Raw genomic sequence first — 56,622 nt, forward strand, 5'->3', positions numbered from 1 at the left:
GAGATCGGGATGATCTTTCAGGAACCGATGACGAGCCTCAACCCCGTCCTCCCAGTAGGCCGGCAGTTGTCGGAATCGCTCGTCCTGCACCGCAAGATGTCCGTCTCCGAAGCTCGGGCAGAGACAAAACGGCTCTTCGACCGAGTCAGCATACCGGCCGCCGCAGATCGTCTGGATGATTTTCCCCACCAGTTTTCAGGCGGAATGCGCCAGCGCGTCATGATCGCCATGGCGCTCGCCTGCCGGCCTAAGCTGCTGATCGCCGATGAACCGACCACGGCACTGGATGTGACGATCCAAGCCGAGATATTACAATTGTTGCGCCAGTTACAGGCGGAGGAACAGATGTCCATTCTGTTCATCACCCATGACATGGGCGTTGTTGCAGAGATTGCACATCGAACGCTCGTTATGTTTCGGGGCAATGTTGTCGAACACGGGGATACGGTGGATATTTTCCACGAACCGAAGGACAATTACACGCGTACCCTGTTGGCCGCGGTGCCACGGCTCGGATCAATGACTGGCATATCGGAGCCCGCGCATTTCCGCCTTCCTTTTCAGGACGAGGCTCTCGCCATGCAAAAGCCGGAGGCTTCTAGCACTGGCAAACTGGCAAAAGAGAAGGCTTCAACCGTTCTGGAGGTTAGAGATCTCGTAACCCGCTTCGACATCAACAATGGTTTGATGGGCAGGCTCGGCGGACGGGTTCACGCGGTGGAAAACATCTCCTTCAATCTGAAGGCCGGCGAAACCCTGTCCATAGTTGGGGAATCCGGATGCGGCAAATCCACGACCGGGCGGTCGATCATGCGGCTCGAGCACCCGCTGAGCGGCGAAATTGTCGTCGATGGGCGGGATCTCATGCAATGCTCGGCTGCCGAACTGCGCAAGGCCCGGACGAAGATGCAGATGATCTTCCAGGATCCCTACGCAAGCCTCAACCCCCGAATACGAATTGGAGATGCCATCGCTGAGCCGATGCTCCTGCACGGACTGACAAACAAACGCGAGTCCAAGGACCGCGTTGCCCAATTGCTCCGCGAGGTGGGGCTTTTGCCAGATATGATGAGACGCTTCCCACATGAATTCTCCGGCGGCCAGCGCCAACGCATTTCGATCGCACGCGCTCTGGCTGTCCGACCGAAACTCATCATCGCGGATGAGGCAGTGTCGGCGCTTGACGTATCGGTCAAAGCGCAGGTGGTGAACCTCATGCTCGACCTCCAGAAGGGGATGAACCTTTCCTATCTCTTCATCTCCCACGATATGGCGGTGGTCGAACGGGTCAGTCATCGCGTCGCCGTGATGTATCTCGGAGAGATTGTCGAAATCGGGCCTCGAGCCTCGATCTTCGGCAATCCCACGCATCCCTACACGAAGCGGCTATTGTCGGCAGTTCCTCTCCCAGAGCCGCGCGAGCGCGGCAAGCGCCCCGCACCTCCGATACGCGAACTGCCCTCGCCTATAAGACCGCCGGACTACATTCCGCCCAAGCGCGAATATCGGGAAGTCTCGGCCGGCCATATCTGTCAAGAATGGGATCCGGCTGCGTGGGCACGGTGAGTGGGCTTCCTGAGGCAGGTCGTTGAAGGTTCAAGTTTTTTGGGAGGATCCGTTTGAAAGTCTTCATTTCCACTCTGGCGACGGAAACCAACACGTTTTCGCCTTTTCCATCCGTGCGAGAATCGTTCACTACTCGCGAGTATTTCCGCGGCGACGGAGGACTGCGCCCGCCGGTGCTGGGCAACATTCCGTTGATCGAGTGGCGCCGCCTGGCGACCTCGGACGGGGACGAGGTTGTCGAGAGCATATGCGCTTTCGCGGCTCCCGCCGGGAGGACCCAAAAAGCCGCCTATGAAGGATTACGGGACGAAATTCTGGAGGACCTCCAGGAAGCGTTGCCGGTGGACAAGGTCTTGCTGTTCCTGCATGGCGCCATGGTGGCTGAAGGCTATGACGATTGCGAGGGCGATGTCATCGCAAGGGTTCGCGAGATCGTCGGATCGTCCGTGCCGATCGGCGTCGAAATAGACCTTCACTGCCACCTGACGGAATTGATGCGCGCCAATGCGGATATCATCGTCGCGTTCAAGGAATACCCCCATACGGATATCGCCGAAAGGGCAAGAGAGGTTTACGATCTCGTTGGCCGGACACTCGCCGGAGAGATTAGACCCGTAATGGCGCTGGAAGACTGCCGGATGATAGGCGTTTGGCGTCCGCCGACCGAACCGATGCGATCCTTCGTCACGCGCATGTCTGAGGCGGAAGGCCAAAACGGAATACTCTCGGTCTCCTTCGGGCATGGCTTTCCCTGGGCTGACGTAGCGGAAGTTGGGGCTAAGATGCTCGTCGTGGCCGACAACGATATGAAAGCCGCGACAGATACCGCCAGGCGGTTTCGTGAGCAATTGTGGGATATGCGGGATTCCGCGGCCCAGCGCTACGATACGGTCGACGAGGCGATCAGCGCAGCCCTCTCCTCCTCCGCGGCGCCAGTCGTGTTCGCCGATGTGGCGGATAATGCCGGAGCCGGCGCGGCCGCAGACAACACCAATATTCTGCACGGCCTGGTTCAAAGGAAGGTGGAAAATGCGGCTATCGGATGCTTTTGGGATCCCGTTGCCGTTCAGATGTGCCTGGAGACGGGTCTCGGCGGAAAACTTGACCTTCGCCTCGGTGGCAAGATGGGTCCGCAGTCCGGAATCCCGATTGACCTGCGCGTCACCGTCATGGGCATCAAGCGGGATCATTCTCAGCCCGCGCTGAGCGGCGGGCGCATGAGCCTCGGAACCGGGGTCTGGGTAAGGGGCGCGGGAATTGACATCGTCCTTACGTCGATCAGACTTCAGACTCATTCGCCCGAGGCCTTCACGGCACTTGGATGCCAATTGACCGACAAGAAGATAATCGTGGTCAAGTCGATGCAGCATTTCCTGACCGGCTTCGGGCCTCTGGCTGCCGAGGTGCGTTACGTCGATGCCGGCGGATCGGCCTCGACACAGTTCGCAACACTGCCTTACTCGAAAAAACGCCACCCCTACTGGCCGGCCTCTCTCGACCCGTTTCAGGCACATGCCGGCTATTCCGAAGAGGAGGTCTGAGAAAATGCTTCATTTAAGCGAGTCAAACGTTGGAGCAGGCCGATGATATCTTTCCTTGCACGGCGGATCCTCGCCGCTCTTCCGGTCATGTTTCTCGTTGCGCTGATCGCATTTTTCCTGCTTTACTTTGCCCCTGGCGATCCGGCAGCGGTTATCGCGGGGGACATGGCGCGGCCCGCCGACATAGCGGCAATCCGGGAGTCGCTCGGCCTAAACGAACCTTTCCACATGCGGCTCGGGATCTTTCTCTGGAATACTTTCCGAGGAGATCTGGGAATTTCAATTTTCTCCCATAAGCCGGTGACCGCGTTGATCGCGCAACGCCTTGAGCCTACCTTGTCGCTGGCAGCGCTGACCATCGTCATTTCGATAGCAGTCGCAGTCCCGCTCGGCACGCTTGCCGCATGGCGCGCTAGAGGCCTAATCGACCGGATAGCGATGGCAATCGGCATTTTGGGTTTTTCCGTCCCGGTTTTCGTCATCGCGTATCTGATGATCTGGTTCCTCTCGGTCAAACTCGCCTGGTTTCCGGTTCAAGGCTATACGCCTTTGGCGAAGAGCTGGTCGGGATGGTTTTATAATCTTATCCTTCCGGCGCTTTCGCTGAGCACGGTCTATATCGCCCTGATAACGCGCATTACGCGGGCGAGCGTTATCGAAGTGCTTTCGCAGGATTATATCCGCACTGCCCGTTCCAAGGGACTGAGTGAACATGTCGTGTTATTGCGCCATGCCCTGAGGAATGCCGCAGTCCCCATTGCCACGATCGTGGGAATTGGCGTTGCGCTCCTAATGGGCGGCGTGGTTGTCACCGAGACAGTGTTTGCCATCCCTGGCCTCGGTCGACTGCTCGTCGATGCGATCCTGCAACGCGACTATCCGGTTATCCAGGGCGTGCTGCTTATGCTTTCGGCGATCTACGTAACAGTAAATCTCCTAGTGGATATCAGCTACGCCATTTTCGATCCCAGAATAAGAAACTGATCCCATGGCCCTAATCCTCGAAAAAACACCCTCCCGCTTCGCGCTCTGGCAGCGTTTCGTGCACCAGAATCTATCCATAGTGGTCGGTGGAGTGCTGCTTCTGTGCGTGATCCTGATCGCTCTCGTCGGACCGCTCATTCACACGGTTGACCCAAATGCTATTTCTCCGTTGAGGAGGCTGAAGCCCCCATCCTCCCTCCATTGGTTCGGCACCGACGCGCTTGGTCGCGATCTTTTCGCCCGCGTGATTACAGGCGGGCGTGTTTCCCTGCTGGTCGGCGTGTCCGTAGCCGTGCTGTCGCTTGCCTGCGGCATCCTTCTCGGCCTCGTATCGGGTTTCTTCAGATCCGTGGATGCCATTATGAGCCGTATCCTGGAGGCATTCATGGCGATACCGGCCGTTCTCTTGGCGATCGCCCTGATGGCACTGACAACAGCCAGTGTCGGAAACGTGATCATCGCGTTGACGATTTCGGAGATACCGCGCGTCACTCGCCTGATGCGCTCCGTCGTCTTCACCTTGCGCGGGCAGCCTTTTGTTGAGGCGGCAATAGCGTCCGGTGCTCCGATCCACCACATCCTCTTCAGGCATATCCTGCCCAACACTCTGGCCCCGCTGATCGTACAGGGAACCTTCATCTGTGGTTCCGCCATTATCGTCGAGTCGATCCTGAGCTTCATCGGCGCAGGAACGCCGTCGTCCACCCCGACCTGGGGCAATATCATCGCTGACGGGCGGACCTTCTTCCAGATCTATCCCCACATGATCTTCTTCCCCGCCGTGTTTCTGTCGATCACCGTGCTAAGCATCAATCTCATCGGCGACGGGCTGCGAGACTATCTCGATCCCCGCATGTCGCGGAACATATAGGACTGCCTGGAAGGCGCCGGAAAAACTTCTGGTGCTTTGTCACGAAAGGATCTTGACGATAGAATGCGGGAACTCAATGAGCGCCGACTGCGCTATTTCTACAATGTTGCTCTGCACGGCTCCATACGCCGGGCAGCCGATGAGTTGAACACCGCCCCTTCCGTCGTGACGCGGCAATTGAAACTGCTTGAGGAGGAGATGGGCGTAAAACTGTTTGAGCGCGATGTCTCCGGCAGCAAGCCGACTGATGCAGCACAATTCCTCCTCGACTACTGGCATTCTTCCCGCTCGCTTATGGAGATCCTCGAAGAACGTATCGAGGAGACTCGGGCTCTTAAGCGCGGGAAGGTCTATGTCTCGGTATCAGAGGGCTTCTTGGTCGATTTCATCGACAACGTTGTCAAGCCATTCAACAAAGATTTTCCCAAAATAGAGCTTTCGGTAAACGTGCTTTCGGTCGGCGACATAGTTGATCAAGTCGCGTCCGACATCGCGCATCTCGGCATTGTTTATAACCCTCCGAAGGTCAACTATATCCGCTCGTTTCTGCATGTTGACGTGCCGATCAAGCTTTTCGTCAGCCATGATCACGAACTCGCCAAGACGGGCGAACCGATCACGCTGGCTCATGCACTGTCCTACCCAATCGCCAAGATGCCGAACAATTTCGGGCTCGGCCGCACGACAGAACTTCTGGCCGATACCAAACGCATCCCCCTAAATGTCGTCTTTTCCTCGAATTCCTCTCGCGCCATCGCCCACTTCATCTGCAACGGCACTGCTGTGGCGTTTCTCGGCCCACGCTATGTCGCCGCCGAGTTCGGCAATGGTGAATTGAAAGCGCTCGAGATCGCACATCCGCTTTTGACCGAAAACCAGGCGAATGTCATTGCACGATCCGGCCGGACGCCGACAAAGGCGATGACCATGATGATCGAATATATTCGACGCCATTCCAAAATCTTCGGCCAGCGTTGACACTGCCAAAGGTGCCCATGGAGCAACATTCCGGTGTAGCGTTTGCGCATATCGACGCCACGTGCCGCTTGCTAACTTGAGAATGAGGCCGGCCCAATCCGGAACCCTATATAAATTTCGAGGAGGTAAAGACGTGACGTCAGTTCATGGCATTGAAATCGAACCGTTGACACCGGAGGCATTCACCCCTTTCGGGCGTGTCTTCCAGCCTCACGAGCTACCGGACTTCGACCTGCCGACGAAAAGCGTTCATAGATTTCCATGGCAGTGCGATGCGCCTCTCATCCTGCAACTCATCAGCTTCAAGCCGCAGCCCTTCAAGGTCCATAAGATTGAGAGACACTTCCATGTAACCGAATCCCGCATGCATATTGGTGGATCTCCCACCGTTATCGTTGTAAGCGAGCCGGCGGAAGACGTGCCTACACCGACGAAGTTGCGAGCATTTCGTCTGGATCGCCAAGGCGTAATGTTCAAACAGGGCACTTGGCATGCGGTCGATGCCTACCCGCTCGGCGACGAGCCGGGATTGTTTCTATTCCTGTCGGACAAAGAGACACAGAGCGAGTTGTTCGACAATCCAGTTGCCGAACCAAAGCGAAGCATTATCCGAACCTATGACGCAAATCCGCCGGAAATTTTGGTGGGCTGACATGAACAACCGTCGACCATTTTCCCGTGCAGACCGGCTCAACGGGATCGAGGTGTCGGGCATCGTGCGGATTTCCGAAGCAGCCGCGCAATTGCGGGCAGAAGGAAACTACATCATTGATCTGGGGGTCGGCGAGCCAGACTTCCCTACTCCCGAACATGTCGTGGACGCAGCGTTTCAAGCGGCACGAGACGGCAAGACGCGTTACACCGCCAATTCAGGCACCGCCGAATTGCGCACGGCCATCGGAAAGCGTCATGACGCAACCGAAAAGGAAGTGCTGGTCGGGACCGGAGCGAAACAGATCATCTTCAATGCCTTGATGGCAACGTTGGATGCTGGTGACGAGGTCATTTTCGCGGCGCCCTTCTGGACCACTTACATGGATGTGGTGCGGATCTCCGGCGGCCGCGCGATTGTGGTGCAGACAGCAGATACCGGATTGAAGATCACTCCTGAACAGCTCGAGAGCGCGATCACGAAACGAACCCGTTGGCTGCTCCTCAATAATCCCGGCAATCCCTCAGGGGCCGTCTATCGGCGAGATGAACTGAGTGCGCTGGCGGATGTCCTAGGGCGCCATCCGCACGTCGGAGTTATGAGTGACGAAATCTATCGCGAAATCAGCTACTCTCCCTTTGTCAGCTTGCGCGACGCAGCTCCCGACCTCAGGGACAGGATGCTCGTCGTGGATGGAGCATCTAAAGCCTATGCCATGACCGGCTGGCGTATCGGCTGGGGCGTCGGTCCGCAGTCCCTGATCGGAAACATGGCGGTCGTTCAGGGCCAGTCGACATCCTGCGCATCTTCAATCTCGCAGGCGGCCGTGCTCGCAGCCCTAACCGGTCCGGACGATTATCTTGCCGAGCGGTGTCGTTCATTTCGCGATCGCTCGCTGTTTTTCGTTGAGAAACTGCGCGCCACCCGAATGTTCGACTGCGCAACTCCTGAAGGCGCCTTCTATCTTTTCCCACGCTGCACACCGGCTGTTGGTATGAAGCAGCCTAATGGCAAGGTCATCGCAACCGACGACGATGTCAGCCGCTACCTGATGCAGGAGGCGCATGTTGCCGTCGTGCCGGGAGGCATTTTCGGCAGCCCTGGCCATCTGAGAATGTCCTATGCGATAAAACAGGACGAACTGGCGGAAGCCTGCAATCGCATTGCCGAGGCCTGCCAGAAGCTCACACCCACTTAAGCGACGGCCTAACGGTAATGATGATCCTATCTGAGGGCGCCGGTATTTGAGATTCCGGCGCCCTGTTTTGTTGCATCGGTCAGATGATTGCAATGACGGCCTCGACCTCGATCTGGGCACCCAACGGCAAGGCAACCACCTGATAGGTCGCCCGGGCAGGATAAGGGGCGGTAAACATCTGGCCATATGCGGCGTTTATGTCCGCGAACCTCGAAAGGTCGGTCACTAGCACCGTCGTCTTGAGGCAATGCGTCATCGATGTTCCCGCAGCTTCTGCGATCGCCTGGACATTGGCAAGGCATTGCCTCATCTGTCCGGCAGGATCATCGGAAGAGAACTTGCCGGTCGATGGATCGATCGGCAATTGCCCTGAGATGTAGAGCAACCCGCCATGAACTCTGGCTTGCGAATATGGGCCGATGGCGGCAGGCGCCTGATCCGTCGCAATGACGTTTGAACTGGACAATTAAAACTCCCATTTAGATTGCGCCTACGCAGCTTAGGTACGTTTAGGAGAACGAGGATGGCCGAGCGTTGCTTTTCTGGTGCGCCCGGCCGTCCTGAAGAACCGGCGTCGGCCTCAAGCCTTCTGCAGGTTCCAGGCAATCGGGATCGGCGCCTTTAGCATGCCGGTGATCGTTTTGCGTCTGGCTGAAGGCGTTTTGAACTGGCCGAGCGGCACGAATGGCACGGTCGTGAAGGTCCGCATCTCGATTTTTCGAGCGATGGAAGCCCTCATATCGTCTGTTCCTGCTTGAATCCAATCGAAGCGCAATGCTTCGAGATCCGGATCGGTTGGCCAGCCCGGCCAAGTCGTCATGCCAGTAGCCTGAAGTCCGAGATGGGTGGACGGATCGAGAATATCCGTGACATTCCAGCCGGCATGGAAGATCGACCAGCCGCCCTTGTCGACCGTATCCATTTTTGTTCGCCGAGTATAAAACGTGCCCAGATCCATGGTCTGGAGCTCGACATTCATGCCGAGGCTCTTGAGAAGCGCTTCGCTAACGAGGTTGGCATTATACAGCCACACAAGGTCGGTGGGTGCGAGCAACACGATTTTCTCACCCTTATAGCCGGCCTCCTTGATCAGTTGAGCCGCCTTCTCGATATTGCCCGTCATCACCTCGCCACCTGCCCCGATCGATGAAGGCGTGCCGCAGAAGAACATCGACTTGCATTCGTTGTAGAGAGTGGGATCGCCCGCTTCCGCCGCAAGATAATCCAGTTGACTTACTGCCATCATGATCGCCTGGCGCATCTTCACGTTATCGAAGGGCGGATGAAGATGGTTGAAGCGGATGCAGGTTACGTATCCGAAGTCATCGAAGGGCGTCAGGTCGATCTGCGATTCGTTCTGAAGCAAAGGCAGAAGATTGGTGTCCGGATTGTGATACCAGTCTATCTCTCCGCGAACGGCCGCGGCGGTCGCGGTCGCAGCATCCGGGATGATGTGCCACTCATATCGGTCTACATAGACCTTCTTGCCGCCGGTCGTCCCGCTTGGCTCCTCATTGCGCGGGACGTAACCGTCGAATTTCGCATAGACGGCGCGGTTACCAGGCACCCACTCATCTGCTACAAACCGGAAGGGACCGGAACCGATCGCTTCGGTGATCGAAGTGTTCGCATCCGTCTTGGCGATCCGCTCGGGCATGATGAAAGGCGCGGGTCCTCCGACCTTGCCGAGTGCTTCCGGCACGAGGCCGAAGGGTGACTTGAAGCGAAAACGCATCGTCCTGTCGTCCACCACCGATACCTCGTCGGCGAGCGTGAACATCCGCTGCCCCAAGGGGTCTCTCTGGCCCCAGCGCCGCAGGCTCGCAACGCAATCCGTGGCACGGACCGGCTGGCCGTCGTGAAACTTCAGGCCGTCCCTCAGCTTGATCGTCCAGTCTTTCTTGTCCGCCGAAGCTTCGAAGCCGTCCGCCATTTGTGGCTTGGCTCGCAGATTGGCATCTAGGCCGAATAGGGTATCGTAGATTTGATAGCCGTGATTGCGGATTGGTTGTCCCGAAGTCACGATTGGATCGATGCCAGACAGATTGGAAATAGGAACAACCTTGATAACCCGCTCTTCTGCGCGGGAAATCGAGGGCGCGCCCAGCACTGCGGCACTTGCCGTACCGGCGGCGGCTTTCAGAAACGTTCTTCTCTTCATGTCGTCCTCCCCATTGCATCCTCTCCTTCTTGCAGCGAGCCGCTGCTTTCAGTGTCCGATCCCGTTTCCGAAGGAACGACAATTGACACCGATGGCAGACTGCATCTTCTTTAGCGGACGAAAAAGATGCAATGCATCATTCGCATCGTTGCCTTCAGAGCAACAAGGGGAGCGACAATGAGAGATATTCACCCGCAGCGACTCAGATATTTTTACGAGGTTACCGTCAGTGGCTCGATCAGGGGCGCTGCCGAACGTTTGAATACGGCACCCTCGGTGATCACGCGCCAGATCCGGCTGTTGGAAGACGAGCTCGGAGCCAAGCTCTTTGAGCGCAGCGTTGCCGGCAGTGTCCCGACGGAGGCCGCGCTCGAAGTGCTCAAGTACTGGAAGGCGTCGCGGCTGCAACTCGAAGACCTCGAGCAGAAAATCCATGAAATTGGCAATCTTAGCCGCGGCCATGTCCGAATTGCCGTCGGCGAAGGGTTCGCGCCCGGCTTGCAGCAAGAGGTCATCCTTCCGTTTACGGCATTGCACCCAAATATACATTTCACAGTCGAGGCTCTGGGCGTCGCGGATATTCTTGAAACCGTTGCAGACGGCATCTGCCATCTGGGCATAGCGTTCAACGCTCCAGCATCCCATCGGGTGACTACGCTCGCGGAAGTAGACGTGCCGCTGCGGCTGCTGGTCAGGCCGCAGCATCCGCTTGCAGCGGCGGAAGGGCCGCTGACAGTTCGCAAGGCATTTTCCTATCCTCTCGCGCTCCTTACAGCATCCTACGGCATCCGAAAGATCCTCGATCACATCGCCTATTCGGAAGAGGAGCAAATGATTGCGGCTATGACCACCAATAATCTGCGAATGCTGATTGACCACGCCTTGCAAACCAATGTCGGAACGTTTCTCGATCCCTTTCATGTCGCGGAATATCTGGACGATGGTCGGTTGGTCGCACTCAAGGTCGATCATCCTTTGTTGGAATCGGGCAAAGCCTCAATGCTGGTGCGTTCCGGCCAGGCTCTTCCTAGACCGGCAAGGGAGGTGATTGACTGGATCCTGGACAGATCGCGAGTTTTCGCCAAACGCTGAGGCATGTTCTAATCTGAGCAACGAACGACACTCCTTTTTACCGCTATGACAAAAGAAGCCTTCGGCGAACTTACGGACTGTTGGCGCCATGATCCATGGCGCCTGTATTCGGAGGCACCATATGTCCGGTCAGGTCCCGGTTTTTGACGGTCATAATGACATTCTGCTGAAGCTCTATCGCCAGCGGCAGGACGACCCCGTCAGTGCCTTCATCCAAGGGCGTGACGATTTCCACATCGACCTCCACAAGGCTCGCGCGGGCGGACTGTTCGGAGGACTTTTTGCGCTCTATTCGCCCTCAGGCGACAACATCTCTTTCGCCGGTATGAAGGATGGACGCTATGAGCTGCCGATGCCGACGCCCATCGATGCCAGCGAAGGGCGCCCGCCCATCATGGCGGAACTGGCCATTCTGCTTCGGATCGAGCGCGAATCGAACGGTGCCGTCGTCCGTTGTACCTCTACCCGTGACATTAGGGCGGCCCGCGATCGGGGCGCGCTGGCAGTCGTCGTTCACCTGGAGGGAGCCGAAGCGATCGACGCCGACCTCGAATTCTTGGAGGTCCTTTATGCCTGCGGACTGCGCTCGCTCGGCCCTGTCTGGAGTCGCAACAACATATTCGGGCATGGAGTGCCATTCCACTTTCCGGCCTCACCCGACCTGGGTCCCGGCTTGACGGATAACGGCGAACGGTTGGTCAGAGCCTGCAACCGAATGAAAATTGTCGTCGATCTCTCGCATATCACGGAGAAAGGTTTTTGGGATGTGGCGCGCCTGTCGACTGCGCCCCTGGTCGCCACCCATTCAAATGCTCACGCGCTTTGCCCCACGCCGCGCAATTTGACAGACAAGCAGTTGGATGCAATCCGCGACACCGGCGGAATTGTGGGCCTCAATTTCGCGACGTGTTTCCTGCGCGCCGATGGCGAGATGCGCAGCGACACGCCGGTTGATTTGATGGTCGAGCAACTGGATTATCTGCTCGAGCGGGTCGGCGAGGATCATGTCGGCCTTGGATCAGACTTCGACGGGGCGGAGATACCCGAGGCGGTTGGCTCCAGCGCCGGCCTGCCCGTGCTGTTCGAGGCACTACGCACCAGTGGCTACTCGGACAACCTCTTGCGCAAAATTGGCTCCGAGAATTGGCTGTCGGTTCTGGCGCGCACGATCGATTAACTTGCCCGGAGAATCAACACAATGAAGGTGATTGTTTTGGGCGCCGGAATCATCGGCGTCACATCGGCCTATGAACTGGCAAAAAATGGACACGAGGTAACGGTGATCGATCGGCAGAAAGGGCCGGCGCTAGAAACAAGTTTCGCAAATGCTGGGGAGGTTTCGTTTGGCTATTGCTCGCCATGGGCTGCACCCGGAATCCCCCTGAAAGCCATGAAATGGCTTTTCATGAAGCATGCTCCACTGATCCTTCGGCCGAAACTAGACATGGCGATGCTCTCGTGGACGGCGAGGATGTTGATGAACTGTACCGCAGATCGCTACGCGATCAATAAGAGCCGCATGCTTCAGCTTTCGGACTACAGCCGTAAAGCACTTGCCGATATTCGAAAGGAAACCAAAATAGTCTACGACGAGCGGATGAAGGGGACGCTGCAGCTTTTTCGCACGCAGCAGCAGTTAGATGCGTCGGGAAAGGACGCCGAAGCCCTGGCCGCCGACGGTATACCTTTTGAAGTGGCCGACCAGGACGGCTGTATCCGGACTGAGCCGGCCCTCGCGCGCGTCAGACACAAGTTCGTGGGTGGCCTTCTGACGCCGAAGGACGAAACGGGCGATTGTTTCAAATTCACGAATGCGCTTGCCCTCAGGTGCCGGGAACTCGGCGTCAATTTCAGCTATGCCACGACCGTGTCGGGACTGGATGTCAGATCCGGCCAAGCAAGGGGCGTATTCTTGGCGGGACAAAAGCGGGTCGATGCAGATGCGGTGGTTGTTGCGCTCGGCAGTTACTCACCGCTCTTGCTTCGGTCTTATGGAATCACCTTGCCTGTCTATCCGGTGAAAGGCTATTCGCTTACCATCCCGATCGTCGATGCGCTTCAATCTCCGGTGTCGACCGTCATGGACGAGACCTTCAAGATTGCGATCACCCGTTTGGGCGACCGCATCAGGGTGGGCGGAATGGCCGAGATTTCCGGGTATAACGGCACCCTCGTACCCGCGCGTCGCGTAACCTTGGAGCATTCCGTTACGGACCTGTTCCCCGGTGGCGACCTCAGCAAAGCGACATTCTGGTCGGGGCTGAGACCGATGACCCCGGACGGCACACCAATAATCGGCGCGACAAGGATTGGCGGCCTATTCCTCAACACCGGTCATGGCACGCTGGGCTGGACGATGAGCACCGGCTCCGCGCGAATACTCGCCGCAACCGTCGACGGCCGCGAGCCCGAAATTTCTGCGGCCCAATTCGGTTTAGACCGTTATACGTCTGGCTGACGCAAGCGTTTTTAAGCCCAAAACGTTCGCGGTTGTAGCCCTAGCTAATAAGGACCCAAACGCCCCTGTCATTTCGCCAAGAAACCTCAGACGTGCCTCATGAACAGTGTATCTTGGATCGTAAGACGGTCGGTCGATCGGCCGATTTAACGCGGCCGCCTTGCCAACCACTTTGTCGCGTACGGAGATACGCTGGAGTCCTAGGTTGCTGCTCGTGTAGCTACCGGCGGACATTGTCGTGGCGAACGAGGTGCTAAGTGATGAAAGACGCGGCCGTTTCAGCGTGCGTGCTCCTTCGCCTCGAACGCATCAGACCTTCGACATCCGGGCCTCGCTTAGTTAAGTCGCCCTTTTCCGCGATCGAGGACGAGTTCCTTCCTCAACATCGATCTGTCCGGACGCTGATGAACCTCCATTTTATGCGCCGCGAGGAGTTTGATTTTGGCGCTCACAAGTCGTGCCGGTCGTTGACTAACATGCGATCAAACTTCCAGGGCACCTCGGCCGAGGTTAAGTCTCCGATCAAAAGTGCCAACAGTCAGCCTCATCTCTTGGAAGAGAACGACACAATCCGCTACGATGATTATGACCATGATGGAAATCAGGAGCTTTGATTTGGTTCAGCATGTGGGAGAACTGGACGTTAGTCTTTTGCTCGCGCTTGACGCGTTATTGCGAGACGCTAACGTCACCCATGCGGCGGCTAGGCTGAATATCACTCAGTCTGCTCTGTCGGGCCGGCTGAACAAGCTTCGGCAGATCCTGAACGATCCGCTGTTTCTTCCGGCATCGACGGGACGGGGCGTGACAGCGACGCCACATGCTTTAGCATTGAAGCCAGAATTGGATCAACTTCTCGACCGCTTAATGCAGTTTGGTCAGAAAGCTTACGTATTTGACCCATCCTCAAGTGACCGGACGTTCAGGATTGCCGCTTCCGATAATCCTGCGGCAATAATCGCTCCCGACCTGCTTCCCCACATTCACAAGCGAGCGCCCGGCGTGAGGATTGCATTCATCTTTCCCGACAGCGCGACAATTGGCGAGCAATTGGAGAGCGGTGGCGTCGATCTCTACATCGGCGCGGCAAATGACGCGCCGATGGATCTGATCGGCCGCAAACTGTTCGACGACGAGTTGGTAACCGCCCAACGGATCGGTCATCCTCGTGGAAACGGCTCTCTCTCCCTCGACGAATTCTGTTCGCTCGACCATCTGTTGATCTCCTCCCGTGGCGGTATGTTTTCGGGCGTCATCGACGGTGTTCTGGCTGAGCACGGTCGAACGCGACGGGTTGCGGTGTCCGTTCAAAGCTATGCGCTGGCTCCTCTGATCGTGGCTTCGACCGACTGCCTGTGCACGCTACCCAAACGTTTGCTAGAGCGCTTCGCCCACAGCCTTGACCTCTTCGAAACACCGATCCCACTAGGAACCTTCGCGTTGAAATACTTTTGGCATCCTAAGATGTCAGCGGACCCCGCTCATCAATGGCTGCGTTCCATGGTCGTTGAAGCCGCCCTTGGGAATACCTGCGACCACATTTAGACATCGGCGGTAGCGATAGGTCGCATTGCTCATTGCGATTGGTCTTCGAGATCATGGAGTGGCACCTTGCGCACGCCCCGCAGAGTGGGCCGCAGGTGTTCACAGAAGCTACACCTCGCTTTGCACCCTTTGCGGCAGCGAACCCGTCGCGGGCCGCCGGATCCAATCTAGGATCTCTCGCCCACCAATAGGATTAAGAACATGACAACTATGCGATCTCTTCTCTTTGCGTCCGCTGTTGCCCTCTCGGTAGCCGTATCTGCACCTGCCTTCGCAGCGAGCGATGTACCTGCCGTGGCAAGCTACCAGCAGGTTACGGACAGCTACTCTTTCCCTCTCGGCGATCTCCGGATTACAGCCCTTTCAGATGGAACCGTCCCTCAGGACCTCTACAAACTTCTGATCGGAACATCTCACTCCCATACAGACCAAATGCTCGACAAGGAATTCCTGGAAAGCCCAGTTGAGGCGTCGATCAATGCCTTTCTGGTACAAAGCTCGAACCACACCATCCTCGTCGATACCGGCTCCGGCGACCTCTTTGGGCCGGGGAATGGCGGCAAGCTCTTAGACAGTCTCGCGAGCATTGGCGTGAAAGCGGACGAAGTGACCGACATTCTCATCACGCATATTCACACGGATCATACCGGAGGTCTGGTCCGCAACGGTCAGCCTGCTTTCCCAAACGCCACAGTTTTTGTGGGCGCTCCAGACTTGAAGTTTTTCCTTGATCCATCAAACGCTCGTAAGACGGGATATGCCGAGCAGTATTTCGATGAGGCCGCAAAGACAATTGGTGTCTATGAAAAGCTCGGGAAGGTGAAGACCTTCGGCGAAGGCGAAACGATCCTGCCCGGTATCACGACCTCTCTACACCCCGGTCACACTCCGGGCAGCGCTTTCTTCACCGTTACCAGCAAGGATCAGTCAATGACTTTTATCGGTGATGTGATCCACGTTGCCGCGGTGCAGTTTCCCGACCCTGACGTAACCATCGTGTACGACGTCAAGCCGGAAGACGCCGCGTCAGTCCGTAAAGAGACCTTCAGCGATCTGGCCAAGCGTCGCGAGCTCGTCGCGGCCCCTCATCTACCCTTCCCTGGCGTTGGCTACATACGCGCTGAAGGAGCGGGCTCGTTCTCCTGGCACCCGCTCGAATATCGAAACCGCGCGGGCCAATAGAGCATCAAAGACGTGCCTCCGATTTCGCTCGACCCACCTTTTCGAGCGGAATCGTCGTGACTGAATCGCGATGGCGGGTCGCCGCGGGCAACAGTTGCAATCCCGCGACCGAATGCGATCTAATACCATGAGGATGGGCGTGAGCCGAAAAGAAAAGGTGGCCCCGCAGGGGCCACCTTAATGGTCGGTCGACGGCGGCACGCCTGCCATTTCAGCCCGCAACCGCACCAACTTCTTTCACCTGGAAACCGCAAGACGCGAAGCGACGGCGCGCTGACGCTGGCTAAGCATGCCCACGCGACGCTAAACATGGCGAGCAATAGTCGATCAAGGATGTGAGCAACTTGAACAGGACCGGATACGGCGAAATCCATTCTGCATCAGACCGGTCGCGTTCCCAGCCACACGCGGCCAACCTGATAGCTCTCCCAGTTCGAAAGGTACAAAATCACGAAGAAACGGTCGTTCGCAACGTCTGATACGTAAACTCGGTAAGGTAGTCATTGAGTGCCAAGGACGCCGCTGCGGCAGCCTGCTCGTCTCCAACCGAGATAGCGAGAAGCGTTGATCGATGAAGTGTTGAAGCCCGTTTTAGCTCCACTTCAGGATCCTTGATGTTGGCAAACCAAAACCGTCTCGACAGTCCCTGCAATGGGGCCATTGAGAGCTGAAGGTATTCATTTTGCGCTGCCTGAACGATGATTTCATGGACATGCTTCAACTGACCACCAAAGGCGACTATGTCTCTGGCTCCAGATAGCCCCTCCAGCTCGATCGACAGATCGGACATAGCCTGTCTCTGCAGCGGGGTCGCCCGCAGACACGCCCATTTCACAGCGAGCTCTTCCACCGTACGCCGGACCGCCAAAAGCTTCAATTGAGCTTCGACCGAGATGGGTGGAACGATGATACCCCTGCGCGGGTGAACTTCCACCATCCTTTCCCATGATAGTCGCTGAAGAGCTGACCTGATCGGATGCCGACCGAGAGCGGTTAACTCCATGAGAGTTCCTTCGGACACCATACTACCGGGTTTAAGCTCCTGGAAGGTGATCATCCGCTCTAGATGATCGTAGGCTTGGTCTGCTTTGTTCATCTCAGCATTCATCAATTTCTCCGCACGGCTGGCACCGCGTTTTCGCTTTGCGGTTTAACAGATTCGGCCTTCTCGCTCCATCTTGCGACGCCCACGGCCCCCGCTGAAAAATTCTCGACCCATGTAGACAAACAAAATCGCCATGTCTATGCTGACATGCAGGTGATCGACAACTGAGTATATCAGGAAAATAGCATGCTTTTCGAGGGATGGAAAATCGACTGCACGGCTGCTTCGGACATTGACCTGCCGCATCTCGCGGACGTCGATGTCTTAGTGGTTGGGGGTGGCGCTGCAGGTGTTGCAGCTGCGACCGTGGCGGCAGAAAAAGGAAAATCGGTCGTGCTCATTGAGCGATACGGATTTTGCGGCGGCGCAGCGGTTGCCGGCATGTCAGGAACGATTTGCGGGCTCTACATGGCAAGCGAGAAAGCCAATCGCCCAGAGCAGGTCGTCTTTGGTTTTGCCGAACGCTTTCGAAAAGCACTGGCTACCCGCGGTGGTCTAACGGAACCGCAAATTTATGGCAAAACGTTTACGGTGACACATGATCCCCTGATGTGGCGTGAGACTGCGGACACATTTCTGGAAGCAGCGGGTGTCAAGGTGCTCTTCCACACCGTCGTCACTGGCGTAATCATGCAGGGCGAGACCTTCCTCGGAGTTATCGCCGAGTCGAATGCCGGCCGCTCCGTAATCCGCGCCAAACGAATAATCGACGCTTCCGGCGATGCAGCGGTCGTGGCTCGGGCAGGCCACTCGTACACGTTCGGCGATGATGGACGGATCCAAAACCCGACCATGTTTTTCAGGTTGGGAAATGTGGACATGAGGGCGTTCGCCGCATTTTGGGGCGATGACACAATATGCCCACCGAAGGTCACCGATGCTATCTCTTCTGCGCACCAGAGCGGGAAATATATTCTTCCACGCAATAAGATTTGGATTTTTCCCACCACGCGCCCGAATGAACTGATGGTGAATGCCACCCGTCTGTCTGGACGAGATGGACGTATGTTGAATGTTATCGATCCGGCAGATTTCACCGAAGCTGAGATCGAAGGGCGCCGTCAGGTAAGAGAATATGCACGGTTTCTCGCCGAAGCTATTCCTGGCTGCGAGAACAGCTTTGTTGTAGATACCGGTGTTGAGGCCGGCATCCGACAAACTCGTTCAATCATCGGCAGAGACACGCTCCGGAACGATGATGTGTTGGCATGCCGGAAACGGCCTGAGGGTATTTGTCGCGTGCCATGGCCGATCGAACTTCATAGCGGTGATAAGCCCAAGCTTCATTGGCTTTTAGACGACTACTACGAGGTGCCCTATGGCGCCCTCGTCCCTGAGCACAGCGAAAATATTATCGTCGCCGGACGCTCGTTGAGCGCGGAGCATGAGGCTCTCGCCTCGGCACGTGTGACTGCCCAGTGTTTTGAATACGGGAATGCAGCCGCTACGGCCGCAGTCATATCAATCGAGGACGGTCGGGCCTTCTCCAATATCGCCGGAGAGGAAGTTCGCGCAGAAATGGCTCGTCTCGGCAGCGCGCTCTAACTCACCGACGCAGATCTGCGAAAATCTCGGTTATCGCCGCCTGAGGAAAAATTCATTGAATTCCGTCGCTGACGCTCTGGGACGGATGGAGGCGTGCGCTCGTGCACATGTGGAGGAATAAATGAAGGCAATCCCATATCGCTGGGTTATCGCGATTACCTTATTCGCGGCATACAGCATCCAGTACTTGGATCGGGTCAAAACGAACGTTCTAAATCCCGTAATAGCCCATGACGTCGGCCTTTCGGTGAGTGATCTTGGAACCGGCGCATTCCTGATGCTCCTGTTTTACGGCCCCTCGCAATACGTTTCCGGAATCTTGACCGACAAGTTCGGGGCCAAGCGGATTCTGATATTCTCCGTTATCGCCTGGTCAGTCATGACAGCGTGGATGGCACACATCCAAACGCGAGACGAGTATTTTTTCCGAATGGCGTTGTTTGGCGCTCTCGTTGGAACGGAATATGTGCCATCAGCACGTATCCTGATGCGATGGTTCAATAAAGAGGGGCGGGCTCGGGCTCAAGCACTCCTATCGTGGGCATGGATCTTGACACCTGCATGGGCGAGCGTATTCGCAACGCAATTTGCTCACGCGGCAGGCGACTGGCGGATTGTTTTCTACGTGACAGCGGCGTTCGGTGTCGTTCCCCTAATCATGATTGCGCTCCTGGTATTCGATAGACCGGAGCAATATAAAAAGGCTACCCCAGCGGATCTGGAATACGCCTACCGTGACGAGATTGAACGCGGCGACATACGAGAGGGATTTTATGGAGATGCACAAAAGCAAATCCTTCTGAAGAACGACATTAGGTTTTTTGATCTTTTCAAAAATCGAAGCTACGTCGCAGTGATATTCGTCGATATAGTCATGCAGATCACCCTCTACGGAGCTCTAACGTGGGTACCACTCTATCTTTCTGACGTTTTCCATTTCAAACTTCAAGAAATGGGACTTTGGAGCGCACTTTATTTTGGCGCAGGTGCGATTGGAAGTTTCTCATCCTCATACCTTTCGGACAAAGTCTTTAACGGTAACCGCCGGATAATGATCCTAACGTGCTTTATTGGCCTAGCACCGTTCGTCTTTTTGCTTGCCACTCTCAATGAAGCGCATCCCGCCATGTTGGCTTTCTGCCTCTGTGGGATGGGGTTCTTCGGCAATATGGCGTGGGGTCCCTTCCTTGCTGTCCCCGCGGAGATCTTCACGCCTGAAGTCTATGGCAAGGCTATGGGGTTCGTGAACGGTGTCGGCTACACAGTCGCTGCATTCAGTGCAAAAATTTTCGCGGCATTGGTCGTCGTCAACGAGGCCGGCAAGGACTACTCCCTGGGATGGGTGTTCATTGGAACATGTGTGCTGATGGGGGTAATCGCCGCGAGTTTCATTCAAACAGGACCAAGCAAAAACCAGACTGTCCCACGGACGGCAAGAGCCTAAAAACAGTTGAACAATAATTTTCTGGGTTCCAGCCTCCCGCTTCTGTTTCAAGTCGATAGGTAGAATAAGCAAAAGGGGCGCCGTGTAGGATCGGCGCCCCTCCGATCAGTGACCTGTTCACACTGCTCGACCGTCTGGCCGCTGATGCGCGTGTTGCCGCGTATCATCCGAGAGTCCTCTAAGGACGCTCTGAGGATTGCTCCTATAGACTCTCCGTTGGGCCTCGCCGTAGCGCTGATGTGGTCCAGACTCGAAAATCCCGATCCCGGCGACGAAATAAGCAGCGATCGGTACGATTACATCTTGCGGGAAGAGCAGGCTGATCGGGGCAAGCCCATAAATCGAGAGACCCGCAAACGCCATCCAGCCTCTTTCGACTGGGTGCCAGCGCGTGAGAAGCAATGCACCAACAAGTGCACCGGCCATGTAGGCCGTTGCCGTCGCCGTCATCGGCACTGCCCCACGATAGACCTCCTGACTTATTCCGGGCAGCAAAACAGACGTGACGGAATAGCCGGTCGCGATGGTGACTGTCAGGGCAGAAAGCCCTGCTACAAACCGCGGATGACGACGAGCTTCTCTCGCCCCATCGGCAAACTCAAAGACGATCGCGGTTAGTGCCAGGCGGCGTTGATGCCGTTCTTTGTTGTCCGCTATCGCAATTCTTGGCGGGACAAGCGCGCTGGTGAGCCAGAGAAGGGCAATTGCGGCAAGTGCTGCCATCGTCCCCGCGCTCTGCGCCACGAGGCTGAAGATGGCCGGACCAACAATACTCGTCACGCGAACGGAAATGCTCATCGCAGCATTGGCGGGCTGTAGAAGCTCATCGCTGGCAAGTTTAGGGATGATTGCCCGATAGGCAGGCCTGAAAGCACCCTGTCCTATTCCTACCGCGAAAGCACCTGTCAGTAAGAGCCATGATGACAAAGCCTCGGGTCCAGCGAACGCTGCAAGGATGACCAGCATGGCAGCGGCGGCGACAAGGCCCGACGTAAGAATGACGGGTCTCGGGCCCGAACGATCGGCCAACACACCTGCGATGGGTACAGCCAACAGAAAACCGGTCGTGCGAGCGGCAAGAGCAATACCAAGTTCTGTCGCGTAAGTTGGCCATCGATCAAAGCGAAGCCGAAAACGAAGGGCAAGGCCCAGGTCGCAAGGCCAGACGCCGTGTTGCCGATCCACAGGCGTACAAAAGCGGTGGAGACCAGCGCTCTCATCCCCGCGACACCGCTGGAAGGGATACTGACTTTCTGAACAACGAAATGTGCCGCTCTGATCGCTCAGCATCGGCAAATACCGAGACATCGGCAAAAAGGGTGTCGGCTTCTGCTTCGCTCATCAGTCGGCATTCGACAGCGGCCGTCGAGATAGAAACACCTTGCGCCTGAGCATGCTTGGCGATCGCGGAAGCAGCCGGATATCCATAAACGGCAGCCAACGCTGTCGACAAGGCAATGGAGCCCGTAGCGCCTGCGTGCCCGCGCTCCGCGTTCACCTCGATGCCGGCAACACAGCCGGCGACAAAGAGGGGGATAGCGCGTCGCATGAGACGTATGGACTCGCTTATCGCCTCGAGGATAACCGATTCCCATACATTGAGATCGAGTTCTCCTTCGGCAGCACGGGTCACCGTCGCATCGTTCCCACTCACTCGGAAGGCCACCTGCATCATCATTTCCGGCATCACGGGATTGACCTTGCCCGGCATGATTGATGAGCCGGGCTGCACCGCCGGAAGCCTAATTTCGCCAAGGCCGGCACGCGGGCCTGAAGACATAAGCCGCAGATCAGCCGACAGCTTCGAGAGCGTGACCGCGAGCGCCTTTAGACTGCCCGATACACGAATCCAGTGATCCGCATTCTGCAATGCATCAAACAGGTTTTCCTCGGCATGAAATTTCTTTCCCGTAAGTGCGCAAAGTTCCTCGAAGACGAAGTGACAGTAGTTAGCCGAGGCGCCAAGACCGGTACCAACAGCTGTGGCGCCGAGCGGCAAAGCGAGGCAGGTATCCGCAAGCACTTCCAGATCACGTGACTGTCGCTCAAACGCTGAGCGGTAACCCGAAAACTGCTGACCGAAGGTGATCGGAAGTGCGTCCTGCAGGCAGGTGCGTGCCAGCTTCACGGTGTTCGCGAAGGCGGCTTCCTTTTCTCTCAACGCATGAATGAGGAGGTCCAAGACGTCTCGAAGCGAACCGAGTTCAGCGCCAATCGCCATCTTCATTGCCGCCGGAATAACGTCATTAGTGGACTGCGACATGTTCACGTGGGTGTTGGGATGAACGGGATCTGGTCCTTTCCGGCCGGTCAATATTTCGCTGGCGCGGTTCGCCAAGACCTCGTTGACATTCATGTTGGCGGCGGTGCCGCCACCGCCATGATAGATGTCGACGGGGTAATTTCTGGCGGTAACATCGAATAGTTGTTCTGAGGCGGCCGCTACGATCGCTTGTGCACTACGGGCATCAAGTTCACCGGCGCGGCTGTTGGCTTTCGCGGCAGCATGCTTGATCGTAATGATTGCTGGCACAAAGCCTTCGATGTCAGCGATGGTCCTGCCGGAGATCGAGAAGTTCTCGACCGCCCGGACAGTTTGAATACCATAGGCGATATCGTTAGGGATGAACCGGAAACCGAGTGCATCTTCTTCGCGGCGGGTGGGGGCCGTGAGTTTATTCTCCAAGATCATACCTCCGCGTGGGATTGGATCTCTTCAAAAATCCTCACCCAACTTCGCACACCTTTTCGGAGCCGTTCCGTATCGTAACGCTCATCCGGCGCGTGGATGGCGTCGCTCGGCAGGATGAACCCAATGACGACGCATTCAGCGCCGAGACGGCGGTTGACTTGTTCCACAAGTGGAATGGCGCCGCCTGTTCCGCGAAGCACGGGGGGCATGCCCCATTCCTCTTCCAAGCCACGAGACGACGCCTTGAGGAATCGGCTGTCCTGAGACAACATGACAGCGGAACTGCCACCGGCACCCTCGAACTCGACTCTGCAGCCTTCGGGCAGACTCGCCTCGACATGACTGCGGAAGCGACTCCTGATTGTTTCGGGTTCCTGACCCGGCACGAGCCTGAACGACAGGCGCGAAGTTGCTGATCCGGGAAGCACCGATCGTTCGCCGGGTCCCTGATTGCCGCTGGTGATACCGTTGATGTCGACGGTCGGCCGTCCCCACATCGCCTCCAGTGAAGAATACCCCTCCTCCGTCACGCCACCCGTAAGATCGACGTCACCGATGAGGGTGGGCTCTTTCGCTAGCTCGGCCCACTGCGCCCGAACGTTTTCCGGAATATCACTAACACCGTCATAAAAGCCGTCGATCGTCACCTTTCCTTTCTCGTCGTGCAGGCCGGCGAGGATCGAGCTGAGGATGCGGATGGGGTTTGCGGCGACCGCACCGTAGTGACCCGAATGGAGGTCTGGATTGGGAGCGGAGATGGTGACCTTCTCATGAACAAGCCCCTTGAGCTGCGTGGTGATGGCTGGCTGGGTTGGCGACCACATCTCAGCGTCGCAGATGAAGGCGACATCGCATTCCAGTTCTTCTCGATACGCCTCTATGAACTCCGGCAGGCTCGGTGAGCCGCACTCCTCCTCTCCTTCCAACAGCACGGTGATGTCGGCCGGAAAATCATCATGGACGCTTTTCCATGCACGCAGCGCCTCAACGAAGGTCCAGAGCTGGCTCTTGCTGTCGGACGCACCCCGGCCATAGAAGCGGTGGACACCATCCTCCTCGACGATGCGCGGCTCGAACGGTTCATGTTTCCATTCCGCCGGATCTCCAACGGGCTGGACGTCGTAATGGCCGTAGAAAAGCAGGCAGGGACGCCTCAGGCCCAACTGGGCGGCAGAGTGCGCCAGGACGACAGGATGTCCCTTTGTTGGAACGACTTTCGCTGGAAGCCCGATGGCATCTAGCTCCGCCTTAAGCCATTCGGCCGCCCTGGCGATATCCGCTTCGCCGGAAGGCTCACTGGAGATTGACGGTATGGCAATCAGCTCGAGCAGCTTATTGACCGCGACATCAAAATTCCGATCGATCTCGCGCAGCACGTCTTCTCTATCCGACACGGCTCATTCCTCAATCTGTCTACGAAGCACAGGCTTGGCCCATATCAACCGTTACTCGCGGCCTTCATCTGACCTTCGTCCGAAGCTGCTGTTGTGTGCGCCTCCAGCGTCTCAAGCAGCCGTTCAACGTCGGCCCACAGTTCGGCCTCATCTTCGAGGCCGATGCTGAGGCGCAAGATGACATCCGGGCCATCCCAAGACGTTGCTGTGCGGAAGCCGTCGATGGACATCGGAGCAGCCAGGCTTCGCGTGCCCCCCCAGGATGCGCCGATTGCGAACACCTTCAACGTGTCGAGCGCTGCAGCAACGTGGGCTGAGGCATGCCTTTTGAAGACAATGCTGAACACGCCGCTCGATCCGAGAAAGTCCCTTTTCCAGAGCGCGTGACCCGGGAAGGTTTCGAGTGCCGGGTGCAGCACCTGATCAACGACTGAATGCCCCGCGATCCTGTGTGCGAAATTCAATGCAACCCGCTCCGAGTGACGCAGCCGCACGCCGAGGGTCTCGAAGCCACGCAGCACGAGCGATGCATCGTCCGGAGACACGCCGATGCCCATGCGGCCGATCAGCGAGCGTATCGGCTTGAGGAGGCTCATGTCCTTGATGGTGATTGACCCCATCAGCACGTCCGAGTGGCCCGATACGAATTTTGTCAACGCTTCGGTGACGATATCGGCACCATGCTCGAGCGGCTTGAAGTTGAGCGGGGTTGCCCAGGTGTTATCGACCCCCACAACCACGCCCTGCTGATGTGCAATCGCCGCGATCCTTGGCAGGTCCTGGATCTCCATCGTTGTGGAGCCCGGGCTTTCGCACCAGACGATTTTCGTGGTTGAACGGATCTTGGCGGCGACGTCTTCAGGCGACCGCGGATCGAAAAACTCGACCTCCACCCCTAACCGTTTCAGATCTGTCTCAGCGAAATCGCGCATCGGCGGATAGGCGGTATCGGCGATCAGGATATGATCGCCGGCTGCCAGAAACGGCAGAACGGCAAGTGCGTTCGCGGCTTGACCGGACGGTGCCAGGAAACTCCAGGCACCGCCTTCGAGGCTCGTCAGCTTTGCCTCAAGCGTGCGCGTGGTGGGTGTCCCATAAAGACCATATGAATAGCCTTCATGACCACGATCACCCCGAGAAGCATAGGTTGCCGCATCCTTGAACACGATCGTCGAGGCTCGATGCACACCGACCCCGAGCGGATCGAAACCTGCGGCCGGTACTGCAGGCGTGAGGACGCATTGCGTGAGATCGTTCATGGCCGGGCCTTTCTGAAGCAGCTTAGAAGTCCTGACGATAGCAATTCCGAAACCGACATCTTTGCGCTACTGCTATTTGCGTGAGTTATTGATGATGATTGAGAGTGGTGATGAACCTTCGGCAGGTCGAAATCTTTCGGGTGGTGATGACGAGCGGCACCACGGCGCGCGCAGCGGAAATTCTGCACGTTTCCCAACCTGCGGTCAGCAAGATGATCCAGGAGCTCGAACGTTCCCTCGGCTTCGATCTCTTTCAGCGCATCAAGGGACGACTTCATCCGACCCAGGAAGGCCAGCTCTTCTTTCGCGAGGTCGAGCAGGCTTTTCTGGGATTGGCGCACTTGCGCGGCGCCGCGGCTCGCATTCGCGATTATGGCTCGGGTGAGCTCAGGATCGCGTGCCTTTCCGCGCTGTCGACGAATGTCTTGCCCCGCGCCTTGCAAGCCTTCATGGCGAGGAACCCGAACGTCGCCATCACCTTTCAGGCAAGGATGTCGTCCAATGTCCGAGATCTGGTGGCATCTGGTCAGTTCGACCTCGGCGTCGTGGCAGACGAGATCGACAGCACCGGTGTTGAGGTCGAAGAATTCGCCCGCTTTCGGGTCGCCGTCGCCATGCCCAAAGGCCATCCGCTCGAAGCGCTCGACGTCGTTCATCCGGCCGACCTCGCTGGGCACCCTTTTATTGCGCTCGCTCCGGAGGACACGACCCGTCGAGAAGCAGAAGACGCTTTTGAGCGCGCCGGCGTCACCATTCGACCTGTGATGGAGACTCCTTATTCGACCACGATCTGTGCGATGGTTGCAGCCGGCATCGGTATCGGTCTGGTCAATCCGTTGACCGCCGAACCCTATGTCGAACACGGGCTGGTTCTGCGACCGTTCGAACCTTCCCTGCATTTTCGTACGCTCTTGATTACGCCGCCCAATCGGCTTGCATCGCGAAACCTGGACGAATTTATCGGGGATCTGCGCGCAGCGATCTGAATTTCTGTTTCCAATCCTGGCCATGGCGGTCACAGAACCTTTGAGAGAAACGCCGCCGTGCGCGGGTTCTGTGGATCGGCAAAAATGGAGCGCGGATGCCCCTCTTCCACAATTTGCCCCTGGTCCATGAACACCAGGTGATTGCCGACTTCGCGCGCAAAGCCGATTTCATGGGTGACCACGACCATGGTGATCCCGCTTCGCGCCAGATCCTTGATGACATCCAGCACTTCGCCGACGAGCTCTGGATCAAGTGCCGATGTTGGCTCGTCGAACAGCATGACCTCGGGTTCCATTGCAAGCGCGCGGGCAATGGCGACGCGCTGCTGCTGGCCACCGGAAAGTTGCTGCGGATAGCGGTTGCCAAATCCACGTAACCCCACGCGCTCGAGAAGCTGTTCGGCCTTTGCCTTCGCCTTATCCTTCGACCAACCCTTCACATGCGCCGGCCCCTCCATGATGTTTTCCAGCGCCGTCATGTGCGGGAAAAGATGGAAACGTTGGAAAACCATACCGGTCAGCCGTCGCTGTGCCGCGATCTGCCCTGATGACAGCGGATGGAATTGACCTTCCCGTTCAACGAAACCTTGCAGTTCGCCTTTCAGGAGAACGCGACCTGCCGAGATCGTTTCGAGCTGATTGATGCAGCGGAGCAGCGTCGACTTGCCCGACCCGGACGGACCGATTGCCACGCACACCTCACCGCGTCGCACGCGCAAGCTCACGCCTTTCAAGGCATGGAACGGGCCGTAGAATTTGTGAATGTTCTGCATTTCGACGCAGAATTCGGAGACATTGGCGTTCATGACCTACTCCGCCCGTGTTGAATGTACGGACACGCCCTTGCCGAAGTGACGCTCGAGAAAATACTGACCAACCATCAGCAGGCTGGTTATGGCGAGATACCAGGTGCCGGCGACCAGCAGCAGCGGGATCGGCAGGTAGAGCCTGTTGGAAATCGCGTTGGTCGCAAATGTCAGGTCCAGTGTGAATGGAATTGCAAGAACCAGAGACGTCATTTTCAGCATGCCGATGGTCTCGTTTCCGGTCGGCGGAATGATCACGCGCATCGCCTGTGGCATCAGGATGCGAATCCAGATCTTTGCCCGCTTCATCCCGAGCGCTTGGGCAGCCTCGGCTTGGCCCCGATCGATCGAGTTGAAGCCTGCCCGAAAGATTTCCGTCAAATAGGCCGACTCGTTGAAACCGAGACCGAGGATCGCAGCGATGGCAGGCGTGACGATGTATTTCGTTTCAACACTGACAATCTCCGGGCCGAAAGGGATCGACAAGCTGAGACTGGGAAACAGAACCGCGAACAGCCCCCAAAACAGCAACTGCGTGTAAATTGGCGTTCCGCGGAAAAACCAAACCCAGCCATATGCGATGCTGCGAAAAATCGGATTTTCGCTGTCTCGCATGGCGACCAGCAAACCGGCGACGGTGATAGCAACTGTCATCGCCACGATGGTGAGAAGAAGCGTCCAGCCAACCCCGCGGACAACCTGCGGCGCAAACAGGTAGCTAAGGTAGACATCCCAATGGAAATTGGGATTTACCGATATGGCCTGACCGATCTGGAAGGCAAGGACCGCGAGAACCGCAACGGCGATCCATCGTCCCGGATGACGGCGGGGGACCACGACATTACGCGTGATTTCCTGCCTGTCACTGGAGACCGGCTCGAAGCCGGTCCCAATGTTTTCGACATCGGAAGTCATGTGATCAGATCTTGACTTCAGGGTTGACGAAGGCCTTCTCGACAATCACCGAGCCAACGCCCCAGCTATCGAGCAATGCCTTGTAGGTGCCGTCGGCGATCAGGGAGTTGATCGTGTCGGCGACGAGCTGAGTGAGCTCCATGTCCGACTTGGCGACGGCAATGCCATTCGGACCGTGCTTTGCCAAAGGACCGGTGGTCGGCTTCAAGGTGTTGAAGGCGCCTTTCGATTGCTTTGCCGCATACCCGATTCCTGCCTCTCCGGATACGGTGGCATCAGCGCCGCCGGCTGCCACGCGAGTGAGCGCTTCAGGCTGTTTGGAGAACGGCAATATTTCGATGGCAGCCTTACCTTCGGTCTTGCAGCGTTCGTTTTCCTGATTGATGGCGCGCTCATGATAGCTGCCGGACTGGATCGCGACCTTGCGACCGCAGGGATCAGCCGGATCGAACTTGCCTGGATTTCCAGCCTTCACGGCCCACAAGCTGCCGGTATCGGCATAGCTGACAAAATTGACCGCCTTCATGCGCTCCGTCGTGACAGAAAACGCCGAGACACCGAGATCGAATTTTGTGCCAAGAGCCGGAAGGATGGCTTCGAAAGCCGAGGTCTGGAAATCGATCTTCACGCCAAGTTTCTTGCCGATGGCTTTTGCAATATCGACATCGATGCCCTCTGGAGTCTGTCCATCCTTTTCACTCAGGAATTCCCATGGCGCATATGCCGTGTCGGAGCCAATCGTTATCACGCCCGATGTCTTGATTTTGGCGGGCAGACGAGACGCGAGAGCCTCTTCCACCTTGATTTTGGACGTATCGAAACTCTGCGCGGAAGCAGGCGTGGCTGCACTGACTGCAATGACCGCAAACAGCGGAATGCGAAATGCCGAATTGAACATTTGATGTTCCCCATCTTGTTATGTTTGCGACGGGTCGGACGCGGGTTGGGAGGACCGCATCCTCTTCGTCGCGAGCACTATGGGGTCTTGCTGCAAGTCCGTCCAATAATAAGATTGGGGCACTCAATTCCTGTAGGTTATCGTTTTCCGTGACGCATTGCGTTGGCTCGAGCAAACGAACTACGTCCCTCACGCCTCACATAACCTCTTGCCGCGGGACCAGAAGACAGTCTATGCAGCAAGCCACGTCGCATGCTTCTTCCCCAGCAACCTCAGAATGTCGTCAGGGTTCACGAACCGGAGACGGCTTTCCCGCCCGGATCAAAATCGAGATGCTCCCCAAAATTGCCTTCATCGGAACCGGCGGAACAATCGCGTCGATTGGCACGAATTCATTTGATTTGTTGGATTACAGTGCGAGCGAGAAGTGGGTCGATGCTGCGACGTTGATCGAGAGCGGTGGTATACAGGGAGTGGTCGCAGACATCATGCCGATCAACTTCCGTCAGATCGATAGCACGGCTGTCAGCAGTCAGGACTGGTCTGAACTTGCGCAAGCATGCTCGGAACTAGCAACGGAACCAGATGTTGCGGGGATCGTCATCGGACATGGCACAGCAAGTCTTGAGGAGACGGCATGGGCACTTTCACTGGTCCTGGACGTGAAGAAGCCGGTCGTGCTGACCGGTTCGATGCGACCTCTTACCGGCATATCGACAGATGCACATGCTAACCTTGCGGCCGCCGTCCGGGTCGCGTCCACTCCTGGCCTTGCCGGAGTGTTTGTCGTTATTAATGACGAGATTCACTCGCCCAGAACCGTAATCAAGACCCACACGCTGAGGCTCGGAGCATTTCAGTCGCCATGGGTCGGTCCTATCGGTTACGTTGATGGGCCACACGTTCGGCTACCGCGGTACGACGAAAGGAAACATCCGATCTTTTCACCGGATCTACTTCGCAAGCTACCGCGCGTCGACATCGCTCACAGTCACATCGGCGCGGATGGAGTTGGCATCCAGGCCTACATAGCTGCTGGCGCGCGTGGAATCGTCTCGGCGGGGTTCGGACCGGGGATGACCACGCCTGCGGAGTTCTCGGCAATTGTTGATGCGGTTGCCCAGGGCGTGATCGTTGTGCAGTCCTCTAGAACGAATTCAGGATTAGTCGTTGATAGCAACAAGAACAAAAGATCCGGCATCATTGCTGGCAGCGACATCGGCCCCGTCAAAGCCCGAATACTGTTGGCTCTGTGTCTTGCCCAAGGTGACAGTAGTGAAGAGATCAAACGACGGTTTATGTCACTGTAAAAAGCTGGGTACCAACGGAACGGTGCGCGGTCAGGGGATACTCGCCTTGAGCGGAATCGAACCATCTGCCCACGCGTTGGTTCGTCAAGCGATTGAAAGTTCAATGGCTTCATGCAAGCGGAGCGTAGGCTGGAGCGTGACCGTTAATTATGGAACCGCTAATTCCAGCCGACCAAGGAACATTATGGTGAGCATACACACCTGTCGCAGCCGCGCTATTAGCGATACAAACCGCGGCTGGTCGTCCACCAGCTGCGTCGTTTTGTTATGTCTTCTACACCAGCTGTCCAGTCCAATTTGTGCACTCTAGGACTTCGGCGGGCATCAACTACCGCTCTATTCCAACGGGTGCGAAGGTATAGCTGCCACAACTTTGATTTCCACAAGAAGACCGGGATGGGCAAGTTCAGAGACGCCAATGCAAGTCCACGCGCATGTTCCGCGGGGGAAAATTCGGTCCTTTACCTTGCGAAAGGTATGCATGTGCTGCTGCAATCCGACATGGTACGTAGTCATTTCGACAACATCTTCGAAGCTGCAACCTGCCGCTGACAAAACGGTAGCTAAGTTGTCCCAACACGCCTCGAATTGCTTCTCTGGGTCGTTGATGACATTCATGTTGGCATCACGTCCAACCTGCCCCGCGCAGAAAACCAGGTTTTCGAAGCGTACTGCAGGGGCATAGCCTGCCCGCTCAACAATGGGCTTCATTGCCAGCGGCACGATAATTTCGCGTTTCACTAATGATCCTTTCTTCGTCCGCATCGGCTAAACCAAATTAGCTAAGTGAATGCACTGATGCGATGAGGTCGTTGTGTTGAAGCCGCCTTCGCCCGGATTAGGTTGAGACGATCAGGCAGGGCTCTTTGCCAATAACAAGCGACCGCCCAGCAAAATCAAAGCCGCCCCGGAGATCGTTTTGATCCTTCTGGCGATGTGCGGGCGATTGAGAAAACCAGTTACGCTGCCGACAAGGAGGACAATTGCGCCGTAAAAGCCTAAAGCGATCAGAGCATGTGTCAGAGCAAGCGCGGCGCCATTTGCAAGCACATCCTGTTGGTGGCCCTCCAAGAATTGGGGGAAGACGGCAACGTAAAAGATCGCCGGTTTGGGATTGAGGAAGTTGCTGAGATATCCGCGAACGAAGGCTCTCGGAGCTGTCAGGATCACTGGCGCCCGGCTTGGATTCCGGACAGGTGCCGTCAGACTTCGCAGCGACAAGAGAGATTTAATCCCCAGCCAGATGAGATAGGCTGCGCCCAACAATTTCATGACTGTGAACAAGATTGCCGACGCTGCGATCACCGCCCCCACTCCAACAAGTGCCAACGCGGCATGCGAAACGATGGCTGCGGCGAACCCTAATACCATCCCGAAGCCGGTTAGCTTCGCGTTGCTCGGCGCATTGGCTAGGAGCAGAGCAAGGTTAGGTCCTGGTGTCACCACGATCATGGTAACGATAGAGATAAATATGAAGTATTGATGCAGAGGGATGGACATGGCAACGACCTTGCGGTTTAGGCACGATTAGGGGGTACTGCATTCGGCCGTTCTTCGGCCTGCATCATACGAAGGAGTTCGAGTCGAGACGAAGTTACCGGGAACAGTGCTCCCGGGCAACAGATATGCAGAGCTGCGTTTCAACGGGACTGAAAATTTGAGACGTTCCGCGCATCGGAGCGCGCTCCTGCTGTACCTTCCATGGCGCTCTACATTGAAGGCCCGCGACGACATCAGGCTTCAAAGCGCGATGTTGGATCGCGGGGACTCTCTGATGACAACGTTTATCCTTGGTGCAGCGATCACATCACTAGCAAGGCACGAGTCCAAACTCGCAAAACGCTGCAGCTAGTGAATTTGCAGAGTTACCGCGGTCCTTTTCTGTCAGTCGACAGCTTCCGCGGCCTCCTCGATCACCTTCGCAACTGCAGCCGCCTGCGAGATATAAATAGCGTGACTACCATCGATCTCCGTCACAGTTGAACCGGCGCGCTTGTACATCCAGCGCTCAAGGTCCGGATTGATCGTCATGTCGTCCTTCGCAACAATCCCGTAGCTAGGTTTGTCGTGCCAAGCGGCAATAGACACCGGCGCACTGGTGGCCGCGACGGCGACAGGCATCTGAGACCGGGCCATAAACTCGCCCTGCTCTTTGGGTAGATCCGCCCCGAAATCAGCTGCGAACTTTGCCGGGTCGATAAGCAGGAAGCCATCCTTTGTCGGCTTGATATCATTGGTGGGTGACGGCATCGATTGGAGCAGTTGTGCGGTGCTTTCGCCCTTTTCGGGCTGCAGTGCCGCAACATAGACAAGTGCCTTGACCTTGGGATCATTACCTGCTGCCGTGATGATCGTGCCCCCATAGCTGTGGCCGACGAGAACGACGTCCCCGTCCTGTTGATCAAGCACGCTCTTCGTGGCTGCAACGTCCTGATCCAGGCTTGTCAGTGGCTGCTGGACGATGCTGACATGATAGCCGTCGCGGGTCAGGATGTCATAAACGCCGCGCCAGCCCGAACCATCTACGAGCGCGCCATGGACAAGCACGATGTTGCGCGCCTCCGCTAAGGCTGGGGCTGTTAGGACAGCAGAAGACAAAAGCGCGGCAATGAGGCCAACGGCCGCTTTACTGAAGTTGGACATGGTCGGTAGTTCCTTGAGTTTTGTGCGTGGAATTGCGGAGGCTTTGAAAGCGCTGAACGACATGTCTCTCCTGGTCCAGGGAGCGATGGACATGATCGCTTGCGCTTACTGCTTGACTACAATTGGCGCCTTGATCGGCACGCGTTCATAGAGGTCGATAATGTCCTGGTTGAGCAGGCGCACACAGCCGGACGAAACGGCCTTGCCAATCGAGCGCCATTCCGGATTGCCGTGCAAACGATAGAGTGTATCTTGGCCGCCGGAGTAGATGTAGAGCGCACGCGCCCCCAGCGGGTTTTTCAGGCCCGGCTCCATGCCGCCATTCTCGATCGAATATTTGGCCAATTCCGGCTGGCGGGCGACCATCTCGTTCGGCGGCTTCCAACGCGGCCATTTCTGACGCCACTGAATGATGCCGTTACCCTGCCAGGCAAAGCCATCGCGCCCGATCCCGACACCATAGCGCATCGCGGTCCCGCCCGGCTGGACGAGATAGAGGAAGCGGGAGGGGGTGTCGACGACGATCGTGCCGGGCGCCTCGCCAGTCGGGTCGAGGACCTGCTGGCGATAGTAGCGCGGATCGATCTGCTTGTAGGGAACCGCCGGGATCAGAAAGCCGCCATCCTCGGTAGGACCGTACATGACAGCCAGTTCGGCATCTGTCGGCGCAGGAGCGATGTGGACAGGGCCGATCGGATCCTGGAGAGGCGTCGACTGTCGCCCCACCATCCGGCTCTTGCCGGCGGTGGAGACGCACCCTGCCAGGGCCGAGACCGCAGCCATCACCGAAAGCGACAGGAGGCTGCGGCGGGATAACGAGGTATCAAAGCTCACGCTCATTCCTCGTCCTGCCATCTGCGCAGATCCGTCTGGTCATGATAGGCCATGCGATCAGGCGTGGTGATAAACTCAATCATCGTGCCCCACGGCGCTCGGCAATAGCAGACCTTGTTTGCAGGACCTTTTTCGGTTGCGTAGGGAATAGCTCGTGGTGCCGTAAGGGCTGTTCCGCCAGCCTTCTCAAAGCGCTCTACCGATGCGTCGATGTCGTCGGTATAGACACCAAAATGCGTGATGCCGAAGTCGCTCGGTGTAACCGGTTGCGCTTGTTTGGGGCCGTGCATTTCAAAGAGCTCGATGTCAGGCCCGGTTCCGATCTTGACCATCGCCTGCGCACGCACAACCGTTCCCGGGTAAGCACCAGTGGCCCGCTCGAACTCGGGTCCCTGCCTGGCCGGATCCTGCGGCCCGAACGATTGGTAGATCACCTGGCCGCCAAAGGCTTCCACCAGGAACGATTTTGCCGCTTCGATGTCAGGCACCGTGATGCCGATGTGATTGACGCCGCGAATGACAGGTGCGGTCATGACAATTTTCCTTTCTTGTTAAATCGATGAACGCGATCGAGCTCAATTTGCCCGGTTCGCAGAGTTCACTTGGCCTTGAGGAAATCGATGAGAGCAGCGGCCACTTCATCCGGGCGCTCGTCCGCCACATAGTGACTGCAGCGGGCAATCGAGCCGCCAGTTACATCTGTGGCGAACTCCTTGAGCATCGCGACCATATGAGCACCGAAACGCTGCTCGCCGCCGAGACCTAAAACCGGAATCCGGAGCGGTTGCTTTTTGTATTCAAGCGCGGCCGCATGGTCGCCGGTCAGTGTGCGGTACCATTCCATGCCACCGCGCGTGCGACCAGGAAGTGCCATTGCTTTCGCATAGATGTCGATATCTTCAGGATTAAAGGTGCTGTGATCGTAAAACCGCTCCGCCATGAAGGCCGAAACATAGTCATGTTCGCGGCCATAAATCAGGCGTTCCGGCAGATCCCGATTAGCATGGAACGCGAAGTGCCAGATCTTTGCCGTCGTCGCCTCCCACTGGCTCCAGCCAGGAAGCGGAACATCGAGGACGGCAAGGTGAGTAACCGCATCTCGATAGATAGCGGCCTGCGGAAGCGCCACCATTCCGCCGATGTCATGGCCGCATACGGCATAGCGTTGATGCCCAAGGGCAATCATGACCTCGTGCGCGTCGCGCGCCATCGTCGCCTTATCGTAGCCGTCAAGCGGGCATTCGGAAAAGCCTGCGCCGCGTAGATCAATCGCCACCACGCTGAACTGCTCCGCCAGCAGCGGCATCACATGGTGCCATTCCCACCATGTTTCCGGCCAACCGTGAAGCAGAAGGATCGGGGGGCCGGAGCCGCCCGTGACGGCATTGATCTTGATGCCGTTCACCGGCACCAATTGCTGGGTAAACCCTTTCAATGTTGGGATCATGATGACTTTCCAATCGATGTGACGTTCAAGCAGAGCTAGCGATCAGATCAGGGCTGATCGAAATCGGTGGCAATCGAGATGTCGCGCCAGGTGTCGATATCGCGGCGAAACGAAGCCAGCTTTCGCTCAGCGATTGAATGCGCGACGGGCCCAAGCGGCAGATGAAGCGGGGCATTATCGGCGTCGACCGCCTGCAGGATCACTGCAACCGCCTTGTCGGGATCCCCTGCTTGATTGCCGTTGTTGGTTTCCCGATAGTGCCTGCGCGAACTCGCGGCGTATTCCGGCATCTCGTTGACCGCTATCGTGATCGAACGGCCGAGGAAATCGGTGCGAAACGGGCCAGGCTCGACGATCAGCACACGGATGCCGAACGGCTTCAGCTCACCGGCGAGCGCCTCGGAAACCCCTTCAACCGCAAACTTGGCGGCATTGTAGTATGCTGCGCCGCCGCTGCCCGCGATCCCTGCGCCGGACGACATATTGACGATCATTCCGCCCGAACGTCGCAAGGTCGGCAGCGCTGCTCTGGTGGTTTCGATGAGACCGAAAACGTTCACCTCGAACATCGGTCGATATTCTTCGGGTTTGCCTTCCTCAAGCGCCCCAAACAATCCGTAGCCGGCATTGTTCACAAGCACGTCAAAGCCGCCGAATGTCTCGACCGCCTTTGCGACTGCGGCTTTGGCTGCCGCCACATCCGTCACGTCGAGCGGCAAAGTGATCATGCGGTCGCCGAAAGGCTCAGCCATTTCTTCGATCGAGTTGACGTTGCGGGCAGTAGCGACAACCTGATCGCCCCGCTGTGCCGCAGCGATCGCCAGCCGTTGTCCGAAGCCGCTCGAGCAGCCTGTGATGAACCATGTTTTCATGACGTTTTCTCCGCGTGTTTTCGAACATGACTTGAATCTAGATGTTTAGATCTGTACTTGAAGTGACAGTTTTGTATTTTCAGCGTTCATTTTTGTAAGGGTCTGCCGTGGAATGGAGTGACGTAAAAATCTTCCTTGCGATTGCGCGATCCGGCACGCTCGGCGGCGCTGCGCGTGCTCTTCATACTAGCCATCCGACTGTCGGCAGACGGCTGCGTGCCCTTGAGGAGGCGATCGGCCACACGCTCTTCCAGCGGACCGCGGACGGTCTAGTGCTGACCGAGGAAGGCCATGGGATCATCACTCTGGCAGAGCAGATGGAAGAAGGCGCGCTGGCCATGGAGCGCCGGCTCGCCGGGCAGGAGCAAAACCTCAAAGGTAATCTGCGCATCTCGTCAGCAGACTGGTTCGGGGCCTATGTCCTACCTCCCATCGTGGCAGATTTCTCGAAAGCCTACCCCAATGTAGACGTCGAGATCCTGACCGGTACTCGCCTGTTCAACCTCGCCCAAAGGGAGGCCGACGTTGCCTTTCGCATCGTTCCGTTCGACACTGCCGATGTCATTCAACGGCGGCTCTTCAGGCTCGAATACGGCGTCTACATCGCCGAGGAGTCGCCTGACCCCAAATATGGCGACGGGACTGGTTTCCGTCTGATCACCCACGACACTTCGACCGGGCAGTTCCCCGACATAGCCTGGCTTGCCGAGAGTTTTCCGAACGCGAGACCCGTGCTGCGATCAAACAACCGAAACGTCCAGGGGCGAATGTGCAGGCAGGGTGTTGGGATCGCCGTCCTGCCCCGCGCAGTGGGCAATCAAATCCCGGGTATCCGCAGACTTGAACTACCCAAGCCCCCGCCGGCGCGAGACATCTGGATGGGATATCACCGGGACCTGCGACGTCTTCAGCGTCTTCGAGCATTTATCTCGACCGTCTCGGACCACCTCACAAATGCCCCTGCGTGGTAAGCCGCCCGAAAAAGATCGATTTTCCCCGCCGATCCACGGCTGCGCTTGGACAGCCGCGACAGACAACTTACTTCTTGGCCGCAATCTCCTCATGCCGCTCCACTACAGCGCCCACGATCATTGTCATCAGCCCTTCGACAAAGTGCCGACTGAGGCCAACATCATTGGCGATGCTCATCAGTCGATCCAATTGACGTCGCTCTCGCTCATTATCGATCGCCGGCAACGCCTGCTCGGCTTTCAAGTGGCCGACTAGCTCGGTACAGCGAAAGCGTTCGGCCAGAATATAGAGAAGGGCTGAATCCAGATTGTCGATGGTTCTCCGGTAGGACGCAAGTTGCTCTGCCGTATCATGTGTCATTTGAGTGTTTCCAAGCGGTTTCATTGGGGGCCGCAAAGCTTACGAGACAGGATGCATACCGCGACGCGAAAGGGCTATGCTCAGCCATATTGCCGACACCAGGAAATAAAACGCCCCGACCCCCGCATATCCGGCGACTGTGGAAATTGAAGGCTCCTGGGGCATTTGTGCTTGAAAGATAAAGAGACCGCCCGCTAATGCGGATTGGCCACCGCTCAAAATCATCGCCCACTGGCCGCCACTTGTTTTCCAACGTCGGACGGCAGTCCCAAGCTGCAGCAGCCCGGAAAAGATGGCCCATAGGCCGAAGGCGCCGAGAACCCAGTTCATGCTCATTGTCAGCGCCAAGATCACGGCAATCGTCATGATAGAACTTGCTGTGACGTTGATCATCTGGCTCCGGTTGACGGCAAAGCCACCGCTCCTGGCGGCATCAACGACGTTAGCGGCAGCATCCCAAGCCGGGTAGATAATCAGCAGTACGGCAGCAAGTGCGAAGGAATGCTGTCCGAGAGTCAACGCAGCCGCGACCCACAGCACCGAGAAGGCCGCCCGGATAAAATAATACTGCTTGAGCCACTGGTCGTTGTCGCGTGTGGCGCGGGAGGTCCGATTGTTCGACATTATTTTCTTCCACTTCCTGAATTGGTTTATGGATGGTTTGCGCAAGCGTCGTCAGACGAAGCCGACATGCTTGCCGAACGGCGTGTTCTCGTCCCATTCAGTACGTCCGATCCGCTCGCTTTCGCCGGAAAGTTTCCCGACTTCGGAAATACCAAAGTCCCGCGGTTCGTCTTGGGAATGAGCCTTTGCCTCGCCGGACTTCTCGCTCTCCAAGCGCATGCGCTTCTCGAACGCCTCGTTGATCGCCCCTTGCCGCTTTGCGACCCATCTGCCGTCAGGATCGGTTAAGATCGAACTAGTCTGGTTGATCTCGACCTGCCGTGACGACGCGACCGCGGGAATCGGCATCACTTCCTGAATTCTGCGTCTAGTCATGAACTATGATCCTTTGATTTACCGGGCGAACGCCTTAGATGCCGGCGTACCATTCGTACCCGCGATCTTCCCAATAGCCGCCGTTGCCGCCCCACAGGCCGGCGAAGCTGTCGACCAGCTCAATGCGCATGATGTACTTCGCCTGTTTGTAACCGAGCTGCCGCTCGACCCTCAGACGCAAGGGGGCGCCATGGCCAACGCTGAGATCCTGGCCGTTCATCTGGTAGGCAAGGATGGTTTGCGGATGAACCGCGTCGATGAGATCAATGCTCTCATAGTAGCGGCCGCTTCCATCGAGCGTCTTTTCGAGCTCGTCTGCACAATGCAGCACGACATAGCGCGCCGTGGGCTTGAGTCCGGTCAGATGCAGCAGGCTGCCGAGCGGAACTCCTGTCCATTTGCCGATCGCACTCCAGCCTTCGACACAGTCATGGCGCGTGATCTGCGTCCGGGACGGAAGCACCCTCAGATCGGCAAGCGAAAATTCTCGAGGTTGATCAACAAGACCGTCGATCTTCAGCCGCCAGTTTGCAAACTTGCCTTCCAGCAGTTCCGCATATTCCTCGCTATCGGGAACACTCGTTCCATTGACGCGAAACGATGGAGAAATGTCCTTCTCATCGAACTCGCGCGCCAGAGCATCGCGCCCCTGAAGCAGTCTTTGGGCCTTCATGGTCAATTGCTCGGCCGAACGAAGGATATTGGCGACGTCTGCGTTTTGGTCCAGCAGATCACATCCGGAAAGAGTCAGAGCACTGGCGCCCAGGCTGCTGCCAATCAGGAATCTGCGGCGAGTGAGAAACGTGCTCATGCGTTCGGTCCTTCCTCGTGGATAGCGTAACGTCCGGTGACCATCGAGCGGATGTTGTTCCAGGTCCCCGACAACACGACCATCGCCACATGCACGATGACGAAGATGACGAGCGCCGACGCTGTGATGAAGTGGATGGTACGCGCGGACTGGCGTCCGCCGAAGATATCGACCAGGGCGGGGAGAGCGGCGTCGATTCCGGGTGACATCGTGAGCCCGGTCAGCACCATCAGAGGCAGCAGAATGACAACCACTGCAAGGTAGGCCAGCTTCTGAAGGGCATTGTAGCGCTTGGCCTCCTCCCCTTTCGGAAAGCGCAGCCGAGCATGGTCGAGGACTTCACGGCCGAGGTGGCTCGGTGAGAGCTCATGCGCCGTTGGGGCGAGGTCGCGCCTGAAATGGCCGCTCAGCAAGCTGAAGCCGAAATAGACGATGCCATTGATCACAAACAGCCAGGCGAAAAAGAAGTGCCAGCGACGACCGGCCGCAAGATCCTGAAACGACGGGATCGTCGCCCAGGACGGGAAAGCGCGTGCAGTCGGCTCCCCATCAACCTCGGAAACACCAAGCATACCGGTCGTCGGTATCTGTACCCCCACAACACGCACGAAACCGCTTGGCCCGGCCGCATCATCGGCACCGATCGTCAAGACAGCAGGATCACCGTCGGCGCCATAATGGCCCCAGTAGAGCTCGGGATGGGCGTTGAAGATCTGCAGACCGCTCAACAGAAGAAAGCTCAGGCAGAGCACGTTTAGCCAATGCGTGAGCCGGGTCACGACGGAGTGGCGGCGGATAAAGATCGTCCGAGGATATTGAACATTGTCATTGGAAGCGTCTGCGCTCATCTCAGCGTCTTTCATCTGTGCATTTAACGGCTGCAGACCAAGCAGCGTCGATCTGTAGTCGCTGGCCGAAGCAGTAAGGCGGCTGCTCCGGCCAGTGACGGCGTGGTCTTCACATGGGGGGAACCACGCCATTCTTGCCGACGACCACCTGGTGGGCGATCGGGCCTGTTGCAGCCTTTTCGGCGGTGATAAAGACAACGGCGCCGGGAATGAGATCATCCTTGGTGGCGGCGGCAATGGTCACGACAGGCGTTCCATCCGGAATGGCGATCTTCTTTTCCTTGCCATGATAGGTAACGGTGACCGTCCGGCCATCGACCCCTCTGACGGCATCTGCGACAGTCGCATTGGTCATGCTGCTGTCGGGCTTCAGATCCCAGCCGTAGCTGCCTTCGCCAAGGCCTTTCATTGCCGGCGGGAAAATGAGGACCTCAAGCGCGCCATCGCCACCATCGGCTTTTGGCAAGGATGCGATACCCACAAAATCGCCCGGCTTGATGTCGGTTACATTGGCATCCGCGACGCCTGCCACCTTCCAGTCGTCGGCAAGCGCCACATCGATTGTCTCGCCTTCGCGCGTCTTCACTTTGAGCTCTGAACCCTGGTAGTCGACGATGCTGCCGCGCACATGGATCGGCGCGGCTTTCTTATCTTCAGCAGATGCGGGTGTTGAAAAGACGGTTACAGAAAAGACGCTGGCCAGCCCGAGGGCCAAAGCGGGGAAAGCATTTTTCATTTTTATCTTCCTACTAGTTGGTAGTTTCGAGGGATGTAATTTACCTGGGGTCTTGGCACCCTAGGGTTAGTGAGGGACGGTAGGGGTAAGACGGGCGAGAGCTGGTGCAAGTATCGTCGAAAACACCTCCGGTTTCCCGTAGGCTCTCGCCGAGAGCATCGCGCCATACACCGTTGCTAGAAATGCTTCGGCTTCAACGTGCGGTTCGCTTGTGAGATTGAGCGCTCCACTTTTGCTTCCACGCTCCATCACCTTCGTCAGCCATGATGAAATAAAGCGAAAGAACTTCGTCACCTCGGTTGCAACTTCCGGCGGAAGAGATGGCAATTCACTGGCCAGCAAAGCGCATATGCAATATGGCCTGCTCGCATCTTCAATGCATTTCGACCAATGGTTTGCATAAACCTTGAGCGTGTCTAGTGCGTCCGGCACGTTCTGCTCAAGCGTAACGATGCTCGCCTCGCCATCTTCCCGGTAACGCTTGACCAGTTCACGCACCAGATCGGCCTTACTCGGGAAATGATGGTGGATACTGGCTTTGCGAATCCCGACCATTTCGGAGATATCTGCATAGCTGAAGCTATTGTAGCCCCCGCTCATCAAAAGACTGCGCGCGGAGGCCAGGATGTCGTCGGAAGTGGTCGAAAGATTGCTCATGTGAGCCTTCTACCTTCTAGTAGGCAGGACGTCAAGAGCAATCCATCTTTTTGTTTAGCCGTCCGTCGAAATTGTGAGAGCTTTCCAAGCGTCGAGTTCTTGTTGCAAACGCTCGATCCGCGCTGTCACATGCCTGAGGGCATCGCTGCCGAGGAGGAGCTGCGGCGGGGGATTGTCCGATCCGATGAGAGTAAGCACCGCTGCGGCCAGCTTTTGGGGGTCACCGAGCTGCTTGCCGCTCGCGGCCTGGCGCGCCTCGCGAATCGGATCGAAGAGGCTATCGTAATCCGCGATTGACCTCTCCGTCCGGATCATGGAACGTCCCGCCCAGTCCGTGCGAAATGAGCCGGGGCAAAGCGTTGTCACGTGAACTCCGAACGGCGCCATTTCCGAGCGCATGACCTCGGAAATGCCTTGAAGAGCAAACTTGCTGCCGCAGTAATAAGCGATGCCGGGCATGGTGATCATCCCGCCCATCGACGTGACATTGACGACAAAGCCACGGCGGCGCTCGCGGAACCTCGGAAGAAACGCCTTAGCCACGGCGACGGCGCCGAACACGTTCACGTCGAACTGACGGCGCATCTCTTCGATTGGCGATTCCTCAAGAACGCCCTCATGACCGTACCCGGCATTGTTGATCAGCACATCGACCGGCCCGTGTTCGTCCTGGACTTGTCGGACGACGTCCGGGATGCGGTCGAATTCGGTGACGTCGCAAAGAACCGGGTGTAGCGTCGGAAGAGTGTCCGCCAAGGCTTTGCGCGAGGCCTCAGAGCGGATGGTGCCGATAACCTTGTGACCGGCGTCAATAGCGGCAGTGGCGATCGCCAACCCGAAACCCGAACTTACACCCGTTATGAAAAACGTTTTGCTCGACATTTTCGAAACTCCTTGATTTATACATGTTGACAGATAATCTGATGGCTCTCTTAGCTCGATTGCGAATCCTCTCGATATTTTGCCAAATCCTATGATTTATGAAGAACCGTCCGTTGGCCATGACCGGCTTGTCGCCCTGGCGGGGCAACTTGCTCCTCGTCTCGGCTACAATCAGACGGCAATCGGTTGTGTCCGTATCCTGCGCACTGAAGCAGTCCTCAACGACGTGCCGGTTCTCTATAAGCCGGGGGCAGTCTTCGTATTACAGGGAAGCAAGTACGGCATCTTGGATGGGGAAGCCTACCTTTACGATGAGGATCACTATCTTGCCGTTTCGGTACCCGTTCCCTTCAGGATGACTTCCAGAGCCAGTCAGCAGAGGCCGTTGCTGGCGATCTATCTCGAGTTCGACATGCAGGTGGCGGCAGAAATCGCCATGCAGGTCGAACAACATGCAGGTTCTCCGAGCGCCACGCCGAAAGGGCTATTCTCCAGCAGGATGGACCGCAGCATCCAGGACGTGCTGCTACGCCTGGTCAAGGCGCTCCAAAGCCCGGCCGAGGTCGCTGTGATCGGAAGCTCCATCCTGCGCGAATTGCACTACCGCGTCATGGTCGGCCCGCAAGGCGGCGCGATGATCGCGGCCCTTCAGCGAAAGGGGACGTCTGGAAAACTGGTCGAAAGCGTAGCGTGGCTGCGCGAGAACTATGGTTCTGACATCACTGTCGCGGATCTTGCCAAAAGCGTGGGCATGAGCGTCCCTTCGTACCACGTTCATTTCAAAAACCTGACCGGCTCAAGTCCGATGCAATACGTAAAGGCGATGCGACTCCACGAGGCGAGACTCATGATTGCGCGCCAGAGCGGGACCATTGCTGCCGTGGCTGCATCGGTCGGTTATGTCAGTCCCGCTCAATTCAGCCGCGATTTCAGACGGCATTTCGGGCGTACGGCATCGGAAGAGGTGAAATGGGTCCAACAGCACCTTGGAGAACAGGTTTAACCCCATTCGCCAAGACCTGAACCCAGAGCGCCTCGTACGAGATATCCGCCGAGCCACAACCGGCAGCACATCAATCCAGTGCCGCCCTAAGAGCCGCTTCACAGTGAATGAGGGTCGTATCGAAGACAGGGACGGCGACATTATCCTGGTCCAACAGCATGCCCACCTCCGTGCAACCAAGGATAAGACAGTCGCAGCCTCGATCGATCAGTCGCTGCGCAATCAATTCGTACGTCGAACGGCTTGCATTGGTTACGACATCGCAACACAGCTCGTCGTAGATGATGCGATGAGTCTCCGCTCGATCTCCGGCTTCAGGAATTGTCGGCAACAGTCCCCGGGCAGCCAGGCGGTCGGTATAGAAGTTATGCTCCATCGTGAAGGCGGTCGCCATCAGGCCCGGCTTGCGAAAGCCGCCGTCGAGGATCGCCGTCGCCGTGGCGTCCGCGATGTGTACGAACGGGATCGACACCCCGGCCAGGATCCTGTCCGCCACCTTGTGCATGGTGTTCGTCGCCAGGATGAGGAGCTCGGCGCCACCACGCTCCAAAGCAATGGCTTTCTCATTCAGGATATCTGCCGCCGCTTCCCAATTGGAAGACACCTGCAACCTTTCGATTTCATCAAAGTCGACGGATCGTATGAGAAGCTCAGGAGAATGAAGTCCTCCCAGGGTCTCGCGGGTGAGCCGGCAGAGTTCACGATAGTAAATCTGCGTCGAGGCGGCGGACATTCCGCCAAGTATGCCGATGGTCTTCAAATGCTTTCTCCGGTTCCATCTGTTTCAGGTTCGCGCAAAAGTATGCATCCAGGGCGGAGGCGCGAAATCCCAAGGCTAGCGGTTCTAAGGCGTGTATACTCCATGTTTCTCCACCTTTTTTCGGTGCCGTTGAACAGAACGCGGTGCTCGAAGCGTACGGTCCGCCGCCTCGCGCCAATACTCAGGCGCTTATGCCGCCATCGACAAGAATACCCGAGCCGGTGATGTAGGCTGCACCTGGACCAGCGAGGAACGCAACGGCCTCTGCCACTTCCCTGGTTCTGCCGTACCGGGCGATCGACAGTTTTGGCAGGATGGCAGGCGCGAGAGCACCGTCGGAAGGGTTCATCTCAGTGTCGATCGGCCCCGGTCGGACCAGATTGACGGTAATCTCCCTCGGACCCAGTTCACGCGCCAGACCGCGCGTGAAGCTTTCCAGCGCTGATTTGGTCGCCGCATAAACCGCGATTCCTGCAAATGGCACCGCCAGGCCTGCATTGCTTCCGGTGCTGATGATACGGCCGCCATTCGGGATGTGTTTCAGCGCTGCCTGAGTGATCAGAAACACGCCGCGAACATTGACGTTCAGTTGCAGATCTATTTCCTCCAGTGGCTGTACCGCGAAATCTCCTGCGAAGAGGACGCCGGCATTGTTAACCAGAATGTCGAGGCCGCCAAGTTCAGCGACGGTCCGCTCGACGGTAGCCGTCGCGGCGGCCGTGCTTGCTGCATCGGCCTGAATGGCCACAGCTTTGCGGCCCATAGTTCTGATCTCGGCGGCGAGAGCTTCGGCTTTTTCGGCCGACTTCTCATAGGTGATCGCAACGTCGGCACCATCTTTAGCCAGCTTCAGCGCGATAGCCGCGCCGATCCCGCGTGCTGCACCGGTAACAAGCGCGCTCTTACTCGAAAGAGGAAGATCATGGATGTTGTTCATGGCGGTTTTCTCCGAAATAGTTCTGTTTCAAGCTGTAGAGAATGGTCCTCTTGTGGGGACCGACGTGGAGGCGGGAATGATCAAGCCGTCAATGCAGGGTTGGTCATTGAGCCCGTCAATGCGCGTGCTCATCGGCGCACCGCGTTGTTCGACGGAAGGCCGGCGGAAAGCCATCCTGCGACGAGAAGACAGAGTGCGATTGCGACTGCTGCCAGACTATATGCCCGGCCGATGGATCTGGCATCGGTTGCAGACCCCAAAATCAAGAAGAACAACCCGCCAATGAGTGCAACCGCGAATGCGCCGCCAATCTGAAGTGTGGAATTGATGAGGCCGGAGGCCAGTCCCGATTGCGGTCTGGCGACGCGCTGCACGACGCTCTTCAAAAGGTTTGGAAGCGCGATCCCCTGCCCCGCTCCAATGAGAAAGAGCGCTAGAGAAAGAAACTGGGCATAATCACTTGAGATCAGGGCGGCCGTTGCAAACAGGCCGCCGGCTTGCAGCCCCATGCCAATGGCAGCGGAGTATCTTCCAAAGAAGCGGAGGACGCGCTCGCTTGCAAAAGGGCCAAGGACAAAACCGGCTGCGGCAGGCAGGATGGCCAGCCCGGCTTCAAATGGCGTGCGGCCAAGGCCGCTCTGTTGATAAACCGAGAATACGAGCCAGAATGCCGCCAGAGAGTAGAAGAAGAAGGCAGCTGTCAACCCGCGCTTCAACCCCGAGACGTTCAGCAGGCTTGGTTCAAGGATAGGATTTCCGCCCGCTGTCTCGACGTATCGCTCATACCGCCAGAACAAGACGAAAAGCAGTGGTGAAGCACAGAGCATTAGAAGCAACCAGATTGACCACCCCTGCTCCCGGCCCTCGATCAGCGGCGCGATCAGGGCAGAAAGTGCGAGCGCGACCAGCAAGGCTCCGCCCAAATCCAGCTTGCTTGGGTGTTCCGAGCGGGTTTCGCGCAACATGAAGGAGGCCAGCGGCGCAGCGATCGCGATCACCGGGAGGTTGATCAGGAAAATGGCCCTCCATCCGAGACCGAAGATATTCAGTGCGATTAGCGCTCCGCCGAGAAACAGACCAACCATCGATGCCACCCCAAAAGTCAGGGCATAAAAGCTGAGGGCTTTTGATTTTTCGTGGTCTGGGAAAATCGCATTGATGGAAGCCAAGGCTTGCGGTGCCATAATTGCCGCTGCAAACCCCTGAATGATACGGCCGGCGACCAACGCGGCTGGAGACCAGGCAAACCCGCATAAGGCAGATGCGGCTGCAAACCCGATCATCCCAACCAAAAAGACATTTCGTCTACCATAGAGATCTCCAAGCCTGCCGCCAGTGATCAGCATCACAGCATAGGTGGTGGCGTAACCGGAGATAATCAGCTGCATCGTTGACGCAGAGGCTCTGAAATCCGCCCGGATCGAGGGCAGCGCCACATTGACGATGAAGAAGTCAAGCGGTGGCAAAAAGGCGCCGGTCAAAAGGATGATCAGTGCAATCCATCGACGTGGATCGAGTTTGTCATCGGGATTGCTCGTGTCTCTCATAAGTGTCTCCACATCGACCAAAAAATCGATCGAAGGTTTGCAATGTTAAAAATTTGGAACCTATTGGTTCCAAATTGAAGTCAGCCAAGCGCCTTTAGCGCCAGTTCGACCATGGCCCTCGTCTCAGCGCGATCCGCTCCTGCTTTGGCAAGGACCCGCATGCCCTGAATCTGACACACGAGGAACCTGGCAAGCGTTCGTTCATCCAGCTCGGGATCGATTTCGCCCAAGGCCTGCGCTCTTATTATCGCCGCCGCATAAAGATCTTGCAGCCGCCGGAACAGCCGGGAAATACGTGGTGCGACCTCTTTATCCTCTGGAAGCATTTCGACGGCTGCAAAGACGACAAAGCAGCCACGCAAACCTTCCGGCCCGGATGCTTGATCCACTTGTTGCGAGAAAGCGTCTCGAATTGCTGCTTTGGGCGACGGATTGGAATGCAGCGTTTCACCGATCGAGCGAACGGCGTCCTCGATGTAAGCGTCGAGGGCGCGCAGATAGATGCCTCTCTTGTCGACGAAAGCCTTATAAAAGCTGCCTCTGGAAAGTTCCATGCCCTCAAGCAAGTCGGGAAGGGATGCATCGTGATATCCACGATTCCAAAATACGTGCATTGCTTTTCGAACTACTTCATCGAGTTCGAATTCTCGAGGGCGACCAACGGACGCGGATATTTGAGTGCGCTTGACCATGGCAAATATATGGAACCATTCGGTCCACAATACAAGCGATATTTTCGGGATGATGCGCCAAGCGTTCGGCACCCAGGTTAGTTAGCGACGCCGATCGACGGGATAATCCCGAGAGAATTCCCGGACCGCCATCAAAATCGGCATAAGCCCGCGGCCTGCTGAACTCAGCGAGTATTCAACTCGAGGAGGCTGCTCTTGAAAGTCGTGCCGGATTATGAGGCCGTCAATTTCCAGCTCCCTGAGATGTTGCGTTAGCATCTTCTGGGATATCCCAGGTATGTCTCTCATGAACTGCGATGCCCGCAATGATGGTTCGGCGAACAATCGGAAAAGGATCGGCAGTTTCCAACGTCCTGTGATCATCCGAAGCACCCTGCTGACATGAGAGACAGAACCGTCGGCTCCGAGGCATGTCGCCCTGTCCTCGACAGGCACTTTAAAGTGCGTAATTGCCTGTTTCATCGACGAACCTCATATCTGCCGGAGACGATAACACGGATCAAATATCATGGACTTACAACTCCAAAACAAGGTTGCGCTGGTCACGGGAAGCAGCAAGGGGATTGGCGAGGGTGTGGCCAGAGGCCTCGCGAAGGAAGGGGCAACCGTTCTTGTCCACGGTCGCGACAGAATGAAAACGGAGGAAGTCGCGCATGACATCATATCCTCTGGAGGTCGGGCATTCGCGGTAGTCGGTGACCTGACAGTGTCGGATCAGGTTGACCGTCTTGTTAGGGATTCCAAGGCTACAGCAGGGTCGATCGACATCCTGATCAATAATGCCGGCGGATCTGGCCCGGCAGAGGATTGGACCTCAACGAACTCTGAGACATGGGCGGCTGTCTATGACAGGAACGTGCTCGCATCTGTGAGGATCATCTCGCTCGTTCTGCCCGCAATGAAAGCGTCGCGGTGGGGTCGGATCATAAACATCTCAAGCTTGGCGGCCCTGATGCCGCCTGCAAGTCGACCGGACTACTCTGCCGCCAAAGCAGCCATGATCGCGATGACGGCGTCGCTCGCAAAAGACGTTGCTGCACACGGCATCACCGCAAACACCGTGTCGCCTGGAACGGTGCATAGCATCAGTTTGGATACCACATTTCGTAAGAAAGCCATTGAGAGGGGCGTGGCCATCGACGCCGCCTGGAATGACGTAGAGAGAGAAATCCTGCCAATGTTTGCTGAGGTGCCCCTAGGAAGGGTTGGAACCCTCGAGGAGATTGCGGATGCGATTACATTTCTCTCGAGCCCCCGTGCCGGCTATATCACAGGAGCAAACCTCCGACTTGACGGCGGAATGTGGCCAGGGCTGTAGCAGGACAACAGAGGAGCTGCGTCAAACCTGTCTGGTTCCCCGCCTCAGTTCCAGCTTGCCATGACGAACCGGTGGATCTCCGCTTCGAGTTCCTGGTCTTCCGGCGTCCCACCCATCAAGCCACCATGGGGCATGGCTTCAAAGACGTGCAATTCTGTTTCCACGCCAGCTTTTCGCAAGGCTCGATGCATCCTCACCGTGTTCGATAGGAACAGGTCACGCGTGCCGGTCTGGAGAAATGTCGGCGGGAAGCCCCGCAGATCGCCAAAGAGTGGCGATAGATAGGGATTGGAAAGATCTGCACCACCAGCGTAGAGCAGGTTGCTTGATCTAAGCGGGCGAGGCAGAACCAGATCAAGCATCTGGTTTGTTTGGAAACTGTCGCCCGATTCGGTGAGGTCAACCTGTGGAGAGAGCAAGACTAATCTGCCGGGCATTGGCATGCCTTCATCTCTCGCCCGTAGCAGCATGGCAGTCGCGAGATTGCCGCCTGCCGATCTCCCCAGGATGACCACCTTCTCGGGAGAATGACCGTTCAACACATGACGGTACGTGGCCAAGCAGTCATCAAGAGCGACCGGATAGGGATGCTCGGGCGGCATCCGGTAATCGACGCCGTAGCATCGAACGGCATGCTGGTGAGCTTGGCGTCTCGCACTGACGCGACAGGCCTCTCCGCCTCCGAACACCAATGCGCCGCCATGCAGGTCGATGAGTGCGCTACGCTCATGAAACGATCTGTGCGGCGTCGCGACATGGATCGTTGCTTGTTCGACTACAATTGTCTCGACTGTGGACTGCAAACTCCCTGCAAGATCTTTTGCCGCGGCGGCGTAATGCGCATCTACTGCGGCTTTGATCGCCATCCAGCCTGAAAAATCCTCTGGGGACGGCATTTCATACCGCGCGTTGATCGGGCTGCCGTCCTCGTCTACCAGGCGTGACAGCGACGCCTGGGCTTCTACGCTAATGGATTGTGGGGGATAAATTGTTCGTGCAGGTGTGGTTACGCTGCGTGTGAAATTGCTCATTTTTTCTTGCTCTGTCATTGGTCGAAAATCGACATCTTTACCCCTACCTCGGAATATCGGTCTGGCTTATCAAATTACGATCATCTGCACGCGACACGACATCGCATGGAATTGATGCCGATGTCCGGGGCTCCTTCTTTGCCGTATCCCAGAAATGTGTGGGGGACGTTGCATCCATTGCCGACCTCAGCCAGCTACCACCTCAACAATCTTGGGCCAGTAGCCGCTCCCAACGCAGTCACGAACGCGATAGCAACCGAATACCATATTGCGACGAAGGCAGCGCCATCGTTGAGACAAGCGATCGTATAGGCAAGGGCACCGACGGAACCTGCGAGCAAACCCGCGACAGCGCCTGCTCGGCCAAGCCGCGTAGGCGTTCCTGCCCGCATGGCAGCAAGAAAAGCAGCCAACGCAGGAATGGAAGCCATAATGATGATGCCTGCACAACTTGACACCGAATAAGTGTGAACCCCAAGCAATGGAAAGCCGCTCCGGTCGAGCAATGCTCCGGCAAGCAGGAACGCTACGCCTGGAGCAAGACACAGCAACGCACGAAGCGCCCGGCCCGGTCGTACCACGGTCCTAGCGAGCTGAAACGCGCCAGCTGCGATAAGCGCCACGCCGATGACTTTGAACTGGAACGTCCAGGTCGGCAAGATCCGCGCGAGATCTGAACGCGCCCCGGCAATCAGCAGAACCACGCCAGTTGCCGCCAAGATCGAAAAGACCATGGCAGCGGCAAGGACAATGGAGAGACTGGGTGTTGCCGACGATCGTTTTCCTGCCTGCGTTGCCAATCCCTTGATCAGATCGTCGGTCCGCCCCGTCAGCCGTTGGGTGTCATCCATGGTCGAAGCCTTTTCTCCGCGCGGCAACCATCAGTTTCTTTAAGGAGCGATGGAACGCGACCCGCACCGCCCCTTCACTTGATCCGAGCCGTTCTGCCGCATCTTTGGTCGATGCGCCCTGAAGACCGATGGCGCGGACAGCAGCCTGTTCGCCACGAGGCAGGGCAGAAATGAGTTTCTCGACATCTGCCGGATTGCGCTCCGGATCGAACGCCTCCGAAGAAAAGATGCCAGCCCATTCCTCCTCGGTCAGATCAATGCGCACGCGTGCATCCCGTCCTAGGCGCCGGCTTGCATCAATGATCTTGTAGCGCGCAATTGCATTCAGCCAGGGAAGCAGAGCCCTCTGCGTATCCCATTGATTGCGACGGGAGTGAACGGCGATCAACACCTCCTGGACGACATCCTCTACCTCTGCGAGACTGAAGCGCATGCGCCGCAGATGTGCTTCGACGATCCTGCGCACCGAAGACGCGAAGTCCCGAAGAAAGGCTTCATAGGCAGCACTATCTCCAGTACGTTCGGCCCGCATCGCTTTCGCCCATCTGTCTTCCCGTGTGTCCATGCATCCGTAACTTCGTTGGACGAGACCTGTTATTACGTGGCATTTCGAAAATATTCCGATTTTGCCCAACGATCACATAATCGTGACAGTGTAATATCGAGGACTCGGCATCGAAAGACTCCCCCGAAGCATGTGCTTTATCACGAAAGGAGTCCCGGATGATCATGAACAGACGCAAATTTTCAACTGCATTGCTTGCCGGTGCGGCGGCATCGCTAGTTTCAACCAACAGCATGGCCGCACCAGCGATTGCCCGCCCACAAAAGACCCGCAACATCGTCTTCGTCCACGGGCTTTTCGCCGATGGCTCCTGCTGGAGCGAGGTCATATCCAGGCTACAGCCCAAAGGTCTGAATATCACGTCGGTCCAGAACCCTCTGACCACCCTACCCGAGTCGATTGCGGCTGCCGAGCGCGTGCTGGCGCGGCAGGACGGCCCAACCGTCCTTGTCGGGCACTCATTCGGCGGAATGGTCGTAACGCAGGCAGGTATGCATCCGCATGTGTCCGCTGTCGTATATATCGCAGCCCGTGCCCCAGATGCGAACGAGGACTTCGCCGCATTGGCCAAGACTTATCCTACACCTCCCGCATCTGCCGGTATTGTTTTCGACGGCGAGGAAGGCAGGCTAACCGAGAGGGCGTTCCTTGAGGACTTCGCCGGCGATATCCCAAGGGCTCGTGCCGAAGTGCTTTACGCAACGCAGTATCCGTTCCGGAAGGCACTACTCTCAGGCAAAGTTACCGAAGCCGCTTGGCGCCACAAGCCCAGCTATTATGCGGTGTCGAGCGAGGACCGCACGATCAACCCGGATCTGCAGCGCTTTCTCGCCAAACGCATGGACGCAAAGGCAATCGAAATAAAAGCCAGCCATCTCTCGCTGATCTCGCACCCGGGCGAGGTCGCGGAGCTTATCCTGGAAGCTGCAGGCTAGAAAGCCTAATCTGATACGCGAAAGCCAGACAGTCAGACACCGCTGGGTGAACTCCCCTAAGCCTGCGCTAATCGTCCAGTGGCCTTTTTGCAAAGCGGATGGTTTCCAGGCAACCAAGCGAGCAGGCAATCGAGAGAGGACGACAGCCAAGACTGGGGGTGTCGTTCTTTCTCCGAGCTGTTAGCCGATGAATATATGTTTGCCAGGTTGTTCGGATTTATCTCTCAAGGAATTTAGCTCTTGAACGGATTCGAACCCGCGGCCCGTTGGTCGAAGGACAAAGCGCTAGATATCCGCGACCATTCAAACACTTAAGATACCTGCTGCGTGACTCTCTGCAATGAACCAGCCCGGCTTGAGATGACCTTGCGAATTGCGCTCAGGATGGGATGATTGATCCCCTCGTCTGCCAACTCTGCAAGAAGGATATCAGCCTCGCTCACAATCCTTTCCGCCATTTGGGCAAGGTCGCGAACAAGGATGCGCTGAGAAGATTTGGTTTCGGGCACAAGTGTCGCCCAATGCTTCAGCTGGATCGTGTCGGGCACATCGCGGCCGCCAATCTTCATGGCGAGCCTCTTTGACAAGCGAGGATAAACGGCCGTGCAAACGACATCGTAGATCGGTGCCAGATCCGGTTCATCGGAGCCATAAAGCAGGGCGTAGTTCTTGCCGTGGGCATCGGCGTTGCCGACGAGATAATGGAAGATCAGCATGCGGATGAATTGCAACCGATCCGCGACAGGTCTAGCGCAGGCCTGGTCGATCAGCCCGAGAGCATGTCCTGTCCCCGGTCCGCCCTCGGCCTCATACTTCAGCTCCGGCGGGACGCTAAGGGCCTGGCAAAAGTCTTCCTGGTGTAAGCGCTCAATGATACCGTCTGCAGCTTTCGTCCGATCATAACGCTCAACCAGGAGAAAGGCAGTCGCCCGGGCTAGGCGTATCTCGACATGGGGTACCGGCAGCTTGAGGCGAGCAGCCAGCCGCATACAAAAATACTCGTTCTCCACCGTGCCTTCCAAAGCCTGGATGACTGGTTTCAAGATATGGGTCGTTGGTCTGCCGTCTTTTGCCAAGGCAATGGAATCTCCATCGACAATGACCGCCAGTTTATCCTGCGCGCCGGCGAGCGATAGGCGAATGCCCTCGTCTCCGCCAAGCAAAGGCCGGGTCCGCAGCCTGCTGAGAATTTCATCCAGACGTTCCGAAGTGAGAATTTCGGCTTGGGACTGGCCGGGAGGTTCGGGCACCGTGCCGGTCGGATAGAGTGACAAGGCACCTGCGCATTCGCCCCCGATAACTTCCAGTAGTCCGAAGGCATTGCCTGCCGAAAGGCCGAGCGCCCCAGCGAGGCGTTGCCGCGCGCCTTCGTCAGGCAAGAGACCGGAGAAAAACGGGCGCACCACCTGATCACCGAAGGCTTCTTCCTGCAGGGGCATCGAGAACGAGATCGCACGCGATCGTTGGTCCAGGAGATACGCGCCATCGTAGGCAAAAGTCAGCAGGCCGTCGTCAAGCCGGCCGAGTACGCCCGCCTTGGTGTCGCGAAAATAGACGTCCAATACCCGGGTCATGATCGCGGGCCCTGGCGACGCCCGACCGAAACAAGAAGGCCAAGACCGGCCAAGACTTGCATCGCACGGCCAATCTGGCAGCTCTCTTTGCCGGCCTCGAGTTCACGCAGAAAACGTACCCCCACACCAATCACCCCGGCGAGTTGCTCCTGGGTTAACCCTTGCTGTTTGCGCTCCTGACGGATTAGCATGCCGAGGCTTTTCGTATCTTTGATCTTTTCCATAATCACCCCTATCGGGATGATTATATCATCAGATGGTGCAAAAGGAAGACAAAAGAACCGATCGGGATGATTTTAGGATTACTGGCGCCAACTGACTGAAATAGAACCGATCGGGATGAATCCACATCACCGCAGGACTACCCAAATGTTTACTGCTTGAAACAGTTCTCACGGTGCCATCTCAGGAACTGGGGATGTGGCCTCTCGAAAACCCTGCTAGGCACGATCGCCTTCCCGGTCTTGTTGAGGAGTCCTTGAATGCTGTCAGGATCATTCGCCTGACGCGATATCAGGATATCAAGATCGTCCGAAAGGCCAATCAGACCGCGGTCAAACATCCAGTGTGCGGTGCCCGAAAGAGCAATTCCGTTGGAAAGAATGTCAGGCCCGCTCGCTTCCACCGGCCGGATATGTGCGGCGTCGACCTCTGCCCGGCCACCACCGTTGATGAGCTTCAATCCCGTGATGGCGCATCGTTTGTCATAAGCGTGAAGAACGAGGCGGCGAAACAGCCGATTTCGAACGATCCGCGACGAGAGTTGCGTAACCCGGTCGCGCTCCTGCTCGAACATGAACGGCGCTTGAGCTTCATCTGCAAATCCATCGACCGCATGCGTCACCCCCGGCTCATCCAGCCGAGGCAGTTCAGGCTCATGCTCGTCTATGCCAATAGATACGATGCGGTTGAAATCTGCTGCGGATATCGGCCGGACTGCGGCCTGTGCTCTGCCCGAAATGCGGCCCTCTTCATTCAGCACGCCTCGCTCTATGACACCGTCTGGTCCGCTGAACGGAACGGGATTGATGAAGTCGAGATAGCTGCCTTGTTCGATCAGCGCCAGATACATGCCGGGGGCCTTCGGATCAGGAATAACCCGTTCAACCTTGGCGACAGCAAAATAGCCGCGGGTCGCTGCGACTTTCCGAGGCTCGTAGTAGACGATCCAGTCACCTACACAGGCCTGGACACGACCGAGATACTGACCCGGGAACTGGTATTGTTCAGCCGGGCTATCGTCGTAAATCGAATCTGACCGGTGAATGAAAACCCCGAATCCCATCTGCAACCTTTAGCATGAGGCTCATGATGCTTCATTTGAAATCTGGGAACCTGAGCCTAGCCCCAAAAGCTCGCCGCTGCGGCAATACCATTTGTTAAACGTCCACTCCTATTCCCGCCCGCCCTCGACACCGGTATTCGAGAGATATGGAATAAGAGCATGGCAACACACGATCTTTCAATTCATCACTTTCAACGAAAAATCTCGGATTTCTGCGAGGTGCGCATCGCGCCAATCGCCTCACAGCGAGTTCTGGAAAGCATTCGGCCCTATCTCGTTGGTCTTGTCATCCACCGCCGGCCACCACCGATCGTTAGTGGCCGTATGGATTGGACGGCCATTGGCGAGGCATGCGGGATCGAAAACCAATTGTCAGCCGATTTGAAGAAGGCGCTCCGTCCGGGACTGGACGCGATTATCCGCTGGCTCGGAGAACCGCCTGCCGCCGATGACATACAGTCGACGAAAACACGCACGAAATCGCGCAATACCGTTCGGCGCAAGGTGGAAACTGCGACGCGTTCCAGACCGCGACAGATCCTCTCCGACAAGACCCCGGCTACCTCTTCGTCAGTGCAGAGGGGACCACAACCGAAACCAATTAGTCCATTCCCTGAGCCATTGTTTGAGGCGACCGATGATCCGGCGAGCTTTAACGATGCGCTCGTTTATCACATGCGCCGGTTCGGCGAGAGCTACTGGCAACTCTACCGCGCCGTCGTTCGCCTGGGCGAGACGTTCGATGACAAGACTTTGCTGTCGTGGGTTCAGGGCGAGCGCGTGCCGCGATCTTTGACGAGCTTCGAGATCCTGTCCCGTATAGAGCGGCGCTACCGACTGGGACAGGGGTATTTCAAAGGGAAGCTGCCGCACCAATCCCGCTCCCTATACGGCCATGATATGGGCGACATCAGCGCTGCGGAGCGGCGACGACTTGCATGGCATCTTCCGGATAATTTCAGCAGCTTGCCGTTCTCCAAGCGGGAGGAAATCATCGAATGGGTGCGCCGGTTCATCATCTCGGGCTCAACCGACTATCGTCGCTACCAGGCGGCGGCAATCAAACAGCGTTATGCAATTCGGTTTCCAGGCATCACCTATGGCGTAGGCACCCTGTCTCCACGACCACAAATAAACCCGGACAGCACGAGTCACAATCCCGAGGCCTTTGAAGATCCTGATCTCCTGTCCGGCGTCGTCGATGCGCCGCCGCGGTTGGCTATGGAGATGGCCGATCTGATCCGCTTCAAGACATCGACGCTGACCGCAATCGGCTTCCAACGAAATGGAGTTTGGGGAGAGGAAACCGCATCCCAGAAGGTCGAGCATCTCGGCCTCATGTTCGGTGCCCTCGCTGCCTCACCCGCCAGCGTCGTCAAAGGGCGCGGTGTGCCGCTCCGCCAACTAACCTTTGGCCTGTTGATCTTCCCGGGCGTCTGGGACTGGTACCTCCAATGGCGGGAGCAGCGCCGCGGCTTCTA

The 56,622-nt window shown here is 57.1% G+C and carries 58 protein-coding genes (2 of these 58 running past the window's edge); 22 read left to right on the top strand and 36 right to left on the bottom strand.

The genetic code is table 11. The features are described 5' to 3' along the window. The 7 genes from C5L10_RS21970 to C5L10_RS22000 all read left to right on the top strand — a co-directional run. Positions 1 to 1,566 carry the 3' portion of an ABC transporter ATP-binding protein gene (locus C5L10_RS21970; protein WP_105431391.1) on the top strand. Its footprint begins 273 nt before the window's first position, so 1,566 of the gene's 1,839 nt are visible here — the last part of the coding sequence; its start codon lies beyond the left edge, outside the window; the stop codon is at positions 1,564 to 1,566. A 53-nt stretch (positions 1,567 to 1,619) separates the two neighbouring features. Further along, on the top strand, positions 1,620 to 3,107 hold the full coding sequence (locus C5L10_RS21975; protein ID WP_105431392.1) for a M81 family metallopeptidase: 1,488 nt from the start codon (positions 1,620 to 1,622) through the stop codon (positions 3,105 to 3,107). A gap of 42 nt (positions 3,108 to 3,149) precedes the next feature. After that, complete coding sequence (locus tag C5L10_RS21980; RefSeq protein ID WP_105431393.1) at positions 3,150 to 4,091, top strand: ABC transporter permease; 942 nt, start codon at positions 3,150 to 3,152, stop codon at positions 4,089 to 4,091. A gap of 4 nt (positions 4,092 to 4,095) precedes the next feature. After that, positions 4,096 to 4,962 carry an ABC transporter permease gene (locus C5L10_RS21985; RefSeq protein ID WP_105431394.1) on the top strand — a complete coding sequence of 289 codons (867 nt, stop codon included), beginning with the start codon at positions 4,096 to 4,098 and terminating at the stop codon, positions 4,960 to 4,962. Between the two features lie 63 nt (positions 4,963 to 5,025). After that, positions 5,026 to 5,940, top strand: coding sequence for a LysR family transcriptional regulator (locus C5L10_RS21990; protein WP_105431395.1), 915 nt, complete (start codon positions 5,026 to 5,028; stop codon positions 5,938 to 5,940). Positions 5,941 to 6,073: 133 nt separating this feature from the next. Then, on the top strand, positions 6,074 to 6,592 hold the full coding sequence (locus C5L10_RS21995) for an ureidoglycolate lyase (protein ID WP_172717112.1): 519 nt from the start codon (positions 6,074 to 6,076) through the stop codon (positions 6,590 to 6,592). A gap of 1 nt (position 6,593) precedes the next feature. Next, on the top strand, positions 6,594 to 7,790 hold the full coding sequence (locus C5L10_RS22000; protein WP_105431397.1) for a pyridoxal phosphate-dependent aminotransferase: 1,197 nt from the start codon (positions 6,594 to 6,596) through the stop codon (positions 7,788 to 7,790). Between the two features lie 79 nt (positions 7,791 to 7,869). Here C5L10_RS22000 and C5L10_RS22005 read toward each other — a convergent pair whose 3' ends face one another. Both C5L10_RS22005 and C5L10_RS22010 read right to left on the bottom strand, forming a co-directional pair. After that, entirely contained in the window at positions 7,870 to 8,256 is a 387-nt protein-coding gene (locus C5L10_RS22005; protein ID WP_105431398.1) for a Rid family detoxifying hydrolase, read from the bottom strand. A 114-nt stretch (positions 8,257 to 8,370) separates the two neighbouring features. After that, positions 8,371 to 9,951, bottom strand: coding sequence for an ABC transporter substrate-binding protein (locus C5L10_RS22010; RefSeq protein ID WP_105431399.1), 1,581 nt, complete (start codon positions 9,949 to 9,951; stop codon positions 8,371 to 8,373). A 177-nt stretch (positions 9,952 to 10,128) separates the two neighbouring features. On the opposite strand from C5L10_RS22010, the gene C5L10_RS22015 reads away from it, so the two are divergent. The 6 genes from C5L10_RS22015 (at position 10,129) to C5L10_RS22035 (ending at position 16,228) form a co-directional block, all read left to right on the top strand. Beyond that, positions 10,129 to 11,043, top strand: coding sequence for a LysR family transcriptional regulator (locus C5L10_RS22015; RefSeq protein ID WP_172717113.1), 915 nt, complete (start codon positions 10,129 to 10,131; stop codon positions 11,041 to 11,043). Between the two features lie 121 nt (positions 11,044 to 11,164). After that, entirely contained in the window at positions 11,165 to 12,220 is a 1,056-nt protein-coding gene (locus tag C5L10_RS22020) for a dipeptidase (RefSeq protein WP_105431401.1), read from the top strand. 21 nt (positions 12,221 to 12,241) lie between these two features. Beyond that, a complete protein-coding gene (locus C5L10_RS22025) occupies positions 12,242 to 13,501 on the top strand; it encodes a D-amino acid dehydrogenase (RefSeq protein WP_105431402.1) in 1,260 nt (419 codons plus the stop codon). A 260-nt stretch (positions 13,502 to 13,761) separates the two neighbouring features. After that, complete coding sequence (locus C5L10_RS33765; RefSeq protein WP_172717114.1) at positions 13,762 to 14,115, top strand: hypothetical protein; 354 nt, start codon at positions 13,762 to 13,764, stop codon at positions 14,113 to 14,115. Then, the gene (locus C5L10_RS22030; protein WP_245448098.1) at positions 14,093 to 15,046 is read left to right on the top strand and encodes a LysR family transcriptional regulator; all 954 of its coding nucleotides are present in this window, start codon (positions 14,093 to 14,095) and stop codon (positions 15,044 to 15,046) included. The genes C5L10_RS33765 and C5L10_RS22030 overlap by 23 nt, the downstream gene beginning before the upstream one ends. A gap of 201 nt (positions 15,047 to 15,247) precedes the next feature. Further along, complete coding sequence (locus C5L10_RS22035) at positions 15,248 to 16,228, top strand: MBL fold metallo-hydrolase (protein WP_105431404.1); 981 nt, start codon at positions 15,248 to 15,250, stop codon at positions 16,226 to 16,228. A gap of 448 nt (positions 16,229 to 16,676) precedes the next feature. Here C5L10_RS22035 and C5L10_RS22040 read toward each other — a convergent pair whose 3' ends face one another. Then, on the bottom strand, positions 16,677 to 17,336 hold the full coding sequence (locus C5L10_RS22040) for a GntR family transcriptional regulator (protein ID WP_105431405.1): 660 nt from the start codon (positions 17,334 to 17,336) through the stop codon (positions 16,677 to 16,679). A 183-nt stretch (positions 17,337 to 17,519) separates the two neighbouring features. Between C5L10_RS22040 and C5L10_RS22045 the strand changes: the two genes are divergently transcribed. Then, a complete protein-coding gene (locus C5L10_RS22045) occupies positions 17,520 to 18,878 on the top strand; it encodes an FAD-dependent oxidoreductase (RefSeq protein ID WP_105431406.1) in 1,359 nt (452 codons plus the stop codon). A gap of 121 nt (positions 18,879 to 18,999) precedes the next feature. Next, positions 19,000 to 20,322, top strand: a complete 1,323-nt coding sequence (locus tag C5L10_RS22050; protein ID WP_105431407.1) for an MFS transporter — start codon at positions 19,000 to 19,002, stop codon at positions 20,320 to 20,322. Positions 20,323 to 20,439: 117 nt separating this feature from the next. Here C5L10_RS22050 and C5L10_RS22055 read toward each other — a convergent pair whose 3' ends face one another. From C5L10_RS22055 to metC, 4 genes are read right to left on the bottom strand one after another with little or no spacing between them, the layout of a single operon-like run. Then, positions 20,440 to 21,630 carry an MFS transporter gene (locus C5L10_RS22055; RefSeq protein WP_105431408.1) on the bottom strand — a complete coding sequence of 397 codons (1,191 nt, stop codon included), beginning with the start codon at positions 21,628 to 21,630 and terminating at the stop codon, positions 20,440 to 20,442. Then, on the bottom strand, positions 21,539 to 23,008 hold the full coding sequence (locus tag C5L10_RS22060) for an aspartate ammonia-lyase (RefSeq protein WP_245448102.1): 1,470 nt from the start codon (positions 23,006 to 23,008) through the stop codon (positions 21,539 to 21,541). Before C5L10_RS22060 ends, C5L10_RS22055 begins: the two co-directional genes overlap by 92 nt. A gap of 2 nt (positions 23,009 to 23,010) precedes the next feature. Continuing rightward, on the bottom strand, positions 23,011 to 24,408 hold the full coding sequence (locus tag C5L10_RS22065; RefSeq protein WP_105431410.1) for a M20/M25/M40 family metallo-hydrolase: 1,398 nt from the start codon (positions 24,406 to 24,408) through the stop codon (positions 23,011 to 23,013). Between the two features lie 44 nt (positions 24,409 to 24,452). Next, positions 24,453 to 25,667, bottom strand: a complete 1,215-nt coding sequence (gene metC, locus C5L10_RS22070) for a cystathionine beta-lyase (protein ID WP_105431411.1) — start codon at positions 25,665 to 25,667, stop codon at positions 24,453 to 24,455. Between the two features lie 110 nt (positions 25,668 to 25,777). Here metC and C5L10_RS22075 point away from each other — a divergent pair, with 110 nt between their 5' ends. Continuing rightward, a complete protein-coding gene (locus C5L10_RS22075; RefSeq protein ID WP_105431412.1) occupies positions 25,778 to 26,653 on the top strand; it encodes a LysR substrate-binding domain-containing protein in 876 nt (291 codons plus the stop codon). A 29-nt stretch (positions 26,654 to 26,682) separates the two neighbouring features. On the opposite strand, the gene C5L10_RS22080 is transcribed toward C5L10_RS22075, so the two are convergent. The 3 genes from C5L10_RS22080 to C5L10_RS22090 are packed head-to-tail and all read right to left on the bottom strand — an operon-like array spanning position 26,683 to position 29,272. Then, a complete protein-coding gene (locus C5L10_RS22080) occupies positions 26,683 to 27,459 on the bottom strand; it encodes an amino acid ABC transporter ATP-binding protein (RefSeq protein ID WP_105431413.1) in 777 nt (258 codons plus the stop codon). A gap of 3 nt (positions 27,460 to 27,462) precedes the next feature. After that, a complete protein-coding gene (locus C5L10_RS22085; protein ID WP_105431414.1) occupies positions 27,463 to 28,374 on the bottom strand; it encodes an amino acid ABC transporter permease in 912 nt (303 codons plus the stop codon). Positions 28,375 to 28,378: 4 nt separating this feature from the next. Next, on the bottom strand, positions 28,379 to 29,272 hold the full coding sequence (locus tag C5L10_RS22090; RefSeq protein ID WP_105431415.1) for an ABC transporter substrate-binding protein: 894 nt from the start codon (positions 29,270 to 29,272) through the stop codon (positions 28,379 to 28,381). Positions 29,273 to 29,505: 233 nt separating this feature from the next. Here C5L10_RS22090 and C5L10_RS22095 point away from each other — a divergent pair, with 233 nt between their 5' ends. Continuing rightward, positions 29,506 to 30,582 carry an asparaginase gene (locus C5L10_RS22095; protein ID WP_245448104.1) on the top strand — a complete coding sequence of 359 codons (1,077 nt, stop codon included), beginning with the start codon at positions 29,506 to 29,508 and terminating at the stop codon, positions 30,580 to 30,582. Between the two features lie 336 nt (positions 30,583 to 30,918). Here the strand turns inward: C5L10_RS22095 and C5L10_RS22100 are convergent, their stop codons facing one another. The 7 genes from C5L10_RS22100 to C5L10_RS22130 form a co-directional block, all read right to left on the bottom strand. Continuing rightward, a complete protein-coding gene (locus tag C5L10_RS22100) occupies positions 30,919 to 31,323 on the bottom strand; it encodes a RidA family protein (RefSeq protein WP_205837081.1) in 405 nt (134 codons plus the stop codon). A gap of 111 nt (positions 31,324 to 31,434) precedes the next feature. Next, complete coding sequence (locus C5L10_RS22105; protein ID WP_035201353.1) at positions 31,435 to 32,082, bottom strand: LysE family translocator; 648 nt, start codon at positions 32,080 to 32,082, stop codon at positions 31,435 to 31,437. A 384-nt stretch (positions 32,083 to 32,466) separates the two neighbouring features. After that, positions 32,467 to 33,225 (bottom strand): alpha/beta fold hydrolase, encoded by a 759-nt coding sequence (locus tag C5L10_RS22110; RefSeq protein ID WP_035201636.1) that lies wholly within the window; start codon positions 33,223 to 33,225, stop codon positions 32,467 to 32,469. A gap of 105 nt (positions 33,226 to 33,330) precedes the next feature. Then, on the bottom strand, positions 33,331 to 34,065 hold the full coding sequence (locus C5L10_RS22115) for a L,D-transpeptidase (protein ID WP_035201355.1): 735 nt from the start codon (positions 34,063 to 34,065) through the stop codon (positions 33,331 to 33,333). Next, positions 34,062 to 34,592 carry a VOC family protein gene (locus C5L10_RS22120; protein WP_035201356.1) on the bottom strand — a complete coding sequence of 177 codons (531 nt, stop codon included), beginning with the start codon at positions 34,590 to 34,592 and terminating at the stop codon, positions 34,062 to 34,064. Before C5L10_RS22120 ends, C5L10_RS22115 begins: the two co-directional genes overlap by 4 nt. Positions 34,593 to 34,657: 65 nt before the next feature. Then, complete coding sequence (locus C5L10_RS22125; RefSeq protein ID WP_092990745.1) at positions 34,658 to 35,506, bottom strand: alpha/beta fold hydrolase; 849 nt, start codon at positions 35,504 to 35,506, stop codon at positions 34,658 to 34,660. Positions 35,507 to 35,553: 47 nt separating this feature from the next. Continuing rightward, positions 35,554 to 36,378, bottom strand: coding sequence for an oxidoreductase (locus tag C5L10_RS22130; RefSeq protein WP_092990744.1), 825 nt, complete (start codon positions 36,376 to 36,378; stop codon positions 35,554 to 35,556). Between the two features lie 107 nt (positions 36,379 to 36,485). On the opposite strand from C5L10_RS22130, the gene C5L10_RS22135 reads away from it, so the two are divergent. After that, the gene (locus C5L10_RS22135; RefSeq protein WP_105431417.1) at positions 36,486 to 37,349 is read left to right on the top strand and encodes a LysR family transcriptional regulator; all 864 of its coding nucleotides are present in this window, start codon (positions 36,486 to 36,488) and stop codon (positions 37,347 to 37,349) included. A gap of 67 nt (positions 37,350 to 37,416) precedes the next feature. On the opposite strand, the gene C5L10_RS22140 is transcribed toward C5L10_RS22135, so the two are convergent. From C5L10_RS22140 to C5L10_RS22175, 8 genes are all read right to left on the bottom strand, one after another. Continuing rightward, complete coding sequence (locus tag C5L10_RS22140) at positions 37,417 to 37,710, bottom strand: chorismate mutase (protein WP_092990742.1); 294 nt, start codon at positions 37,708 to 37,710, stop codon at positions 37,417 to 37,419. A 39-nt stretch (positions 37,711 to 37,749) separates the two neighbouring features. Further along, on the bottom strand, positions 37,750 to 38,334 hold the full coding sequence (locus tag C5L10_RS22145) for a hypothetical protein (RefSeq protein WP_092990741.1): 585 nt from the start codon (positions 38,332 to 38,334) through the stop codon (positions 37,750 to 37,752). A gap of 51 nt (positions 38,335 to 38,385) precedes the next feature. After that, a complete protein-coding gene (locus tag C5L10_RS22150; RefSeq protein ID WP_092990740.1) occupies positions 38,386 to 38,709 on the bottom strand; it encodes a hypothetical protein in 324 nt (107 codons plus the stop codon). Positions 38,710 to 38,743: 34 nt separating this feature from the next. Continuing rightward, complete coding sequence (locus C5L10_RS22155; protein ID WP_092990739.1) at positions 38,744 to 39,520, bottom strand: molybdopterin-binding protein; 777 nt, start codon at positions 39,518 to 39,520, stop codon at positions 38,744 to 38,746. Beyond that, positions 39,517 to 40,368, bottom strand: coding sequence for a cytochrome b/b6 domain-containing protein (locus C5L10_RS22160; protein WP_092990738.1), 852 nt, complete (start codon positions 40,366 to 40,368; stop codon positions 39,517 to 39,519). Before C5L10_RS22160 ends, C5L10_RS22155 begins: the two co-directional genes overlap by 4 nt. A gap of 109 nt (positions 40,369 to 40,477) precedes the next feature. Further along, a complete protein-coding gene (locus C5L10_RS22165) occupies positions 40,478 to 41,104 on the bottom strand; it encodes a hypothetical protein (protein WP_105431418.1) in 627 nt (208 codons plus the stop codon). Between the two features lie 66 nt (positions 41,105 to 41,170). Then, entirely contained in the window at positions 41,171 to 41,761 is a 591-nt protein-coding gene (locus C5L10_RS22170) for a TetR/AcrR family transcriptional regulator (RefSeq protein WP_105431419.1), read from the bottom strand. A gap of 54 nt (positions 41,762 to 41,815) precedes the next feature. After that, positions 41,816 to 42,643 (bottom strand): oxidoreductase, encoded by an 828-nt coding sequence (locus C5L10_RS22175; protein ID WP_035201380.1) that lies wholly within the window; start codon positions 42,641 to 42,643, stop codon positions 41,816 to 41,818. Between the two features lie 76 nt (positions 42,644 to 42,719). On the opposite strand from C5L10_RS22175, the gene C5L10_RS22180 reads away from it, so the two are divergent. Continuing rightward, a complete protein-coding gene (locus tag C5L10_RS22180; protein WP_371411970.1) occupies positions 42,720 to 43,646 on the top strand; it encodes an AraC family transcriptional regulator N-terminal domain-containing protein in 927 nt (308 codons plus the stop codon). A 70-nt stretch (positions 43,647 to 43,716) separates the two neighbouring features. Here the strand turns inward: C5L10_RS22180 and C5L10_RS22185 are convergent, their stop codons facing one another. From C5L10_RS22185 to C5L10_RS22205, 5 genes are all read right to left on the bottom strand, one after another. After that, positions 43,717 to 44,406 (bottom strand): aspartate/glutamate racemase family protein, encoded by a 690-nt coding sequence (locus C5L10_RS22185; protein ID WP_105431420.1) that lies wholly within the window; start codon positions 44,404 to 44,406, stop codon positions 43,717 to 43,719. A 181-nt stretch (positions 44,407 to 44,587) separates the two neighbouring features. Next, on the bottom strand, positions 44,588 to 45,343 hold the full coding sequence (locus C5L10_RS22190) for an SDR family oxidoreductase (protein ID WP_092990734.1): 756 nt from the start codon (positions 45,341 to 45,343) through the stop codon (positions 44,588 to 44,590). A 128-nt stretch (positions 45,344 to 45,471) separates the two neighbouring features. Continuing rightward, a complete protein-coding gene (locus C5L10_RS22195; protein WP_092990733.1) occupies positions 45,472 to 46,890 on the bottom strand; it encodes an MFS transporter in 1,419 nt (472 codons plus the stop codon). Positions 46,891 to 46,970: 80 nt separating this feature from the next. After that, entirely contained in the window at positions 46,971 to 47,504 is a 534-nt protein-coding gene (locus C5L10_RS22200) for a TetR/AcrR family transcriptional regulator (protein ID WP_105431421.1), read from the bottom strand. 159 nt (positions 47,505 to 47,663) lie between these two features. Next, complete coding sequence (locus C5L10_RS22205) at positions 47,664 to 48,044, bottom strand: helix-turn-helix domain-containing protein (protein WP_105431422.1); 381 nt, start codon at positions 48,042 to 48,044, stop codon at positions 47,664 to 47,666. A gap of 46 nt (positions 48,045 to 48,090) precedes the next feature. Here C5L10_RS22205 and C5L10_RS22210 point away from each other — a divergent pair, with 46 nt between their 5' ends. Next, positions 48,091 to 48,900, top strand: coding sequence for an SDR family NAD(P)-dependent oxidoreductase (locus C5L10_RS22210; protein ID WP_105431423.1), 810 nt, complete (start codon positions 48,091 to 48,093; stop codon positions 48,898 to 48,900). A 44-nt stretch (positions 48,901 to 48,944) separates the two neighbouring features. On the opposite strand, the gene C5L10_RS22215 is transcribed toward C5L10_RS22210, so the two are convergent. The 3 genes from C5L10_RS22215 to C5L10_RS22225 form a co-directional block, all read right to left on the bottom strand. Further along, the gene (locus C5L10_RS22215) at positions 48,945 to 49,931 is read right to left on the bottom strand and encodes an alpha/beta hydrolase (RefSeq protein ID WP_105431424.1); all 987 of its coding nucleotides are present in this window, start codon (positions 49,929 to 49,931) and stop codon (positions 48,945 to 48,947) included. Positions 49,932 to 50,125: 194 nt separating this feature from the next. Further along, positions 50,126 to 50,782 (bottom strand): NrsF family protein, encoded by a 657-nt coding sequence (locus tag C5L10_RS22220; RefSeq protein WP_092990772.1) that lies wholly within the window; start codon positions 50,780 to 50,782, stop codon positions 50,126 to 50,128. Then, on the bottom strand, positions 50,775 to 51,314 hold the full coding sequence (locus C5L10_RS22225) for a sigma-70 family RNA polymerase sigma factor (protein ID WP_245448108.1): 540 nt from the start codon (positions 51,312 to 51,314) through the stop codon (positions 50,775 to 50,777). The genes C5L10_RS22220 and C5L10_RS22225 overlap by 8 nt, the downstream gene beginning before the upstream one ends. Positions 51,315 to 51,505: 191 nt before the next feature. On the opposite strand from C5L10_RS22225, the gene C5L10_RS22230 reads away from it, so the two are divergent. Then, a complete protein-coding gene (locus C5L10_RS22230) occupies positions 51,506 to 52,282 on the top strand; it encodes an alpha/beta fold hydrolase (RefSeq protein WP_105431426.1) in 777 nt (258 codons plus the stop codon). Between the two features lie 311 nt (positions 52,283 to 52,593). Here C5L10_RS22230 and C5L10_RS22235 read toward each other — a convergent pair whose 3' ends face one another. The 3 genes from C5L10_RS22235 to C5L10_RS22245 form a co-directional block, all read right to left on the bottom strand. Then, complete coding sequence (locus C5L10_RS22235; RefSeq protein WP_092990774.1) at positions 52,594 to 53,856, bottom strand: type II toxin-antitoxin system HipA family toxin; 1,263 nt, start codon at positions 53,854 to 53,856, stop codon at positions 52,594 to 52,596. Next, complete coding sequence (locus tag C5L10_RS22240) at positions 53,853 to 54,080, bottom strand: helix-turn-helix domain-containing protein (RefSeq protein ID WP_062590678.1); 228 nt, start codon at positions 54,078 to 54,080, stop codon at positions 53,853 to 53,855. Before C5L10_RS22240 ends, C5L10_RS22235 begins: the two co-directional genes overlap by 4 nt. A gap of 149 nt (positions 54,081 to 54,229) precedes the next feature. After that, positions 54,230 to 55,141 carry an HNH endonuclease gene (locus C5L10_RS22245; protein ID WP_092990775.1) on the bottom strand — a complete coding sequence of 304 codons (912 nt, stop codon included), beginning with the start codon at positions 55,139 to 55,141 and terminating at the stop codon, positions 54,230 to 54,232. Positions 55,142 to 55,300: 159 nt separating this feature from the next. Here C5L10_RS22245 and C5L10_RS22250 point away from each other — a divergent pair, with 159 nt between their 5' ends. Beyond that, positions 55,301 to 56,622, top strand: the 5' portion of a protein-coding gene (locus tag C5L10_RS22250) for a hypothetical protein (protein ID WP_105431427.1). 1,027 nt of this gene lie beyond the right edge of the window; the window shows 1,322 of its 2,349 coding nt (coding positions 1-1,322); its start codon is at positions 55,301 to 55,303; its stop codon lies beyond the right edge, outside the window.

This window comes from Neorhizobium sp. T6_25 (assembly GCF_002968555.1).
Taxonomy (GTDB): Bacteria; Pseudomonadota; Alphaproteobacteria; order Rhizobiales; family Rhizobiaceae; genus Neorhizobium.

Bases quoted from the DNA above. Each gene is read 5' to 3' on its own strand.
- C5L10_RS21980 (WP_105431393.1), top strand. From the start codon at position 3,150: ATGATATCTTTCCTTGCACGGCGGATCCTCGCCGCTCTTCCGGTCATG.
- C5L10_RS21985 (WP_105431394.1), top strand. From the start codon at position 4,096: ATGGCCCTAATCCTCGAAAAAACACCCTCCCGCTTCGCGCTCTGGCAG.
- C5L10_RS21990 (WP_105431395.1), top strand. From the start codon at position 5,026: ATGCGGGAACTCAATGAGCGCCGACTGCGCTATTTCTACAATGTTGCT.
- C5L10_RS22000 (WP_105431397.1), top strand. From the start codon at position 6,594: ATGAACAACCGTCGACCATTTTCCCGTGCAGACCGGCTCAACGGGATC.
- C5L10_RS22010 (WP_105431399.1), bottom strand. From the start codon at position 9,951: ATGAAGAGAAGAACGTTTCTGAAAGCCGCCGCCGGTACGGCAAGTGCC.
- C5L10_RS22015 (WP_172717113.1), top strand. From the start codon at position 10,129: ATGAGAGATATTCACCCGCAGCGACTCAGATATTTTTACGAGGTTACC.
- C5L10_RS22020 (WP_105431401.1), top strand. From the start codon at position 11,165: ATGTCCGGTCAGGTCCCGGTTTTTGACGGTCATAATGACATTCTGCTG.
- C5L10_RS22025 (WP_105431402.1), top strand. From the start codon at position 12,242: ATGAAGGTGATTGTTTTGGGCGCCGGAATCATCGGCGTCACATCGGCC.
- C5L10_RS33765 (WP_172717114.1), top strand. From the start codon at position 13,762: ATGAAAGACGCGGCCGTTTCAGCGTGCGTGCTCCTTCGCCTCGAACGC.
- C5L10_RS22030 (WP_245448098.1), top strand. From the start codon at position 14,093: ATGATGGAAATCAGGAGCTTTGATTTGGTTCAGCATGTGGGAGAACTG.
- C5L10_RS22035 (WP_105431404.1), top strand. From the start codon at position 15,248: ATGACAACTATGCGATCTCTTCTCTTTGCGTCCGCTGTTGCCCTCTCG.
- C5L10_RS22040 (WP_105431405.1), bottom strand. From the start codon at position 17,336: ATGAATGCTGAGATGAACAAAGCAGACCAAGCCTACGATCATCTAGAG.
- C5L10_RS22045 (WP_105431406.1), top strand. From the start codon at position 17,520: ATGCTTTTCGAGGGATGGAAAATCGACTGCACGGCTGCTTCGGACATT.
- C5L10_RS22050 (WP_105431407.1), top strand. From the start codon at position 19,000: ATGAAGGCAATCCCATATCGCTGGGTTATCGCGATTACCTTATTCGCG.
- C5L10_RS22055 (WP_105431408.1), bottom strand. From the start codon at position 21,630: ATGTCTCGGTATTTGCCGATGCTGAGCGATCAGAGCGGCACATTTCGT.
- metC (WP_105431411.1), bottom strand. From the start codon at position 25,667: ATGAACGATCTCACGCAATGCGTCCTCACGCCTGCAGTACCGGCCGCA.
- C5L10_RS22075 (WP_105431412.1), top strand. From the start codon at position 25,778: ATGAACCTTCGGCAGGTCGAAATCTTTCGGGTGGTGATGACGAGCGGC.
- C5L10_RS22080 (WP_105431413.1), bottom strand. From the start codon at position 27,459: ATGAACGCCAATGTCTCCGAATTCTGCGTCGAAATGCAGAACATTCAC.
- C5L10_RS22085 (WP_105431414.1), bottom strand. From the start codon at position 28,374: ATGACTTCCGATGTCGAAAACATTGGGACCGGCTTCGAGCCGGTCTCC.
- C5L10_RS22090 (WP_105431415.1), bottom strand. From the start codon at position 29,272: ATGTTCAATTCGGCATTTCGCATTCCGCTGTTTGCGGTCATTGCAGTC.
- C5L10_RS22095 (WP_245448104.1), top strand. From the start codon at position 29,506: ATGCAGCAAGCCACGTCGCATGCTTCTTCCCCAGCAACCTCAGAATGT.
- C5L10_RS22105 (WP_035201353.1), bottom strand. From the start codon at position 32,082: ATGTCCATCCCTCTGCATCAATACTTCATATTTATCTCTATCGTTACC.
- C5L10_RS22110 (WP_035201636.1), bottom strand. From the start codon at position 33,225: ATGTCCAACTTCAGTAAAGCGGCCGTTGGCCTCATTGCCGCGCTTTTG.
- C5L10_RS22115 (WP_035201355.1), bottom strand. From the start codon at position 34,065: ATGAGCGTGAGCTTTGATACCTCGTTATCCCGCCGCAGCCTCCTGTCG.
- C5L10_RS22120 (WP_035201356.1), bottom strand. From the start codon at position 34,592: ATGACCGCACCTGTCATTCGCGGCGTCAATCACATCGGCATCACGGTG.
- C5L10_RS22125 (WP_092990745.1), bottom strand. From the start codon at position 35,506: ATGATCCCAACATTGAAAGGGTTTACCCAGCAATTGGTGCCGGTGAAC.
- C5L10_RS22130 (WP_092990744.1), bottom strand. From the start codon at position 36,378: ATGAAAACATGGTTCATCACAGGCTGCTCGAGCGGCTTCGGACAACGG.
- C5L10_RS22140 (WP_092990742.1), bottom strand. From the start codon at position 37,710: ATGACACATGATACGGCAGAGCAACTTGCGTCCTACCGGAGAACCATC.
- C5L10_RS22145 (WP_092990741.1), bottom strand. From the start codon at position 38,334: ATGTCGAACAATCGGACCTCCCGCGCCACACGCGACAACGACCAGTGG.
- C5L10_RS22150 (WP_092990740.1), bottom strand. From the start codon at position 38,709: ATGACTAGACGCAGAATTCAGGAAGTGATGCCGATTCCCGCGGTCGCG.
- C5L10_RS22155 (WP_092990739.1), bottom strand. From the start codon at position 39,520: ATGAGCACGTTTCTCACTCGCCGCAGATTCCTGATTGGCAGCAGCCTG.
- C5L10_RS22160 (WP_092990738.1), bottom strand. From the start codon at position 40,368: ATGAGCGCAGACGCTTCCAATGACAATGTTCAATATCCTCGGACGATC.
- C5L10_RS22165 (WP_105431418.1), bottom strand. From the start codon at position 41,104: ATGAAAAATGCTTTCCCCGCTTTGGCCCTCGGGCTGGCCAGCGTCTTT.
- C5L10_RS22170 (WP_105431419.1), bottom strand. From the start codon at position 41,761: ATGAGCAATCTTTCGACCACTTCCGACGACATCCTGGCCTCCGCGCGC.
- C5L10_RS22175 (WP_035201380.1), bottom strand. From the start codon at position 42,643: ATGTCGAGCAAAACGTTTTTCATAACGGGTGTAAGTTCGGGTTTCGGG.
- C5L10_RS22190 (WP_092990734.1), bottom strand. From the start codon at position 45,343: ATGAACAACATCCATGATCTTCCTCTTTCGAGTAAGAGCGCGCTTGTT.
- C5L10_RS22195 (WP_092990733.1), bottom strand. From the start codon at position 46,890: ATGAGAGACACGAGCAATCCCGATGACAAACTCGATCCACGTCGATGG.
- C5L10_RS22200 (WP_105431421.1), bottom strand. From the start codon at position 47,504: ATGCACGTATTTTGGAATCGTGGATATCACGATGCATCCCTTCCCGAC.
- C5L10_RS22205 (WP_105431422.1), bottom strand. From the start codon at position 48,044: ATGAAACAGGCAATTACGCACTTTAAAGTGCCTGTCGAGGACAGGGCG.
- C5L10_RS22210 (WP_105431423.1), top strand. From the start codon at position 48,091: ATGGACTTACAACTCCAAAACAAGGTTGCGCTGGTCACGGGAAGCAGC.
- C5L10_RS22215 (WP_105431424.1), bottom strand. From the start codon at position 49,931: ATGAGCAATTTCACACGCAGCGTAACCACACCTGCACGAACAATTTAT.
- C5L10_RS22220 (WP_092990772.1), bottom strand. From the start codon at position 50,782: ATGGATGACACCCAACGGCTGACGGGGCGGACCGACGATCTGATCAAG.
- C5L10_RS22225 (WP_245448108.1), bottom strand. From the start codon at position 51,314: ATGCGGGCCGAACGTACTGGAGATAGTGCTGCCTATGAAGCCTTTCTT.
- C5L10_RS22230 (WP_105431426.1), top strand. From the start codon at position 51,506: ATGATCATGAACAGACGCAAATTTTCAACTGCATTGCTTGCCGGTGCG.
- C5L10_RS22235 (WP_092990774.1), bottom strand. From the start codon at position 53,856: ATGACCCGGGTATTGGACGTCTATTTTCGCGACACCAAGGCGGGCGTA.
- C5L10_RS22240 (WP_062590678.1), bottom strand. From the start codon at position 54,080: ATGGAAAAGATCAAAGATACGAAAAGCCTCGGCATGCTAATCCGTCAG.
- C5L10_RS22245 (WP_092990775.1), bottom strand. From the start codon at position 55,141: ATGGGATTCGGGGTTTTCATTCACCGGTCAGATTCGATTTACGACGAT.